Annotated in this window: 38 protein-coding genes; 21 read left to right on the top strand and 17 right to left on the bottom strand. The window is 60.3% G+C overall.

The features are described 5' to 3' along the window. Window positions 1-118: 118 nt before the first annotated feature. From J4E53_RS09100 to J4E53_RS09085, 4 genes are all read right to left on the bottom strand, one after another. Window positions 119-1,540, bottom strand: a complete 1,422-nt coding sequence (locus tag J4E53_RS09100; RefSeq protein WP_103310062.1) for an efflux transporter outer membrane subunit — start codon at window positions 1,538-1,540, stop codon at window positions 119-121. Beyond that, window positions 1,537-4,716 (bottom strand): efflux RND transporter permease subunit, encoded by a 3,180-nt coding sequence (locus J4E53_RS09095; protein ID WP_060742517.1) that lies wholly within the window; start codon window positions 4,714-4,716, stop codon window positions 1,537-1,539. Before J4E53_RS09095 ends, J4E53_RS09100 begins: the two co-directional genes overlap by 4 nt. A gap of 15 nt (window positions 4,717-4,731) precedes the next feature. Next, window positions 4,732-5,985: a multidrug efflux RND transporter periplasmic adaptor subunit MexE gene (mexE, locus tag J4E53_RS09090; RefSeq protein WP_060742516.1), complete on the bottom strand. Its 1,254-nt coding sequence runs from the start codon at window positions 5,983-5,985 to the stop codon at window positions 4,732-4,734. Window positions 5,986-6,130: 145 nt separating this feature from the next. Then, entirely contained in the window at window positions 6,131-6,895 is a 765-nt protein-coding gene (locus tag J4E53_RS09085; RefSeq protein ID WP_060742515.1) for an ABC transporter substrate-binding protein, read from the bottom strand. A gap of 371 nt (window positions 6,896-7,266) precedes the next feature. On the opposite strand from J4E53_RS09085, the gene J4E53_RS09080 reads away from it, so the two are divergent. From J4E53_RS09080 to J4E53_RS09065, 4 genes are all read left to right on the top strand, one after another. Then, window positions 7,267-7,692 carry a VOC family protein gene (locus tag J4E53_RS09080; protein ID WP_060742514.1) on the top strand — a complete coding sequence of 142 codons (426 nt, stop codon included), beginning with the start codon at window positions 7,267-7,269 and terminating at the stop codon, window positions 7,690-7,692. A gap of 128 nt (window positions 7,693-7,820) precedes the next feature. After that, window positions 7,821-8,441, top strand: coding sequence for a TetR/AcrR family transcriptional regulator (locus J4E53_RS09075; protein WP_060742513.1), 621 nt, complete (start codon window positions 7,821-7,823; stop codon window positions 8,439-8,441). A gap of 201 nt (window positions 8,442-8,642) precedes the next feature. Next, the gene (locus J4E53_RS09070) at window positions 8,643-9,422 is read left to right on the top strand and encodes a thioesterase family protein (RefSeq protein ID WP_060742512.1); all 780 of its coding nucleotides are present in this window, start codon (window positions 8,643-8,645) and stop codon (window positions 9,420-9,422) included. A gap of 52 nt (window positions 9,423-9,474) precedes the next feature. Then, window positions 9,475-10,746 carry an OmpP1/FadL family transporter gene (locus J4E53_RS09065; RefSeq protein ID WP_103310060.1) on the top strand — a complete coding sequence of 424 codons (1,272 nt, stop codon included), beginning with the start codon at window positions 9,475-9,477 and terminating at the stop codon, window positions 10,744-10,746. A 56-nt stretch (window positions 10,747-10,802) separates the two neighbouring features. On the opposite strand, the gene J4E53_RS09060 is transcribed toward J4E53_RS09065, so the two are convergent. Continuing rightward, window positions 10,803-11,588, bottom strand: coding sequence for an SDR family oxidoreductase (locus J4E53_RS09060; protein WP_103310059.1), 786 nt, complete (start codon window positions 11,586-11,588; stop codon window positions 10,803-10,805). Window positions 11,589-11,723: 135 nt separating this feature from the next. Beyond that, window positions 11,724-13,187 carry an efflux transporter outer membrane subunit gene (locus J4E53_RS09055; RefSeq protein WP_060742509.1) on the bottom strand — a complete coding sequence of 488 codons (1,464 nt, stop codon included), beginning with the start codon at window positions 13,185-13,187 and terminating at the stop codon, window positions 11,724-11,726. Window positions 13,188-13,406: 219 nt separating this feature from the next. Here J4E53_RS09055 and J4E53_RS09050 point away from each other — a divergent pair, with 219 nt between their 5' ends. The 7 genes from J4E53_RS09050 (at window position 13,407) to J4E53_RS09020 (ending at window position 27,382) form a co-directional block, all read left to right on the top strand. Then, entirely contained in the window at window positions 13,407-14,516 is a 1,110-nt protein-coding gene (locus J4E53_RS09050) for an efflux RND transporter periplasmic adaptor subunit (RefSeq protein WP_103310057.1), read from the top strand. Further along, window positions 14,513-17,593 carry an efflux RND transporter permease subunit gene (locus J4E53_RS09045; protein ID WP_103310055.1) on the top strand — a complete coding sequence of 1,027 codons (3,081 nt, stop codon included), beginning with the start codon at window positions 14,513-14,515 and terminating at the stop codon, window positions 17,591-17,593. The genes J4E53_RS09050 and J4E53_RS09045 overlap by 4 nt, the downstream gene beginning before the upstream one ends. 53 nt (window positions 17,594-17,646) lie before the next feature. Next, window positions 17,647-18,939, top strand: a complete 1,293-nt coding sequence (gene fabF, locus J4E53_RS09040; protein ID WP_103310053.1) for a beta-ketoacyl-ACP synthase II — start codon at window positions 17,647-17,649, stop codon at window positions 18,937-18,939. A gap of 231 nt (window positions 18,940-19,170) precedes the next feature. Beyond that, window positions 19,171-20,886: a type I secretion system permease/ATPase gene (locus J4E53_RS09035; protein WP_103310051.1), complete on the top strand. Its 1,716-nt coding sequence runs from the start codon at window positions 19,171-19,173 to the stop codon at window positions 20,884-20,886. 19 nt (window positions 20,887-20,905) lie between these two features. Next, window positions 20,906-22,216: an HlyD family type I secretion periplasmic adaptor subunit gene (locus tag J4E53_RS09030; RefSeq protein WP_256587213.1), complete on the top strand. Its 1,311-nt coding sequence runs from the start codon at window positions 20,906-20,908 to the stop codon at window positions 22,214-22,216. A 1-nt stretch (window position 22,217) separates the two neighbouring features. Continuing rightward, window positions 22,218-23,525 (top strand): TolC family protein, encoded by a 1,308-nt coding sequence (locus tag J4E53_RS09025; RefSeq protein WP_103310047.1) that lies wholly within the window; start codon window positions 22,218-22,220, stop codon window positions 23,523-23,525. 122 nt (window positions 23,526-23,647) lie between these two features. After that, window positions 23,648-27,382 carry a M10 family metallopeptidase C-terminal domain-containing protein gene (locus tag J4E53_RS09020; protein WP_207268127.1) on the top strand — a complete coding sequence of 1,245 codons (3,735 nt, stop codon included), beginning with the start codon at window positions 23,648-23,650 and terminating at the stop codon, window positions 27,380-27,382. 200 nt (window positions 27,383-27,582) lie between these two features. Here the strand turns inward: J4E53_RS09020 and J4E53_RS09015 are convergent, their stop codons facing one another. The 3 genes from J4E53_RS09015 to J4E53_RS09005 form a co-directional block, all read right to left on the bottom strand. Then, window positions 27,583-28,146, bottom strand: a complete 564-nt coding sequence (locus J4E53_RS09015; protein WP_103310031.1) for a cytochrome b — start codon at window positions 28,144-28,146, stop codon at window positions 27,583-27,585. 106 nt (window positions 28,147-28,252) lie between these two features. Next, entirely contained in the window at window positions 28,253-29,707 is a 1,455-nt protein-coding gene (locus J4E53_RS09010; RefSeq protein ID WP_060742500.1) for an aldehyde dehydrogenase, read from the bottom strand. Between the two features lie 38 nt (window positions 29,708-29,745). Further along, window positions 29,746-31,119, bottom strand: coding sequence for an aspartate aminotransferase family protein (locus J4E53_RS09005; RefSeq protein ID WP_103310029.1), 1,374 nt, complete (start codon window positions 31,117-31,119; stop codon window positions 29,746-29,748). 215 nt (window positions 31,120-31,334) lie between these two features. Between J4E53_RS09005 and J4E53_RS09000 the strand changes: the two genes are divergently transcribed. From J4E53_RS09000 to J4E53_RS08990, 3 genes are all read left to right on the top strand, one after another. Then, the gene (locus J4E53_RS09000; RefSeq protein ID WP_103310033.1) at window positions 31,335-32,303 is read left to right on the top strand and encodes a helix-turn-helix domain-containing protein; all 969 of its coding nucleotides are present in this window, start codon (window positions 31,335-31,337) and stop codon (window positions 32,301-32,303) included. A gap of 58 nt (window positions 32,304-32,361) precedes the next feature. Then, the gene (locus J4E53_RS08995) at window positions 32,362-33,102 is read left to right on the top strand and encodes an IclR family transcriptional regulator (RefSeq protein WP_103310027.1); all 741 of its coding nucleotides are present in this window, start codon (window positions 32,362-32,364) and stop codon (window positions 33,100-33,102) included. A 197-nt stretch (window positions 33,103-33,299) separates the two neighbouring features. After that, on the top strand, window positions 33,300-34,748 hold the full coding sequence (locus J4E53_RS08990; RefSeq protein ID WP_060742497.1) for an APC family permease: 1,449 nt from the start codon (window positions 33,300-33,302) through the stop codon (window positions 34,746-34,748). A 222-nt stretch (window positions 34,749-34,970) separates the two neighbouring features. Here the strand turns inward: J4E53_RS08990 and J4E53_RS08985 are convergent, their stop codons facing one another. Continuing rightward, window positions 34,971-35,762, bottom strand: coding sequence for an SDR family NAD(P)-dependent oxidoreductase (locus tag J4E53_RS08985; RefSeq protein WP_103310025.1), 792 nt, complete (start codon window positions 35,760-35,762; stop codon window positions 34,971-34,973). 267 nt (window positions 35,763-36,029) lie between these two features. Here J4E53_RS08985 and J4E53_RS08980 point away from each other — a divergent pair, with 267 nt between their 5' ends. After that, on the top strand, window positions 36,030-36,839 hold the full coding sequence (locus tag J4E53_RS08980) for a sugar phosphate isomerase/epimerase (protein ID WP_103310024.1): 810 nt from the start codon (window positions 36,030-36,032) through the stop codon (window positions 36,837-36,839). A 172-nt stretch (window positions 36,840-37,011) separates the two neighbouring features. Here the strand turns inward: J4E53_RS08980 and J4E53_RS08975 are convergent, their stop codons facing one another. The 7 genes from J4E53_RS08975 to J4E53_RS08945 all read right to left on the bottom strand — a co-directional run bounded on the left by J4E53_RS08975 (window position 37,012) and on the right by J4E53_RS08945 (window position 46,191). Then, a complete protein-coding gene (locus tag J4E53_RS08975) occupies window positions 37,012-37,818 on the bottom strand; it encodes an IclR family transcriptional regulator (protein ID WP_060742494.1) in 807 nt (268 codons plus the stop codon). 45 nt (window positions 37,819-37,863) lie between these two features. Further along, window positions 37,864-38,871, bottom strand: coding sequence for a Gfo/Idh/MocA family protein (locus J4E53_RS08970; RefSeq protein WP_103310022.1), 1,008 nt, complete (start codon window positions 38,869-38,871; stop codon window positions 37,864-37,866). A gap of 296 nt (window positions 38,872-39,167) precedes the next feature. Beyond that, window positions 39,168-39,992, bottom strand: a complete 825-nt coding sequence (locus tag J4E53_RS08965; RefSeq protein ID WP_103310020.1) for a shikimate dehydrogenase — start codon at window positions 39,990-39,992, stop codon at window positions 39,168-39,170. Between the two features lie 151 nt (window positions 39,993-40,143). Beyond that, the gene (locus J4E53_RS08960; RefSeq protein WP_060742491.1) at window positions 40,144-41,586 is read right to left on the bottom strand and encodes an MFS transporter; all 1,443 of its coding nucleotides are present in this window, start codon (window positions 41,584-41,586) and stop codon (window positions 40,144-40,146) included. Between the two features lie 306 nt (window positions 41,587-41,892). Then, a complete protein-coding gene (locus tag J4E53_RS08955) occupies window positions 41,893-43,473 on the bottom strand; it encodes an aldehyde dehydrogenase (NADP(+)) (RefSeq protein WP_103310019.1) in 1,581 nt (526 codons plus the stop codon). Between the two features lie 60 nt (window positions 43,474-43,533). After that, window positions 43,534-45,081: a UxaA family hydrolase gene (locus tag J4E53_RS08950; protein ID WP_103310017.1), complete on the bottom strand. Its 1,548-nt coding sequence runs from the start codon at window positions 45,079-45,081 to the stop codon at window positions 43,534-43,536. A gap of 123 nt (window positions 45,082-45,204) precedes the next feature. Further along, window positions 45,205-46,191 (bottom strand): LysR family transcriptional regulator, encoded by a 987-nt coding sequence (locus tag J4E53_RS08945; RefSeq protein WP_103310016.1) that lies wholly within the window; start codon window positions 46,189-46,191, stop codon window positions 45,205-45,207. 120 nt (window positions 46,192-46,311) lie between these two features. On the opposite strand from J4E53_RS08945, the gene J4E53_RS08940 reads away from it, so the two are divergent. The 6 genes from J4E53_RS08940 to J4E53_RS08915 all read left to right on the top strand — a co-directional run. Then, a complete protein-coding gene (locus tag J4E53_RS08940; protein ID WP_103310014.1) occupies window positions 46,312-47,490 on the top strand; it encodes a fumarylacetoacetate hydrolase family protein in 1,179 nt (392 codons plus the stop codon). A 288-nt stretch (window positions 47,491-47,778) separates the two neighbouring features. After that, entirely contained in the window at window positions 47,779-48,585 is an 807-nt protein-coding gene (locus tag J4E53_RS08935; RefSeq protein WP_060742486.1) for an IclR family transcriptional regulator, read from the top strand. Then, window positions 48,582-49,382 carry a fumarylacetoacetate hydrolase family protein gene (locus J4E53_RS08930; RefSeq protein WP_103310013.1) on the top strand — a complete coding sequence of 267 codons (801 nt, stop codon included), beginning with the start codon at window positions 48,582-48,584 and terminating at the stop codon, window positions 49,380-49,382. Before J4E53_RS08935 ends, J4E53_RS08930 begins: the two co-directional genes overlap by 4 nt. 3 nt (window positions 49,383-49,385) lie before the next feature. Further along, window positions 49,386-50,279 carry a fumarylacetoacetate hydrolase family protein gene (locus J4E53_RS08925; RefSeq protein ID WP_060742484.1) on the top strand — a complete coding sequence of 298 codons (894 nt, stop codon included), beginning with the start codon at window positions 49,386-49,388 and terminating at the stop codon, window positions 50,277-50,279. A gap of 22 nt (window positions 50,280-50,301) precedes the next feature. Next, window positions 50,302-50,997, top strand: coding sequence for a DUF4286 family protein (locus J4E53_RS08920; RefSeq protein ID WP_060742483.1), 696 nt, complete (start codon window positions 50,302-50,304; stop codon window positions 50,995-50,997). 276 nt (window positions 50,998-51,273) lie between these two features. Further along, on the top strand, window positions 51,274-51,738 hold a 465-nt coding region (locus J4E53_RS08915; protein WP_207268126.1), incomplete at its 3' end, for an OprD family outer membrane porin.

Here is a 51,738-nt window from a genome sequence, read left to right as displayed (position 1 = left end):
ATGGGATCTTTCAGGTGGGTGTGGGCGATAGGCAAAAAAAGCCCCGCGTCCAAATGAACGCGGGGCAAAGAATTGGTTGGTTGCGGCCAACCAAAGGAGCTCGGTTGAGCAGGGCGGGTCAGTTGCTGGCAACGGTTTCCGGTTGCCAGCCGCCACCCAGGGCCTTGTAGATCGCGACGATGCCGCGGTACAAGTCCACTTCGGCCTGGGCCTGGGTGTCTTCGGCGGCCAGGCGTTCACGTTGGGCATCGAGCAGCACGAGGAAGTCCACGGTGCCTTCGCGGTAGCGAATCTCGGCCAGGTCGGCGGCGGCGCGGCTCGATTCACTTTGGCGGATCAGCGAAATCAGCCGTTGCTGGCGCTTGCCGTAGTCACTGAAGGCGTTTTCCGATTCTTCCAGGGCCAGCAGCACTTGCTGTTCGTAAGTCGCCAGGGCGCCGTCCGCCTCGGCGTCGGCACCGCGCAAGCGCGCCCGCACGCTGCCCAGGTCGAAAGCGGCCCAGGTAATGCTCGGGCCCAGCGCCCAGGCATTGGCGGCCGAGGAACCGATCTGCGAACCGCGTCCAGCCGTGAAGCCGAGGAAACCGCTCAGGCTGACCCGCGGGAACAGATCGGCCTTGGCCACGCCGATGCGTGCCGTGGCGGCGGCCAGTTGGCGCTCGGCACTGAGAATGTCCGGGCGTCGTTGCAGCAGTTCACCCGGATCGCCGATGGGCAGGGCCTTGGCGATGGCCGGCAATTGTTTCGGGCTCAGGTCCACGCTGAGTTTGTCCGGGCGCTCGCCCAGCAACGTGGCGATGCGATTGCGTTGGCGTACCTGTTCGGCCTGCAGTTGCGGCACGCTGGCTTCTACAGACGCCAGGCGGGCATCGGCACGCACCACATCGAGCTGATCGCCGACGCCGGCATCACGCAGGCTTTCGGTGATCTTGCGCGAATCCTGCTGGTTCTTCAGGTTCGCCAAGGCGATCTTTTCCCGCAGTTGCGCGCCGCGCAATTGACCGTAGGCGTCCACCAGTTCGGCGATCATCGTCACCTGCAACTGATAGAGGTCGGCTTCGACCGCCTGCTGATCGGCATCGGTGGCTTCCAGGTTGCGCCGGATGCGTCCGAACAGGTCCAGCTCCCAGGCCATGTCCAGGCCCAGGTCGTAACGCTCGGTGTTGACCCGGTCGGTGGTCTGCCCGGGAATCTGGCCTTTGCCCAGGTCGCTGCTGGCCCGGCTGGTGATGGTTGGCATCACGTCATTGCTGGCGTCATCGCGAATCGCCCGGGCGGCACGCAAGCGGGCGAAGGCCACGCGCAACTCGCGGTTGCCATCCAGGGAGCGGGTCACCAACGCGTTGAGGGTCGGGTCGTCGAACTGCTGCCACCAGACGCCTTCGAAGCGGGCACGGTCGAAATTCTTCTGGCCGGCGGCACCGTCGGTGGCGGTGGTGATGTTCGCCGCCTCCGTGGGTGGTGCCTTGTAGTCCGGACCCACGGCGCAGGCGCTCAGCGCCAGGGCCAGCAAGCTCGGAACGAACGCTTTCAAACTCATTGTTGCGCCTCCAGTTTCAAAGCCCGGGCCGCCTTGCGGGCCTCGCTGCGCTCGACGAAGTTGCGGATCAGTACATAGAACACGGGGGTGAGCAGCAGACCGAAGAAGGTCACGCCGAGCATCCCGGAGAACACCGCCACACCCATGGCATGACGCATTTCCGCACCTGCGCCGCTGGAGAACACCAGGGGCACCACGCCCATGATGAAGGCGAAGGAGGTCATCAGGATCGGCCGCAGACGCAGGCGGCATGCTTCGAGGACCGCCGCCAGCGGGTTCATGCCTTCGAGCTGTTTATCCTTGGCGAACTCGACGATCAGAATCGCGTTCTTGCAGGCAAGTCCCACCAGTACGATCAAGCCGATCTGGGTAAAGATGTTGTTGTCGCCACCGGAGAGAATCACCCCGGTAATCGCCGACAGCAGGGTCATCGGTACGATCAGGATCACCGCCAATGGCAGGCTCCAGCTTTCGTACTGTGCCGCGAGCACCAGGAACGCCAGCAGTACGCAGAGCGGGAACACGAACAGTGCGGTGTTGCCCGAGAGGATCTGCTGGTACGTCAGGTCGGTCCACTCGTACGTCATGCCGTTGGGCAGTTCGTCCTTGAGCAGTTTCTCGATGGCCTTTTCAGCCTGGCCGGAACTGTAGCCCGGGGCAGCGGCACCGTTGATTTCAGCGGTGATGAAGCCGTTGTAGTGCATCACACGGTCTGGCCCCGAGGTGTCGCTGACCTTGATGAAGGTCGCCAGCGGGATCATCTCGCCACGGTTGTTGCGCACCTTGAGCTGGCCGATCTGGTCCGATTCGAGACGGAACTGCTGCTCGGCCTGGACGTTGACCTGGTAGGTGCGACCGAAGCGGTTGAAGTCGTTGGCATACAACGAACCCAGGTAGATCTGCAGGGTGTCGAAGATGTCGCTGACGGCCACGCCATGGGTCTTGGCTTTTTCACGGTCGATGGCGGCATCGACCTGGGGCACGTTCACGGTGTAGCTGGTGAACAACCCGGCCAGTTCCGGCACGCTGCGGCTCTTGGTGATGATGTTCATGGTTTCTTTGTACAGCTCGTCGTAGCCCAGGTTGCCCCGGTCTTCGATTTGCAGGCGGAAACCACCGATGGTACCCAGGCCCTGTACTGGCGGCGGTGGGAAGATCGCCATGTAGGCTTCCTGGATCTCCGAGTACTTGCCGTTCAAGGCACCGGCGATGGCGCCGGCCGACATGCTCGGGTCCTTGCGCTCGTCGAAGGGCTTGAGGGTCACGAACACGATGCCGGCGTTCGGGCTGTTGGTGAAACCGTTGATCGACAGGCCGGGGAAGGCCACGGCGCTTTCAACGCCTGGCTGCTTGAGGGCCAGGTCGGACATGCGCTTGATCACGTCTTCGGTGCGGTCCAGGCTCGAGGCGTCCGGCAGTTGGGCGAAGGCCACCAGGTATTGCTTGTCCTGGCCGGGCACGAAGCCGGTCGGGGTGGTGGAGAAGCCGAAGAACGTCAGCACCATCAGGCCGGCGTAGAGCACCAGGGCGATGCCGCTGCTGCGGATCACCCGAGCGACGGTGCCCACGTAGCCATGGCTGGCACGCTCGAAGAAGCGGTTGAACGGACGGAACAGCCAGCCACCGAACACCTTGTCCAGGAATTTGGAGAAACGGTCCTTGGGCGCGTCATGGCCCTTGAGCAGTACCGCGGCCAAGGCCGGCGACAGGGTCAGGGAGTTGATCGCCGAGATGACCGTGGAGATGGCAATGGTCAGGGCGAACTGTTTATAGAACTGACCGGTCAGGCCACTGATGAACGCCGCCGGAACGAAGACCGCGCACAGCACCAGGGCGGTGGCGATGATCGGGCCGGTCACTTCGCCCATGGCGCGCTTGGTCGCCTCCACGGGGGTGAGTCCCAGCTCGATGTTTCGCTCGACGTTCTCCACCACCACGATGGCGTCGTCCACCACGATACCGATCGCCAGGACCAGGCCGAACAGCGACAGGGCGTTCAACGAGAAGCCGAACAGGTGCATCACCGCGAACGTACCGATCAGCGAAACCGGCACCGCCACCAGGGGAATGATCGAGGCGCGCCAGGTCTGCAGGAACAGGATCACCACCAGCACCACGAGAATCAGGGCTTCGAACAGGGTGTGGACCACCGCTTCGATGGAACCCCGGACGAAGATCGTCGGGTCATAGACGATGCTGTAGTCCATCCCGGCCGGGAAGCCTTTCTTCAGCTCTTCCATCTTCTCGCGAACGTCGTTGGAGATCTGGATGGCGTTGGAGCCCGGACGCTGGAAGATCGGGATCGCCACGGCCGGCTGGTTGTCCAGCAACGAGCGCAGGGCGTATTGGCTGGAACCCAACTCGACCCGGGCGATGTCCTTCAGGCGCGTGATCTCGCCGTTGGCGCCGGAACGAATGATGATGTTCTCGAACTCTTCCTCATTCACCAGGCGACCCTGGGTATTGATCGACAACTGGAAGGATTGGGCATTGGGCGATGGCGGCGCCCCCAGGGCACCGGCCGCCACCTGGCGGTTCTGTTCACGGATCGCGGTGACCACGTCGGTGGCGGTCAGGTTGCGCGAGGCGGTCTTGTTCGGATCCAGCCAGACCCGCAGGGAGTAGTCACCCATGCCGAACAGTTGCACATCACCTACGCCGCCCAGGCGCGCCAGCTCATCCTTGATGTTGAGCAGGGCGTAGTTGGACAGGTAGAGCATGTCGTAGCGTTTGTCCGGCGAGGTCAAGTGCACGACCATGGTCAGGTCGGGCGATGCCTTGTCCACCGTGATACCGATCCGGGTCACTTCTTCCGGCAGTTTGGGTTCGGTCCGGGTGACGCGGTTCTGCACCTGCACCTGGGCGTTGTCCAGGTCGGTGCCCAGGGCGAAGGTGATGGTCAAGGTGATCTTGCCGTCAGCGGTGGACTGCGAGGACATGTACAGCATGTTCTCGACGCCGGTGATGGCTTGTTCCAGGGGCGCGGCCACGGTTTCGCCGATGACCTTGGGGTTGGCGCCGGGGAAGTTGGCGCGTACGACCACGGTCGGCGGCACGACTTCCGGGTATTCGCTGATCGGTAGCTGGAACAGCGAGATGGCGCCGGCGATCAGGATCAGCAGCGAAAGCACCGCTGCGAAGATCGGCCGCGAAATGAAGAACTGGGAAAATTTCATCTTGGATTCAGTCCCTTAACCGCGTGGGGTCGCAGCGGCCAGTTTGCCTGCCGAGCCTGACGCTGCCTTGGATGGCGCGACTTGGGGCAGGTTGCTGGCTTCGAGCGCTTTGCGTTGTTGTGCCAGGGCGGCAATGGTTTCGTCGCTGGCCATCGGCACGGTTTCAGGCGTGACCGGTGCACCCGGACGAGCCCGTTGCAGCCCCTTGACGATGATAGTGTCGTCTTTGCTCAGGCCGCTGCGCACGATGCGCAGGCCTTCGATCTTCGGCCCCAACTCGACGGCGCGGTAGGCCGGCTTGTTGTCGGCGTCCATCACCAGCACGAATTTCTTGCCCAGGTCGGTGCCCACGGCTTCGTCGTTGATCAGCACGGCGGCGTAAGTGCCGCTGCCTACCAGCTTCAGGCGGGCGTACAGGCCTGGGGTGTAGGCGCCGTCCTTGTTGTCGAACACGGCGCGACCACGAATGGTGCCGGTCTGCGGGTTGACCTGGTTGTCGACGAAGTTCATCTGGCCCAGGTGCGGGTTGCCGTCCTCGTTGGACAGGCCCATGTAGACCGGCGTGGCCTGGCCGCGCTGGCCCTGGCGGGCGAGTTGGGTGTACTTGAGGAAAACACGCTCGTCGGCGTCGAAGTAGGCGTAGACCTTGTCGGTGGACACGACGCTGGTCAGCGGCGTGACGTCGGCGGTCACCAGGTTGCCGGCGGTGATGTCCGCCCGGCTGACGCGACCGCTGATGGGCGAGGTGACCCGGGTAAAGCTCAGGTTCAGTTTCGCCAGGTCCAACTGCGCCTGGATGGCGGCGGCGGCGGCACGGGCTTCCTGGGCGGCGCTGGTGCGCGAATCCGCCAACTCGGCGGAAATGGCGTTGCTCAAGCGCAGGCGCTCGCCACGCTGGGCTTCGTTCTCGCTGCGGGTCGCGGTGGCGCGGGCTTGAGCCAGTTGGGCTTCGAGACGACGGACTTCAGCCTGGAAGGGGCGTGGGTCGATCTGGAACAACAGGTCGCCTTTCTTGACCAGCGCGCCTTCGGTGAAGGCCACTTCGTCGATCTGCCCGGAAACCCGCGGGCGGATCTCGACGGTTTCTGGCGCCTCGAGGCGGCCGGTGAACTCATCCCATTCGTTGACGGGCTGCTCCAACACCTTGGCCACACTGACTTTGGCCGGCGGCATGGACGCTGCCGTGTCGGGAGTCTTGCCACAGGCGCTCATCACCAGCACCGCCAGCAGCGCGAGGGGAAAACGCAGTTTTGAAAGTGAATGTTCCATGGATAGCATCCGCCAATGTATTGAGAATGGGCGGATGATGCGTGGCGCAAGGCACAGGAACGAATCGAATGAAGCAAAGGTAACTATCATTCAGAATGATATAAGCCATCGATGAGGGCTCTAGTCCGGCTTCCCTCGCGACAGCCTACTGCGGCAAATAAAGGTCATGGACACGCTTGACGGTCCCATCCGCGCGAAGCGCTTCAACCGCGTCGCGCAAATGCTCGACCATTTCCGGTGAGCATTGCCTGGAGCAGGCCAGGTAAAGGTCGGCGTTGCTGCCAACCGAACTCATGAGCAGTTTGCGCTTGGACACCTTCGGCCAGATGTAACGACTCTCCGGCACCCCGTTGAACCAGGCATCGATGCGCCCCATCAACAGCATCTGGGCGGGATTGTCGCCGATGGCCAACGGATAGATCTGTTCATCGCTGAAGCCTTCGGTGCGCAGGATATCTTCCTGTGCGCTGCCCAGGCCGACGCCGATCTTGCGGTAGGTTTCTTTCGCTTGGGCGAAGCTGCTCACCCGCCGCTCGAGGCTGAAAAAGGCGCGCTCCATGGGCATGATCGAGGCGATCCAGGTGAAGCGATCCTCACGAGTGGGGATGCGCGACAGGGGGGTGATCAAGTGGTCATGTTCTTCGCTGACATGCTTTTGTGCCCGGGCCCAGGGAAGCACATGGACCTTTACGGTGTACCCGGCCCTGGTCATGGCCGCCACGGCGACATCGCCCACGATGCCGTGGCCCCTGGGGTCGTTGACGAAGGTCAGCGGTGGTGCGTCAGGAATGTGCAGTTCAATGACCGGAGGTTCAGCGCTCGCCTCATGGGTAGCCAGCAGTGGCAGTAACAGACAAAGCCGGTAAAGCGCTTTGGTTGAGGCGTTCAAAACGCGTGTGGTCGGGCTCATGGACGGATACTTCAGGCATTGAAAGTGGTGCGCCAATCCCGGCGTAAGGGCGGCCGGGAACAACGTCTACAGGCCAGCTTCTTTATAGGGGGCGGCGCATGATGCAGCGATTCAACAGGATTCGCCAGAACCGTTCCATCCCATCACGTCAGTGCCGCTGCCTTGGCCCGACTGTGCTTCTGAAGGTATAGATCATTTACTCGGCGCAAGCGGTTAATTTGGATGTGTACCTGCACGGCGGACCTCCGGTGCAAGATCCTGCCGCGAAAGTCCCGTCCGTTCCCGGCATCGGTTGGACACGGACTGTAGGGTTTTCTTGCTGCAAGCGCGGCGCTACGATGGCCCAACCTCACACGTTAAGAGGATTCTCGATGAGCCTTTCTCCGTTCCACCTGGCGATTCCGGTCTACGATCTTGCCGCCGCCCGTACTTTCTACGGTGAAGTGTTTGGCCTGGAAGAAGGCCGTTCCAGCAGCCAGTGGGTCGATTTCAATTTCTACGGGCACCAACTGGTGATTCATGAGCAACCCAAGACCGCTTCCCAGGAAAGCGCCCAGAGCAATCCGGTGGACGGGCACGATGTGCCGGTCCCGCACTTTGGCGTTGTTCTGGCTTGGGAGGCGTGGGAGGCACTGGCTGAACGATTGAGATCTTTCGGTACGGAGTTTGTGATTGAACCCTACGTCCGCTTCAAAGGGCAGGTTGGCGAGCAAGCCACGATGTTCCTGTTCGATCCGTGTGGCAATGCCCTTGAATTCAAGGCATTCAAGGATATGAGCCAGCTTTTTGCCAAATGATGCGGATAAATCGGGAGCCCTTGTGGCGAGGGAGCAAGGCGCGGGTAACTGACGGACGGTTGTTTTGTGACTATATTCATTGGTGGTCACAAGTTGTCATCCCTCGCAGGGATGCGTAAGCTGCTTCCATGAATCAGCCAACAGCACCTTCGCCCAGCACTCGCGGCCCAGCCGATCATGACATTCGCGACCAGATTGTCGCGGCGGCCAACGAGCATTTCAGTCAATACGGCTACGCCAAGACCACCGTGTCTGACCTGGCCAAGGCCATTGGCTTTTCCAAGGCCTACATCTACAAGTTCTTCGATTCCAAGCAGGCGATTGGCGAGGCCATCTGTTCCAGCTGTCTTGCGAAGATCGTTGCGGCCGTGGAGGAGGCCATCAGCGAGGAAGGACTCTCTTCGACCGAGCGCTTTCGTCGCCTGGTCAAGACCCTGATTACCACGGGAATCGACCTGTTCTTCAATGATCGCAAGCTCTACGACATTGCCGCATTCTCCGCGTCGGAGCGCTGGCCCAGCTCCCAGGTGTATGACGCACGGATCAAGCAGTTCGTGGTGCAGGTCGTACGGGAAGGGCGCGAAAGCGGTGAATTCGAACGCAAGACACCCTTGGATGAAACCGTTGAAGCGATACACCTGACCCTTCGGCCTTTCGTCAATCCTCTATTGCTGCAGTACAGCCTCGATCATGTCGAGGTGGCGCCGACGCTCACCGCCAACCTCATCCTGCGTAGCCTGATGCCCTGAGCCACGGCTGCGCCGAGCAGCCGTCCCGCTTCGAAAACGTCTTCCTTGCATTCGGGTTGTACCTGACCGAGTGGTCTTTTTTTGTCTGTTGAGTGACTATTGACACAAATGGTCACATGAATAAGTATGGCGTCGACCTCCAAGTGATTCCTCTTGCGAGGCTTCTGCGGGTTCACGTTCAGGCCGTCGGAGGACGTCTAAATGACCAGTTTTGCTCAGGTGCTGGCGCAGTTCGATCCGAGCGTACCGTTCGTTGCTCCGGCCAATTGGCAGCAGGGTCGCACGATCTTCGGAGGGCTTTCGGCGGCGCTGTCGTTGGAGGCGGTTCTGCGCGAACGTCCACAGGGCTTTCCTCCGTTCAAGTCTGCGCAGGTGTCATTCATAGGTCCGGTCACGCAAGCCCAGACATTCGATACAAGCGTGTTGCGCGAAGGGCGATCCGTGACTTCTGTGTCTGTCGACTGCAAGTCGGGCGATGAGCTGGCGTTGCGCACGACCTTGCTGTTCGCTCAACCACGAGCCAGCAGGATTACCCATGAGGCGTGGGGATGTCCGTTGGTGGAGGAGGCGTCGCGGTACACCACGCTGGCGCTGGACAGCACCATTGCGCCTGCCTGCGCCTTCAACTTCGAAATGCGTCCCGCAGGTGGGTCACTGCCGGTGTCCGGGGCTACAAATCCCGAGTTACTGATGTGGGTTCGTCACCTGGATGCCCAGGGAGTGGACCCAGCGGTGGCGTTGATCGCCCTCGCTGACAGTCTGCCGCCGGCCGCGATGACTTGCTTCACAGAGCCGGCAGCCATCAGCTCGGCTTCCTGGACAATCGATCTGCCGCAGCCCGCCGTGGCCGGCGAGTGGTTTCTCATCAGCGCCTTCAGCCAGCAGGCTTCGGAGGGCTACTCCTTGCAAGATATGGAAATCTGGGACGAAAGCGGTCGGCGAGTGCTTTGGGCGCGCCAGACCGTGGCGATTTTTACCTAATAGAAAAACAAACCGTTCCATCCCCCCAGCAATTGTTCCTAGAGTCCTAATAATGAAAAGAATCTTGCTCAAGACCCCCATGAGTCTCGCCGTTGCGCTTGCAACGTCCCAAGTATTTGCCAGCGGCTTTGCGCTGAACGAACAAAGCATCAGTGGGATGGGCTCGGGTTTTGCCGGGCGGTCCTCTTCCGCTGAAGATGCCAGTACTGTCTTCGGCAACCCGGCGGGCATGTCTCGCTTGAAAAAAGAGCAGGTCAGCCTGGGCGCTGCGACGCTGTTTACCCAGAGCGATATCAGCCAGACTCGCAGCACTTTCGGTGGCCAAGAGGACGGTGACATGGTGCCGACCACCACGGTGCCGATGGGTTACTACGTCAAGCCGGTGGATGAGCATTGGGCTGTCGGCGTTGGTTTTTATGTGCCATTTGGTTTGATCACCGATTACGGCAGCGACTTTGCCGGGCGTTATTACGGCAACAAAAGCGAAGTGACGACGCTGACCTTCCAGCCTACCGTCAGCTATGCCTTCAACGACAAGGTGTCGATCGGGTTTGGTCCGACCATCAACCGTATCAGCGGTGAGATCTCCGGGATGGTGCCCAATCCCCTCAGCCCCGGCAGTAACGATGGCAAGCTCAAGAGCAATGGCGACGATACGGCGCTCGGCTTCAACGCCGGCATCCTGGTGCAGGCAACGGACCAGACTCGCCTGGGGCTGACTTACCACTCCAAGGTCAGTTACCACCTGGACGCCAAGTCCAAGCTCACCGGCGGCATTTTCAGCGTGTTGGGGGTAAGTGGCCGCAGCTATGACGCGTCGTTGGACGTGGATACTCCGGAGTCCGTGGACATCTCGCTCACTCATCAGCTCAATGACGACTGGACGATGTACCTGGGAAGTACCTGGACGCGCTGGAGCCGCTTCAAGGAGTTGACCATCGAGAACTCCGGCCTGCCTGCGCTGCTGAGCGGCGCGTTGAGCACCGTCAGCGAAGAACAGAACTGGCATGACACCTGGGCCCATGCCATCGGTGCCGCGTATAAGCTCAACGATCAATGGGTCCTGCGCGCGGGCTTGTCGGTCGACCAGTCGCCCGCCAACAACACCAACCGTGGGCCTCGGATACCAACCGGCGACCGCACGGTACTCAGCTTCGGTGCCGGCTGGACGCCAGTGGAAGAGGTGACGATCGACGTGGCTTACTCTTACTTGCAGGAAGAGAGCGTGCGCATCAACGAAACCTCGTCGACCCGTGGCGCATACAGTTCCAAATACCGGAACAGTGCCAGCGGTTTTGGTACTTCAGTCAGCTATCGCTTCTAACGCAATAGGGCGTGTGCCGGGAGCCCTTGCAGCTCCCGGTCCTTCGCCGCATCGATTCATGCCCCCATGACATTCGCCATGAGACGCTGGTGAAATCGGCGGGGCGTGGCCCAGGTCAGCACCGTGAGCGCCTTGTTGCCGAAGCCGGGTACCACACTCATGCGCCCGGCTTGCAGGGCGCGGATGCCTGCGCGAACCACTGGCTCAGGTTGCATCATCACCATTTTCAGCGCTGGCGTGAGGGTCTGGTTGGCGCTCTGCGCAAATCCGGTATCCGACATGCCTGGGCACAGCGCGGTCACGACGACACCGTCGCCCTTGAGTTCCTGGTGCAGTGCTTCGGAGAAGCGCAGCACGTAGGCCTTGGCCGCTGAATAGACCGCGAAATTTTTCACGCCTTGATAGGAAAGCAAGCTGGCGACCTGCAAAATTTGGCCGCGGCGGCGGATGCGCATGTCCTGGGCAAAGAGGCGAGTCATGGTGGTCAGGCTGGCGATATCCAGATTGATCATGGCCAGGGATTGGTCAATGGCGTGGTCCAGGAACGGGCCCTGCAATCCATGGCCGGCGTTGTTGATGAGCACATCGACCGCAATACCTCGTTGAACCAGCCGCTTGTGCAGTTCGATGACTGCAGGAATCGAAGACAGGTCGACTTGTTCGTTGATCACCTCGGTGCCGAAACGCTCACGCAGTTCTTTTGACAGTGCTTCCAGTTTGTCCAGCCTGCGGGCTACCAGAACGAGGGATTTTCCCTGCGCTGCGTATTGCCGGGCGAACTCCTCGCCAAAGCCGCTTGAAGCGCCCGTGATGAGCACCCAGGAATTCTCGTTGCTTTTCATATGGCTGGACTCCGGTGGTAAAGATTGAAAAAGCGGTGTTTGCCTGATCGCGAGCAAGCTCGCTCCCACAGGGAGTGAGCGCTAACCCTGTGGGAGCGAGCTTGCTCGCGATGACGGCCTGGTGTTCATGTCGAGTCATCGGCTCGCGATAGGCTGTTGTGGCTGCGGCGCTTGCCAGCCGCCACCGAGCGCCCTGAATGCCGCGACCGCCGCCCGTGCCGATTCCGTCCGTGCTTGTGCCCGGGCATCGGATGCCTGGAGCAGCGTTTCGTCGGCGTTGAGGACATCGATCAGGCTGGCCGTGCCTTTCTGATAGGCGATAAAGGATGATCGACGTGCCTCGTTCAATGAGGCTTCGCCTGCGGTGAGCGTGGTGGCCTGGGCTTCTCGGTTGACCAAGGCGGAGAGCGCGTTCTCGACATCCTCGGTGGCGCGCAGCGCGGACTGGCGGTAAGCGGCGAGCGCCTCGGCTTCCTGTCCCTTGGCCTGGTCGATCTGGGCGTTGATCCGGCCAAAATCGAACAGCCTCCAGCGCAGTCCCAGCGCCCCCGACGCCTGGCTGGCGCCGCCGGAGAAAAGGTGCCCGGCAGAGACCGTAGTGGCGCTGCCGAGCAACGCGCTGAGGGAGAATTTTGGATAGTACTCGGCGACGGCTTCACCGATGCGGGCATTGGAGGCGGCGAGACGGCGCTCGGCGACAATGAGGTCCGGCCGGCGGCGCAGCAGATCAGCCGGTGTACCCATCTCGCTGATTTGTGGGGGCAGGGGGATGCTACCCGTCTCGGTCAGTTGCGGGCGGTGGGTGCCTGGCGGCGTGCCGAGCATGACATCCAGTGCATTCATGGCGGCATCCAGCCCGGTTTGCAGGACCGGTACCGTTGCCTGGACCTGGGCAAGCGCGCCTTCGGTCTGGCGGACCTGATAGCTGGCGGCGAGGCCTTTGCTGTAGAGCAGTTGGACTTTTTCCAGCAGGTCCTGCTGGGTCTTGACCTGGTGGTTCGCAATGCCCAGCCGCGCTTGCAAGCCGCGCAGGGTGATGTAGATGTCAGCGGTCTGCGCGGCGACGGCCAGCCTCGTGGCCGCGGCCCCGGCCTCGGAGGCCTGGTACTCGGCCAATGCAGCTTCGCGTCCGCGTCGCAGGCCACCAAAGACATCCAGTTCCCAGCTCGCGCCCAGGTCCATCGAGTAGGTATTTCCATATCGATCATAACCGGGGTTTGAATCGAGTACCTGGCCCAGCGGCGTCTCGACGGATTGATAGGCCCGTGCGGCCTGGCCGCTGATATTTCCCGACGGCAGCAAGGCGGCGTTCGCGGCGCCCAGACCCGCCCGTGCCTGGACAACGCGCGCTGACGCCTGGGCAAGGTCGAGGTTCTGCTCCAGCGCCCTGGTGATGAAATCGGTCAGCACCGGGTCGCCAAACCCCTCCCACCAGGTTGTGAGACGGGTCCGCGCTGTGCCGGTCCTTTGTTCGACAGAAGACTGGCCCAGGAAACGATCCGAAAGCGTGGCATCGGGACGCTGATAGTCGGGACCGACCGCGCAGCCGGTCATCAAGCTGGCGCTTACTAAAAAAGCAAGAGGGCGCAGGGGTGGCATTGACGTTTCCTTGGGGTCGACATTTGTGACCATATTATATGATGGTCACACCCTGTCAATTGGTGATGGAAGTGGGTCTTCGGACTTAAGGTGTAGTATTTGCGGGTTATCTATAAAAAATGGCTATTCAGAAATTGCCTGATGATATGTGACCATTGACAGTATTGGTCACGAGCGCAAGAATGAGTCCCCCAGTCCTCTGTTCAGTAAAGGGAACCTATGCTCCGGCTCCGACCTGTCACCCTTGCCGCTTGCTTGTTGCCTCTCGTCCTCACGGCGTGTGGTGACTCATCCACTGCCACCGATCCGCGCACGCTTGCTCCTCTGGTGAGGGTTGCGCAAGTACAGGGTTCCTCCGCCGGCGCGCGTTCCTTCACCGGCGTCGTGGCGGCTCGCGTCCAGAGCGACCTGGGCTTTCGTGTGTCAGGCAAGGTCCTGGAGCGGTTGGTGGATGCCGGTCAGACCGTCAAGAAGGGCCAGCCGCTGATGCGTCTGGACCCCATCGATCTGGGCTTGCAGGCGCGAGCCCAGCAGGAAGCTGTCACGGCCGCACGCGCCCGGGCCAAGCAGACTGCTGACGATGAAGCTCGATATCGCGAGCTGGTGGCCGCCGGGGCGATTTCGGCGTCGGGTTATGACCAGATCAAAGCCGCCGCCGATACCGCGAAGGCGCAGCTCAGCGCCGCCGAGGCGCAAGCCGACGTGGCCCGCAATGCGTCCGGCTATGCGGTGCTTCTCGCCGACGCCGATGGCGTGGTGATGGAAACGCTCGCCGAGCCGGGGCAGGTCGTCAGTCCGGGTCAACCGGTGGTCCGACTGGCGCGAGCCGGGCAGCGCGAAGCCGTCGTGCAACTGCCCGAGACCCTGCGGCCAGCCGTCGGGTCCAACGCCCAGGCGACGTTGTATGGCAATACCAGCGGGGCGGTCGCCGCCAGGCTCAGGTTGCTTTCCGATTCGGCTGACCGGGTGACCCGTACCTTTGAAGCACGTTATGTCCTGGAGGGCGCCCTGGCTAATGCACCGCTGGGCTCGACCGTCACACTGCGTATCGCCGAGGGCGCGGCCCAGGGGCAGGTGCTGCAGGTGCCGATTGCGGCGCTGTACGACCCCGGCAATGGCACTGGCGTGTGGGTCATCGACGGCGAGCCGGCAAAAGTGACTTGGCGTCCGGTCCAGGTCCTGGGCTTGAGCGACGATGCGGCGCGCGTTGCAGGCCGTCTCGAGGTCGGTGAGCGCATTGTCGGCCTGGGTGCGCATCTGCTGCGTGAAGGCGAGCCCGTCCGGCTGCTTGCACAGGGCGATGTGAAGGTCGCGGGGACCCGCCAATGAGCTTCAATCTTTCGGCGCTCGCCGTGCGCGAGCGCGCCATCACGGTATTTCTGATTTTCCTGATCGCTGTCGCCGGGACCCTGGCGTTCTTCAAGCTGGGCCGTGCGGAGGATCCGCCGTTCACGGTCAAGCAACTGACCGTCATTACTGCATGGCCGGGCGCGACGGCGCAGGAGATGCAGGACCAGGTTGCCGAACCGCTGGAAAAACGCCTGCAGGAATTGAAATGGTACGACCGCTCGGAAACCTACACCCGACCTGGCCTGGCTTTCACCATGGTCTCGCTGCTCGACCGCACGCCGCCTTCACAGGTGCAGGAAGAGTTCTACCAGGCGCGCAAGAAGCTCGACGACGAAGCCACCAAGTTGCCGGCGGGTGTGATCGGCCCCCTGGTCAACGACGAGTACTCGGATGTGACGTTCGCGCTTTTCGCCCTCAAGGCCAAGGGCGAGCCGCAGCGCCTGCTGGTGCGTGATGCCGAGGTTCTGCGCCAGCGCCTGTTGCATGTGGCGGGGGTGAAGAAGGTCAACATCATCGGCGAACAGGCCGAGCGCATTTTCATTTCCTTCTCCCATGACCGGCTGGCGACCTTGGGGGTCTCTCCCCAGGACATCTTCGCTGCACTGAACAGCCAGAACGTACTGACGCCCGCCGGCTCCATCGAAACCAAGGGGCCGCAGGTTTTCCTGCGGGTGGAGGGCGCCTTCGATACCTTGGAGAAAATCCGCGACACGCCGCTGGCCATCCAGGGGCGCACGTTGAAACTCTCGGACGTGGCGACGGTTGAGCGTGGCTATGAAGACCCGGCCACCTTCCTGGTGCGCAACAACGGCGAAGAGGCGTTGTTGCTGGGCGTGATCATGCGCGAGGGTTGGAACGGCCTCGATCTGGGCAAGGCGCTCGATGCCGAGACGAGCAGGATCAATGAAGACATGCCGCTGGGCATGACGCTGACCAAGGTGACCGATCAGGCGGTGAACATCAACTCGGCGGTCGACGAATTCATGGTCAAGTTCTTCGTTGCCTTGCTGGTGGTGATGGTGGTCTGCTTCATCAGTATGGGCTGGCACGTCGGTATCGTGGTCGCGGCGGCAGTACCCTTGACCCTGGCCATCGTGTTTGTGGTGATGGCGGCCACCGGCAAGAACTTCGACCGGATCACTCTGGGCTCGCTGATTCTGGCCCTCGGGCTGCTGGTGGATGACGCCATCATCGCGATCGAAATGATGGTGGTGAAGATGGAGGAGGGCTACGACCGGATCAAGGCCTCCGCGTACGCCTGGAGCCACACGGCCGCACCGATGCTCTCCGGTACGCTGGTGACGGCGATCGGCTTCATGCCCAACGGCTTCGCCCAGTCCACCGCTGGCGAATACACCAGCAACATGTTCTGGATCGTCGGCATTGCCCTGATCGCCTCCTGGGTGGTCGCAGTAGCGTTCACTCCCTACCTGGGGGTGAAGATGTTGCCGGACATCAAGAAGGTCGAAGGCGGCCAGGCGGCCATCTACGACACCCCACGCTACAACCGCTTCCGGCGAATCCTGACGCGGGTGATCGCCCGCAAATGGCTGGTGGCCGGCACCGTCATCACACTGTTTGCGGTCGCCATCCTGGGCATGGGCCAGGTCAAGAAGCAGTTCTTCCCGACGTCGGACCGTCCCGAGGTCATGATCGAAGTACAAATGCCTTATGGCACCTCCATCGAGCAGACCAGCGCCGCCACCGTCAAGGTTGAGGCGTGGCTGCAGAAACAGGAGCAAGCCAAAATCGTCACGGCTTATATAGGGCAGGGTGCACCGCGCTTTTTCCTGGCGATCGCGCCGGAACTGCCTGACCCATCGTTCGCCAAGATCGTGGTGCTGACAGACAACCAGGAAGCACGGGAAACCCTCAAGTTCCGCCTGCGCGAAGCGGTCGCTGAAGGGCTGGCCCCGGAGGCCCGGGTCAGGGCGACGCAAATTGTCTTTGGTCCGTACTCACCCTTTCCCGTGGCCTACCGGGTGATGGGACCTGACCCGTCGAAACTGCGGGAGATCGCAAGCCGCGTCCAAGATGTCATGCAAGCCAACCCGATGATGAGGACCGTCAATACCGATTGGGGCCCACTGACGCCGACGCTGCATTTCAATCTGGATCAGGATCGCTTGCAGGCGGTTGGGCTGACGTCCAGTGCTGTCGCCGAGCAACTGCAATTCCTGCTGGCCGGGGTGCCGATCACGGCGGTTCGCGAGGATATTCGTTCGGTGCAGGTGGTGGGACGCGCTGCCGGGGATATCCGCCTCGACCCGGCGCGGATCGAGGGTTTTACCCTGGTGGGTGCGGCGGGGCAGCGTATTCCGTTGTCCCAGGTTGGCGAAGTGGACGTGCGCATGGAGGATCCGATCCTGCGTCGCCGTGACCGGACCCCGACCATTACCGTGCGCGGCGACATTGCCGAAGGCCTGCAACCGCCGGATGTGTCGAGTGTGATTATCAAGCAACTGCAACCGATCATCGATACGCTGCCCGGCGGCTACCGGATCGAGCAGGCAGGGGCCATCGAGGAGTCCGGCAAAGCCGGCCAGGCCATCGTGCCGCTGCTGCCAATCATGATCGCCCTGACGTTGCTGATCATCATCGTCCAGGTGCGCTCGATCTCGGCCATGATCATGGTGTTCTTCACTGCGCCGCTGGGGTTGATCGGCGTGGTGCCGACGCTGCTGATTTTCCATCAGCCATTTGGTATCAACGCCCTGGTGGGGCTGATCGCGCTGTCGGGCATCCTGATGCGCAATACGCTGATCCTGATCGGACAGATCCATCACAACGCAAAGGAGGGGCTGGACCCGTTCCACGCGGTCATCGAAGCCACGGTGCAGCGGGCTCGTCCGGTGCTGCTGACGGCGCTGGCGGCGATCCTGGCGTTTATCCCGCTGACCCATTCCGTTTTCTGGGGAACGCTGGCCTACACCCTGATTGGCGGAACTTTCGTCGGCACTATCATAACGCTGGTGTTCCTGCCGGCGATGTATGCCATCTGGTTCAAAATCCGTCCGGTCAATACCGTTCTAACTGAAACAGCAACCCTGGCATAAGCGATTAATCGCGTACCGCTCCAGTGAGCGTATAAAGAACTGAAGAGGTTTCCATGAGTACTGCAGCAGGTCAAACACGCATCGTAGTCACGGGCGTCGGCGTCGTCGGTCCGCTGGGTTGTGGCGTGGAGCAAGTCTGGCAGCGGCTGCTGGCTGGGCGTTCCGGCATCCGTAGCCTGCCCGAGGCGTTCACCGAGGGTACCGGTGTCGGGGTCGGCGGTCAGGTGCCGTCTCTGGAAGAGGATGCCGTTGCCGGTTATGACCCGGAACGCTTTATCGCGCCCAAAGATCGCAAGAAAATGGATCGCTTCATCGAGTTTGCGCTGGTGGCCGCCCATGAGGCCCTGGAGCAGGCGGGCTGGCATCCGACCGAAACCGTCGACCAGGAGCGGACCGCGACGATCATTTCATCGGGCGTGGGTGGGTTTGGCGCCATTGCCGATGCCGTACGCACAACCGACTCGCGAGGGCCGCGTCGGCTGTCACCGTTCTCTGCACCGGCGTTTCTCGCCAACATGGCGGCCGGCCACGTGTCCATCCGGCATGGCCTCAAAGGCCCGCTCGGTGCACCGGTAACCGCCTGTGCGGCCGGCGTCCAGGCCATCGGCGATGCAGCCCGGCTGATCCGGAGCGGGGAGGCGGACATTGCCGTTTGCGGCGGTACCGAGGCGGCGATCGATCGCGTGACCTTGGGTTGTTTCGCGGCGGCCAGGGCGCTCTCTACCGGTTTTGCCGACCGCCCGCAGGAAGCTTCGCGCCCCTTCGACCGTGATCGCGACGGCTTTGTCATGGCCGAAGGCGCGGGGTTGTTGGTGATCGAGTCGCTGGAGCACGCCTTGGCGCGTGGGGCCAAACCCCTGGCGGAGCTGGTCGGTTATGGCACCAGCGCCGATGCCTACCATCTGACGGCCGGCCCGGAAGACGGCAACGGCGCCCGCCGCGCAATGGAACAGGCGCTGCGCCAGGCCGCTGTCAGCCCGGCCGACGTGCAGCATATCAATGCCCACGCGACGTCTACCCAGGTCGGCGACAGCGGGGAACTGGCGGCGATTCGTTCGGTGTTCGGCACGGACTCCGGGGTGGCGATTACCTCGACTAAATCGGCTACCGGCCACCTGCTGGGCGCGGCCGGGGGCATTGAAGCCGTTTTCACGGTATTGGCGCTGCGTGACCAGATCGTGCCGCCGACCCTGAACCTGGTTCACCCTGACGAGGCCGCCGCTGGGCTTGATCTGGTTGGCTTGAAGGCCAGGAAGATGCCGATTACCCATGCGCTTTCCAATGGGTTCGGGTTCGGTGGAGTTAATGCCAGCGTGTTGTTTCGTCGCTGGGAGTCTGAGGCTTGAGTATTTGATCTTGTGTCGCCCGCCACGCAGGGCCATCCCGCGTGGCGTATCACCTGTCACATCAATTTCAATTTTTCCTTAAGAACCGCACAGGCGCGCCGATACAGCGCGGTAGATCCGATTGTGCGGGCGCTCCAGTGGTGTCTCGCCGAAAGATATTCCAGGCGTTCGTGCGCCTGTGCCCTTGTGATTTTTCAGGTTTGACCAGAATCGGACCTCAGGTGATGAACCATGTCAGCCCACGTCAGGACCGAACTGGAAGGCGCCCTTGCCGTCTGCAAAGGTAGTTTTCTTTCCGTTGGTTTTTTCAGTTTTTTCGTCAACTTGCTGATGCTGGTTCCTTCGTTCTACATGCTGCAGGTGTATGACCGCGCGGTAGGCAGCGCCAGCCTGTCGACGCTGTTGATGCTGACGTTGATCATGTTGCTGTTGATGATCACGATGGGTGGCTTGGAGTGGGTCCGTTCGCGGATTATGGTGCGGATCAGTACTCGACTGGACACGCTGCTGAGCCGGCGTCTGTTCGACGCCAGTTTCAAGCAGGCGCTCAATACCAGTGGCATGAATGCCACGGCCCAGCCTTTGAGCGACCTGAACGGTTTGCGCCAGTTCCTGACGGGCAACGGCCTGTTTGCATTTTTCGACGCGCCGTGGATCCCGATCTACCTGGCTGTCATGTTCATGTTTCATTCCTGGTACGGCTGGATGGGGATCGTGAGTGCCGTGTTACTGGGCGCGCTGGCCTTTGCCAACGAAAAGCTCACCCACTCGCCGCTGCAGGCTGCCAATCGTGAACAGATGGCGGCCACTGCGTTCACCAACAAAAGTTTGCGCAATGCCGAAGTGGTGGAATCCATGGGCATGCTTGCCAGCTTGCGCGAGCACTGGAGCGGGCGAACCCATAAGATTCTCGCCCTGCAAAGCCTGGCCAGCGACCGTGCCGCGACCATCACCTCGGTGTCCAGGACGTTCCGGCAGATTGTTCAGTCGCTGGTGTTGGGCCTGGGTGCCTATTTGACGATCAATCACGAGATTTCGTCGGGGCTGATGATTGCCGGCTCGATTTTGCTGGGGCGTGCGTTGGCGCCCATCGATCAGTTGATCGGCGTATGGAAAGGCTTCCTGGGTGCCCGCGCGCAATATGCCCGGCTGCACGAGTTGTTGCTCAAGATTGCCGCCGAGCCTGAACGCATGCCGTTGCCGGCACCCGAAGGAGCGATTCGCGTCGAGGGTCTTTCGGCGGGATCGCCGGACGTTCGCAAACCGATTATCCGCGGCGTGGATTTCCAGGTGGCCGCGGGCGAAGTGGTGGGCATCATTGGCCCCAGCGGTGCCGGGAAGTCGACCCTGGCCAGGGCGTTGTTGGGCGTCTGGCCAAGCCTGGTCGGCACCGTGCGCCTGGACGGGGCCGACATCAGCCAATGGCGTCGGGAGGAGTTGGGTCAGTACATCGGTTATCTGCCCCAGGACATCGAACTCTTCGAAGGCACGATCAGCCAGAACATCTCCCGCTTCGGCCCGGTGAACGCTCCTGCCGTGGTCGCCGCCGCGCGCATGGCGGGTGTGCATGAGTTGATTCTGCAACTGCCCGATGGCTACGACACCTTGATCGGAGCCAATGGCGGTGGGTTGTCCGGCGGCCAGCGACAACGAGTCGGCCTGGCCCGCGCCTTGTACGGCGAGCCGCGCCTGGTGGTGCTCGATGAACCGAACTCCAACCTGGACGATGCCGGAGAAAAGATGCTCGCCGAGGCGCTGCAAAAGCTCAGGCAGAGCAGGGCCACGGTGTTTGTCATTACCCATCGATCCGGTGTGCTGGCGCAGGTGGACAAGCTGCTGGTGCTCAATCATGGCGAACTGAGTCTGTTCGGGCCGCGGGATCAGGTCCTGGCCCGCCTGCGAGATGTAACACCCACGACCCGGCAGGCTGCCGCGATTCAACCGTAGGAAACGGATGAGCCATTTCATGCAAAACAGTCAGCACTCATCCACCGCGTTGCCCGTCGATGACAGGCCGATACGCCGCGTCGGCTACCTCATGCTGCTGGTCACCTTTGGCCTGTTCGGTGGCTGGGCGGCATTGGCCCCCCTCGACAGCTCGGCACTCGCGCCGGGCGTGGTCACGGTCAAAAGTTATCGCAAGACGGTGCAGCACCTGGAAGGTGGCATCGTGCGCGAACTGCGCGTGCACGACGGGGACCTGGTGAAAACCGGCGATGTGTTGCTGGTGCTCGACAACACCCAGGCGCGTTCGGAAATGGAAACGACGCGCAGCCAGTTGATCGCCGCGCTCCAGTTGCAAGCCCGGTTGGAGGCGGAACGTGACGCGCTGCCCGAGCCAGTGGCGGTGCCGGCCCTGGACCCCGCTGACCCGCGAGTGCAAGAGGCCCGGGACAGTGAGGCACGAATTTTCCAGACTCGACGGACCTCGTTGCTGGGTGAAATCGGTTTGCAAGAGAAGACCATCGGACAAATCGAGGAACAGATTCGCGGATTCAAGGCCATCATCGTCAGCAAGCAGATGCTGGCGGCCTCTTATCAAGACGAAATAGTCGATCTGCGGGCACTGCTTGCCGAAGGCTACGTGGACAAGCAGCGCCTGCGCGAACAGGAGCGCAGCCTCGCTCGCCTGCAAACCGAAATAGCCGAAAGCCAGTCCGAGATCGCGCAAGCGCGGGTCCATGTCGACGAGGCGAAGCTGAAGATCCTGCAATTGAAAAAGGCCTTCGCCAGCGAAGTCGCCGGCCTGCTGGGCGATGCGCGGACCAAGGTGTATGAGTTGCGCGAGCGACTGGCCACTTTGCAGGACCGCGATCAGCGTACCGATATCCTCGCGCCCGAGTCCGGAATGGTCATGGGCATGACCGTCCACACCCTCGGTGCCGTGGTCAGCCCGGGCACTGCGCTGCTGGACATCGTTCCGGCCAACGAGGAACTGATCGTCGAGGCGCAAGTGTCGCCGATGGACATCGACCGCATCGCGTTGGGCAAGTTGGCGGACATTCGCTTCAGCGCATTCAAGAGCAGCACCACGCCTGTCATCGAGGGACGGCTGGTGCAGATTTCCGCTGACCGTCTGATCAACAAGGACACAGGCACGGCTTATTACTTGGCACGCGTAGCCCTGACGGACAAAGGGCGCCAGACGCTGGGCAACCTTACCCTGGTGCCGGGAATGCCGGTCGAAGTGCTGGTCAATACGGGCGCGCGGACGCTGTTGCAATACTTGATGCAGCCTGCGAGCAATGTGTTCGCCCGTTCGTTGATCGAGGACTGAGATGAAGCGCCTGATCACCCTGTGCCTGGCACTCATGCCATTGGGCGTCCTCGCTGACGACACTTATGTCGACCTGTGGCAATTGCACCAGGAAGCGCAAGGGGCTGATCCGCGCGTCCTGCGGGCACAAGCCCTGACCCGAAGCGGCGAGGGCAAGGAGCGGGCGGCCTTCGGTCAATTGTTGCCGCAGCTCAACGCCAGTGGCAGCGTCAACCGCAGCCGTCGCGACGACGACCTGAACCGTATCCAGTACAACGGCAAGCGCATGGCCGTGGTGCTCAATCAGGTGATCTACGATCCACAGGTCTGGCGCAGTTACCAGAAGTACATCGAGTTGACCCGGCAGAGTGACTACGAGTCGACCGATACCCAGGTGCAGGCCAGCATCGATCTGTCCGAGCGCTATTTCGCCGTGCTTGCCGCGGAAGACGAGCTGTCGCTGGTGCGCAGCGAACTGCAGGCGACGGAGCGTAACCTCAAGCGGGTCAAGGCTTTGTACGCGCGCCAGATGGCGATGGTGACCGACGCGCTGGATCTCGAGGCACGGGTGGATGCGCTCAAGGCTGACGAGATCGAAGCCAGCAACAAGGTCCTGGTCAGCCGTGAAGCGATTTCCGAACTGGTGGGGCGCGATGTCAGTGAGCGGTTCAAGCGCATCGGCGACAATCCCGCCTTCAGCCTGCCGGCGCAAGCGCAGGACTACTGGGTGCAGACGGCACTCGACAGCAACCCGGCGTTGCACGCCCGGGAGCACAGCGTCCTCGCCGCCGAGGCGGCCATCGCTGAAAACAAGGCAGGGCATCTTCCCCGGCTGGGCCTGAACTTGACGGCGCAGCGCAGTGATATCGGCTATGAAGGCGCCGTGACGCCTCGCTCGGACAACCTCGTGGCCTCCCTGGATTTGCAGATGCCGCTCTACAGCGGCGGTTCCACTCGTGCACGGGTATCGAGCTCCGAAAGTGACAAGGAAGTCGCCCAGCAAGAGCTGGAAGCCTTGCGTCGCCAGGTCATCAAGGAAACCCGCACGGCTTATCTCGGCATGAGCGCCGAACTCAGCCGGATCAAGGCAACACGGCGTGCGCTGGAGTCTGCCGAGAAGTCACGCATGGCCACGGAAAAAGCCTTTGGCTACGGCGTCAAGAATGCCGTCGATGTGCTGGATAGCATCAAGGAAGAGTTTCGTGCACGACGTGATTTCTATCAGTCCCAATACAAGTTCGTGACCAGTTTACTGGTATTGCATCGCTGGAGCGGTCGATTGGGAGATGGGGATATTCGCCGGGCGAATGAATGGCTGGTTACGCCATAGTTGGTGGATTTAAAGCTTGAAAAGTGGCTATGTGATATCACTTTTTGTGTTTCTAATGCAAAATAACCCCTTTGTAGCGGCCGCATTCTGGAAGGCCGCAGATTGCTTACAGGAAGCTTCGCATGCCCAGTCCACTTGGTTACTCTTCTACTTCGTCCGCCATTCGGACCGGCAACGCACAAGTCGATAGCTTGCTGGTCGGTACCTATTGGGGGACCCCGTCCCTGACGTACAGCTTCATGACGAACAGTTCATTATTCGCCGCCGACTACAGCAGTGACAATGAATATGAGGCCGGCTACGTCCTGACGTCAGCCCAGCAGAACAGTATCGTCAGTGCGCTCGGCATGTGGAGTTCGGTTGCCAATATCAAGTTCACACAGGTCGGCGAATCCGGTACCAATGTGGGTGACCTGCGTTTCGGCGGCTACCAGAATATGGACGGCGACACCGCTGCCTGGGCTTATTTTCCCGATGAAACCCCCAGCGCCGGTGATGTCTGGATCGGACCGGTGACGAACAACCCGAGTCCTGTCAAAGGCACTTACGACTACCTGGTCTTTGTCCATGAGATCGGTCACGCGCTGGGTCTCAAGCATCCGTTTTCCCAGTTGCTGTCGAACCCGACGGTGCTTGCCCCCCAGTTCGATGATGTCCGTTATACGGTCATGAGCTACGACGCCGCGTATTCCTATCAGCCAACCACGCCCATGTTGCTGGATATCGCTGCCATCCAGAGTCTCTACGGTGCGAACACTCAGTGGCAAACGGGGAACAACTCGTATAGCTGGGCTGTTGGACAGTCGGTTTTCGAGACTATCTGGGACGCTGGCGGCACTGATTCAATTGATGCCTTCAATCAGCTGGAAGCAGTCCGCATCAACCTGAATGAAGGCCAGTTCAGCAAAATCGGCCAAGCGTTTACGGACCTCACTACCCAGGCCGCTTTCAACGAAGGGCTGGCGATCGCCTATGGCGCCAAGATCGAAAACGCATTCGGCTCGGCCAATGACGACACACTGATCGGTAATGCGCTGGCCAACGTCCTGAACGGTCGTGCCGGCAAAGATACGATGATCGGCGGGGCAGGCAATGACACTTACGTCGTCGACAATATCGGTGACGTTGTCCAGGAAAGCAGCACCCTGGCCAGTGAAACCGACACAGTCATCTCTGCGGTCGATTACACCCTGGGCGCCAACATCGAGGTCCTGACGCTGAGCGCGAGCGCCAATCTCAATGGCACGGGCAACGCGTTGAACAACCGCATCACTGGCAACGCCGGTGCCAATACCCTGGACGGCGGCAGCGGTATCGATACCCTGATCGGCGGTGCCGGCAATGACACCTACGTGGTCGACAACCTCAAGGATGTCGTCACCGAAGCCTCGACCCTGGCCAGCGAAATCGATACCGTGCGCGCTTCGGTGAACTGGACGCTGGGCGCCAACCTGGAAAACCTCATCCTGACCGGCACTGCCCAGCTCAGTGGTACCGGCAACGCCCTGAACAACGTGCTGACCGGTAACGCCGGCAACAACGTGCTGAACGGTGGCGCCGGGCTGGATACGCTGATCGGTGGCGCGGGGAATGACGCCTATACGCTCGATCAGGTCGCTGAGCTGGCCCTGGTCCAAGAGGGTGTCGATCAGGGTCGCGACAGCCTGACCCTCACTTACGCCGCAAGCGCGTCGAGCAGCGTCGTCGACCTGAACCTCAGCAATCTGCGCAACGTCGAAAGCGTCATTCTGAGCGGCGCCGGGGCGTTCACCGTGATTGGCAACGAGCTGAGCAACAGCCTGATAGGCAATGCTTCGGCGAACAACCTCCAGGGTGGAGCGGGCAACGATAACCTCGATGGTGGCGCGGGTGCCGATACCTTGAGTGGCGGTACGGGCAATGACATCTACACGATCGATGACCTCAAGGATGTCATCAGCGAAACCAGTACCTTGGCGGGTGAAATCGACACCGTGCGTTCAGCGGTCAACTGGAGCCTGGGCGCCAATCTGGAGAACCTCACGCTGATCGGCAGCGCCAACCTCAACGGCAGTGGCAACGCCTCGAGCAACGTGATGACCGGCAATGCCGGCAACAACGCGCTGAGCGGTGGTTCAGGCAACGACACGCTGGACGGCGGCAGTGGCATCGATACGCTTATTGGCGGTGCCGGCAACGACACTTATGTAGTCGACAACCTCAAGGACGTCGTTAACGAAACGACCCTCCTGAGCAGTGAAATCGACACTGTACGTTCATCGGTCAACTGGAGCCTGGGCGCCAATCTGGAGAATCTGACGCTGATCGGCAGCGCCAACCTCAACGGCAGTGGTAACGCCTCGAACAACGTGATGACCGGCAATGCCGGCAACAACGCGCTGAGTGGTGGTTCAGGCAACGACACGCTGGACGGCGGCAGTGGCATCGATACGCTTATTGGCGGTGCCGGCAATGACACCTATGTGGTCGACAACCTCAAGGATGTCGTCACCGAAGCCTCGACCCTGGCCAGCGAAATCGATACCGTGCGCGCTTCGGTGAACTGGACGCTGGGCGCCAACCTGGAAAACCTCATCCTGACCGGCACTGCCCAGCTCAGTGGTACCGGCAACGCCCTGAACAACGTGCTGACCGGTAACGCCGGCAACAACGTGCTGAACGGTGGCGCCGGGCTGGACACGCTGATCGGTGGCGCGGGGAATGATGCCTATACGTTGGATCAGGTCGCTGAGCTGGCCCTGGTCCAAGAGGGTGTCGATCAGGGCCGCGACAGCCTGACCCTCACTTACGCCGCAAGCGCGTCGAGCAGCGTCGTCGACCTGAACCTCAGCAATCTGCGCAACGTCGAAAGCGTCATCCTGAGCGGTGCCGGGGCGTTCACCGTGATTGGCAACGAGCTGAGCAACAGCCTGATAGGCAATGCCTCCGCGAACAACCTCCAGGGTGGGGCGGGCAACGATAACCTCGATGGTGGCGCGGGTGCCGATACCTTGAGTGGCGGTACGGGCAATGACATCTACACGGTCGACGACCTCAAGGATGTCATCAGCGAAACCAGCACCTTGGTGGGTGAAATCGACACCGTGCGTTCGTCGGTCAACTGGAGCCTGGGCGCCAATCTGGAGAATCTCACGCTGACCGGCAGCGCCAACCTCAACGGCAGTGGCAACGCCTCGAACAATGTGATGACCGGTAATGCCGGCAACAACGCGCTGAGCGGTGGTTCAGGCAACGACACGCTGGACGGCGGCAGTGGCATCGATACGCTTATTGGCGGCACTGGCAACGACACCTATGTGATCGACAACGCTCAGGATGTCATCAGGGAAACCTCCACACTGACCAGCGAAACCGATACGGTAGTCTCGTCTGTGAGCTGGTTCCTGGGTGCCAATCTGGAGAACCTCACGCTGACGGGTACCGCCTTCATGGGGATCGGTAACGAACTGGACAACGTGCTGATCGGCAACGCCGGAAATAACGCCCTGGACGGTGGGGCCGGCAATGACACACTGATCGGCGGCCTGGGTGGGGACAGCCTCCACGGTGGAGACGGAGCCGACCGCTTTGTTTTCAACACGCTGGGTGATCTGGGCAAAGGATTTGGCAGTGACTCCATTTCCGACTTCAATAGCCTGCAGGGCGACAAGTTGGACCTGTCGAAACTCGATGCCAATCTCCTGACCACGTTTGTCGACTCGTTCAGCTTCATCGATTCGAATGATTTCACGGCAGCGGGACAATTGCGCTTCGTCGACCAGGTGCTGTACGGCAACGTCAATGGTGATCTGGGCGCGGATTTTGAAATCCAGCTGACGGGTGTCAATACCCTCAACGCCAACGATCTGATCGTTTGATAGCTCGGGCCCTGCGAGGAAAATCCAGGGCCCTTTCTGTATCAAGTGCCGCGTTGTCACCACGCGCCTGCTGCTTGCGCTAGTGCCTGGTCACTTCATGTCCCTGGCCTGTACCCACAGCACCGCGTCTTGCGACAGGGGTTTGCCCTTGTGGGTTTTCGTCGTACCGATGTCGAGCGCCGCAATATCCCACCATCCAGTCACAGCATGCGGCGCAGGACGTCGTTTCGAGGGTCGCGGTCATAAAACCGATGCTTCAGGGCACCGGCGACATGCACCAGGATCAGGCCGAGCAGGGTGTAGGCGAGCACTTTGTGCAGCCATTGGAAGACGACGAACCAGTCGTCATTCTTGCCCAGGAGCTCCGGAAGGTTCACCCCAAAAAAGAAGACGCCGTCGCTCATCGTGTAGGTGCTCGACATCGAATAGCCCATCAACGGCACGATCACCAGCAGCGCGTACAAGGTTCGGTGGGCAAGTCTTGACGAAACCCGCTCATACCGTGCCAGCGTCTCTGGCGGTTGTGGCAGCCTGGCCGCTCTCACCCGCAGGGCGATCTGGACCAGGACTATCAGGAATGCCAGCACCCCAAAGGATTTGTGCCACGGATAATAGAGCTCATATTTGCTTGCCACTTCGTCATCGAGCCCAGTCATGTGCCAGCCCGCCCAGAGGAGGCCAGCGACGAGCACGGCGCGCACCCAGTGCAAAATTCGCAGGGAGGTTGGATACCGATCAATTGTTGTTTGATTTACCGGATTCATCACGGTCTCTCCATCGATCATCAAGGCATCGAAAAAGCACGTTGGAACGGCCACCCTTTGAGGCCCGGGGGCTGGGAGGGTGGTCCGGTCAGTGCAGGGATTGTTTTCAGCCGGGCAGCAGCACGGTAATGACCTTCTCCTCGGTGTAGGCCAGCGCACCGCTGAATCCTCCTTCCCGGCCAATGCCGCTGGCCTTGACGCCGCCCCATGGCAGGTTGGCGTCCAGCGGGCTCCAGCAGTTGATGCCCACGGCCCCGGCCTTCACCGCCGCAGCGACGCGATGCGCTCGTGCCAGGTCGCTGGTCCAGACCGTGGCTGCAAGGCCGTAGTTGGAATCGTTGGCGAGTGCGACGGCCTCTTCTTCGCTGTCGAACGTGATCACCGTGCCGACGGGCCCGAAGATCTCGTCCTGGGCGATCGCCATGTCATTGCGGGCGTTGGCGAAGATGGTCGGCCGGACGAACCAACCTTGTTCAGGGTTCGATACCCCACCGGCCAGGAGGGACGCACCTTGGTCGATGCCCAACTGGATGTAGCGGTTGACGCGATCCAATTGGGCTTTCTTGGCCACCGGCCCCATCTGCACGCCGGGTTGGCGAGGGTCGCCGACCTTGACGGCGCGCGCGGCATCGGCCAGCGCTGCGGCGAAGCGATCGGCGAGGCCACGTTGGACCAGGATGCGCGAGCCGGCCGCGCAGACCTGGCCCTGGTTGGCGAACAGGCCGAGGGAGCAGCCGAACAGCGCGTCGTCGAAGGAGGCATCGTCGAAGACAATCTGCGGGCTCTTGCCGCCCAACTCCAGGGCCACGCGCTTGAACAGCACGCCGGCAGTGCGTTGGATCTCACGTCCGGCTTCGGGGCTGCCGGTGAAGCTGATCTTGTCGACATGGGGGTGTTCGCACAGGGCGCGACCCACCTCGTTGCCGTAGCCGGTGACGACGTTGATCACGCCATCGGGGAAGCCCGCTTCCTGGGCCAGCGTTGCCAGGTGCAGCGCCGACTGTGGCGTCTCTTCCGACGGTTTGATGACCACGGTGCAGCCTGCGGCCAACAGGGCGGCGAGCTTCCAGACTGTGATCATCAGCGGTGAGTTCCAGGGAACGATGGCACCGACCACGCCCACCGGTTCCCGTACTGTGTACGAGAGGGACTTGGTGCCAAAGTAGCCGCCGGAGGGAATGGTCCGCCCCTCGAGCTGGTTGGCCCAGCCGGAGGAGGCGCGCAGGTTGGCGACTGCGTTGGGTACGTCCAGCCGGCGCGGTTCGATCGGCGAGCGGCCGATGGCGTCGGCGTCCATATCGGCCAGCACGTCGGTGTCGCGTTCCACCAGGTCGGCCAGTTTCGACAGCAGTCGAGCGCGCTGGGCGCCGTCAAGCTGGCTCCAGGCGCCACGTTCGAGCTGGTGGCGTGCGGCGCCCACGGCACGGTCCACGTCCTCGACGGTGCCGCGGGCGCAGCTGCCGTAGACCTGTTCCGTCACGGGGTTGACGAGGTTAATGCGGCGGCCGTCAGAGGCTTCGAAAGACGCGCCTGCGATGAAGTGTTTCAAGTGCTCAGTCATTTTGAAGTCCATGAGTGATGTGCAGGAATCGGGACAGGTCACGCATCGAGGGCGTCCAGGGCGTCGCCGAAAATGTCCAGTGCCTTGAAGAACAGCGCTCGTGAGATCGTCAGCGAGGGCATGACACGCATCACGTTGCTGTAGCGACCGCAGGGAATCATCAGCACGCCGTGGCTCAGCAGGTAACCCATGAGTTGGCCAATCTTTTCCGGTGCCAGTGGCGCCTTGGTGGTCGGGTCCGAGACCAGCTCGATCCCGATCATCAGGCCGCGACCACGGACCTCACCGACCAGCGGGCTGCCGAAGCCGCGAATACGCTCCTGTGCTTCCAGCCCCAGTGTATGGGCGCGGTTGAGCAGATCGAGCTCCGGATCCTGGAGGATGCTGATGTTGGTCAGCGCTACTGCCGCGGACAACGAGTTGGCGGCGAAGGTGTTGGGCATCGATCCGTCAGGAATCGCCGCCGCCAGGTCCGAGCGCATGATCAGGCCGGCCATTGGCAGGTCGCTGCCGATGCCCTTGCCAAAGGTGAGCATGTCGGGCTTCACGCCGGAGTGCTCGACCGCCCACATCTTGCCGGTACGTCCGGCGCCGGACTGCACCTCGTCGACGATCAGCAGCGCACCGCTGCGGTCGCAGGCCTTGCGCAACAGTTGCAGGAACTCTGGCGACGGCGGCACGTAGCCGCCTTCGCCCTGTACCGGTTCCACGATCACGGCCGCCACGTCATCGGCGGCGGTGTAGGGGGTGTTCAGCAGGTAATCCACGTACTCGCCGGCGATCTGCTCGGCGCTTTTGTGCGTGGTATCGAAGGGGAAACGGTAGGCATAAGGGTAGGGGGCGTGAATGACGCCACCCATCTGGGCACCATAGCCCTTGCGGTAGGCCGTGCCTGTCGTCAGTGCGCCGGAAGCGTTCCACACGCCGTGGTAGCCACCGTGGAAGGCGATGATCTGGTGCCGTCCGGTGACGCGCTTGGCGAACTTGATGGCCGCTTCCAACGCATCGCTGCCGCTTTGCGTGAAGAATGTAATGCAGTCGCCGCGCAGGCCGTCGGGCGCGATCTCGGAGAGCTTGGCGGCCAGTTCGGTGCGCCGGGTGCTATTGACCTCCAGAGCGTGCATCAGCACTTCGGACTGTTCGCGAATGGCCTGTACCACTTTCGGGTGGCAGCGACCCACGCTGCTGACGCCCACACCCGCGGACAAGTCGATGTAGGTGTTGTCATCGGCGTCCTTGAAGGTCGCGCCGAATGCCCGGTCCATGGCCACAGGCATGCGTCCGCCGCCGCGAGCCATGGATTCGGTACGCGCCGACAACGCCAGCGCCTCAGTGGTCCGGGGGCCGGGAATGGTGGAGTTAATCCGCGGGGCATCCGCGAAATGGAGGGCTTCGAGTTTGGCTTCGCTCATGACGGTCTCTCAGGATGTCGGTTTCAGTGTGCCGATCATCCCTGTGGCCTGTTCCAGGCCGGTAGCCCGAATCGGCACATTGGATGGACCGCCTCGTGCGTCAGTACCGGAGCACAGACACTGCCCAAAGAAAATTTGCAGAATTCTCTTTATGTGAGAATATCGCTCGGGAGGGCGATCTAAAAACAAGAATATTGGCCGAGGCGTTCGTCATCATGAAAAACCAGAACATCAGCCATTTCCACGACATTCATGTCCACGCCGCTACCGTCCAGGAGTGGAGCCAGGACTACAACCAGTTAACCGCTGGTACGGCTGATAGCTCACTGATCCAGTTGACGACGGCGCGCTGCCACGTGTTTCGCGAGCAGATCAACCAGCGTGTCGTGCAGCACGGCGTGGCCCCACGGGGCAAGATGTGTTTCGCCGTGCCGATCACCGTCCCGGGTTCGATCCGGATGCAGGGGCGGGAAGTGGACGACTGCAGCCTGTTCTTTCTTCATGGTGGCGAGGAGTTCATGTTCCATATGCCGCTGGGCATGGAACTGCTGGCGATTACCTTCGAGCGGGAGTTGTTCGAAGATGCGTTGGCACAAACCGCGTCGGCCAAGGAAATCGGTCAGTTGCTGCGTCAACCGGTGATCAAGGTGTCCACTCAACGCTATGCCGAGGCTCGCCGTCGAATGCTGGCGGCGTTCTCCCAGGCGCTCTTGAGTGAAGAACTCGACCATGCGCAAGACCGGGAACTGGCGCTGGAACAGACCATGCTCGGCGAGTTGCTGCAATTGATGACCGATCCCGCCTGCGACAAGCAGCAGCGTACGCCAAGTTCCACGCGCAGCTACATTGTCGAAAAATGCCACCGCCTGGCGACCGCGCAATTGAACAACGTGCCCAGCGTGGACGAGTTGTGCCAGCGACTCCAGGTCAGTCGGCGTACGGTGCAGAACAGCTTCCGCTCGGTAACCGAGACGACACCGGTCAATTACCTGCGCTCCGTGAGGCTGAACGGTGTGCGCCGAACCCTAATGTCCACCCCCGCGACGCATCTTTCGATAGGCGATGCCGCAGCCCAGTGGGGCTTCTATCACCTCAGCCATTTTGCGGCGGAGTACCAGGCGCTGTTCGCAGAATTGCCGTCCCAAACCACGCGTGCTGCCATCGGCGGTTGCGCCCTTGCTTGAGCCTTTGCCCGCTGCACCCGGCAGCGGACAGGCTTGCCTGCACAAGGATGTCGAAAAGATGAATAGCCTTCGCCGCCTGCTCAGGGTCTTCGACTTGTTTCGCCCTGAACAGCCGGTCATCGATGTGGACGTGATTTGTCGGGAACTCGGCTACACGCCCGCCACCGCCTATCGTTATTTGCGCGAACTCGGCGACGCAGGGTTCTTGAAGCGATTACCCCGCGGCTACGCGCTCGGCCCGCGCATCGTCACGCTGGAGCATCAGATGGCTCACTACGATCCATTGCTGGCCTGCAGCCGGGGCCTGGTGGACAAACTGGTGGCCGACACGGGCCTGGACGCACTGGTCAGCGAATGGCATGGCGACTCAGTGGTCAACGTGCTGATCCAGCGGGGTTCCGACGCCGGCCCCGTGGGTGGCGACCGGGGGCGGCCGATTGATCTGTTCCACAGTGCGACCGCTCGGGTTGTATTGGCCTATCTGCTGCCGCGCCAGATCCGCCGCATCTATGACGTCCATGCGAAGCCCGCCGAAGTGCTGCATCAGGGGCTGGAGTGGAAACCGTTCACCAAGGAGCTGCTCGCCATCCGCAAGCAAGGCTACTGCATCAGCGAAAGCGAGCTGTATCCGGGGCGCAGTGGCGTCGCGGCGCCGATCTTCGACGAAAAACGCCGAGTGCTCGGGAGCATGACCCTGGTGGGGCGTAGCGAGCGGTTCCATGCGTTCCAGCAGGGCTATTTGTGCGACCTGGTCACCGGCGCGGCGTCGGAACTGACGGCGCGTATTGCCTTGCAATAAGGAGGGCAGGAGCAGTTGGACGGCTGGCTTTTTCGAGGGGAATGTGCCGATTACCGATTTGGGCTAATGGGGCGTTCGGGGAGAGGCATAGGATCGAGTCCAGCGTGCGAGATGATCAATAACGCTATCCGGTGACGGCGAGCGATTGACTGCACCGATCCTACAGCGACTGCCTCATACAATAAGGTCAAGAAAACATGAGTGTACCTCTCCCGGTCAACAGCTCCACGGAGCTCAAGCGTGGGGCCCTGGGTGTCGGCTTCATCATCTTCTTCGTGGTTTCGGCGGCGAGCCCCTTGAGCGTCATCGCCGGTGGCTTTCCCATTGGCATCATGCTGGGTAATGGCGCCGGCACGCCTGCGTTGCTGATCCTGGCCTTGCTGGTATTACTGGCATTCTCGGTGGGCTACACCACCATGTCCCGGCATGTGACCAACGCCGGCGGTTTCTATGCCTTCACCTCTCGCGGCCTGGGTGGCTTGGCTGGCGGCGCGGCGGGGGTGCTGGCGATGTTTGCCTACAACATCCTGCAAGTCGGGCTGTATGGGATGTTCGGCGGCGTGGTCAGCGGCACGATGGAGAGCGTCTTCGGCCTGGTATTGCCCTGGTGGTCGTACTCATTGATGGCGATGGCCAGCGTTGCGATCCTCGGCTATCGCAAGATCGATCTGTCGGCCCGGGTGCTGTCGGTCATTGTGATCGCCGAATACCTGGCGATCCTGCTCCTGGATTTCGCCATTCTCAGGACCGGTGGGGACAGCGGGATCAATCTCGACGCGTTCGATCGCAGCCACGTGTTCAGCGGCACGCCGTCCATCGGCTTGCTGTTCTGCTTCGCGGCGTTCATCGGCTTCGAGGCCACCACCATCTATGGCGAAGAGGCCAGGAACCCGCAACGCACGATCCCGATTGCCACCTACTGTTCGGTCTTGCTGATCGGCGGGTTCTACGCGCTGTCGGTCTGGTCGATGGTGATTGGCGTGGGGGCGGACAAAATCGTCTCCACGCTTCAGGCCTTGCAGGACCCGACGACGTTTATCTACGGCATGTCCGACCATTTTGTCGGCCCACACCTGACCCAGGTTATCCGCGTGCTGTTCATGGTCAGCATCTATGCCGGGCTGCTGGCGTTCCACAACGCGGCGGCCCGCTACTTCTACGCCATCGGGCGTGACGGTTTGCTGCCCAGCCGGTTGGGCACCACCCATCGCGTCCACCAGAGCCCGCACATGGGCTCGGCGTTGCAGAGCTTGATCTCCGCCGTGGTGGTACTGATTTTCGCCGCCATGGATGCCGATCCGATCCTGCAACTGTTCGCCTGGCTGTCCAACCTGGCGACGCTGTGCGTGATCTTGCTGATGGCGCTGACTTCCGCAGCGGTCTGGGTCTTTGCCCAGCGCCACCCCGAACTCAAGCTGGGGATCTGGCGTGGGAGGATTTTCCCTGGCTTTTCTTGCGTGGCGTTACTGGCGGTCCTGGTCATCGCGGTGGTGCATTTCGATGTGCTGACCGGCGCCAGCAAGGCCTTGTCATACGGCCTCTGCGCGATCATTCCCGCCGCCTTGCTGGCGGGTGTGTTTCTGGCGGCGCGACTGCGCAAGGTGGCACCGCAGCGGTATTTGGGGTTGGGGAGTCATAAGCTATAGGAACCTGCGCAGTATCGATGGCGCTTGGCCGATCGTCGATAGTTGCAGAGACGCGTTGATCAATTGTGGTGTGGGGAAGGGGCTCGCCTTAGATGAGTGGTGCTGTCGGTCGAAGCCGCACGTAACCCTTAAGCCCGTACGGCCTCGCTTGCACTCAGCTCGCGTCGTTTGGTCGACACACCATCCGACCTGAGTGCTGAACTCACTCCAAAGCAATTGCGCTTATGACTTGGAGCTCGGTCGCCCAGGGATATGGCTCAGTATCGATTTGGAGAAGCCACCATCCACACATATATCCTGGCCCGTGACATATGCCGATAAGGGGCTGATGAGAAATTCGATCACGTTCGCGATATCCACGGGGTCACCGATTCTCGCCAGCGGAATGATTGCTTCCCGTGCTTTCTTGATCTGGGGGTCGGTATACATTTTTTCCGACATCGGCGTACGGGTCATTCCTGGGGACACCACGTTGACACGGATCCCGTCAGGAGCCCACTCCAGCGCGAGCGTCTGGGCCAGCATTGTCAAGGCTGCCTTGGTGGGGCTGTACGCGCCTGAGCCGGCATGGGGAGTCTGGCCAGACATCGATGAGGTAAAGCACGCCGAGCCTCGACTCTCGCGCAAATGCGGGTAGCTGGCCTTGGCAAGCAGCCATGCGCCGCGAAGATTGACGGAGAACATGTCGTCCCAGTCCGCAATGGACAAATCACAGATTGTGCCAGGGCTGGCGATGCCGGCATTCGCAACCAGCGCGTCGAGCCCACCGAATTCCGCTACTGCAGCTGCCACAAGTTGGCTTGGGACCTCTGGGTCGCCGAGATCTCCTAACAGTGCGATGGCGATGCCGCCCATGGCCTCGATGGATCGAACGACTTCTTCCTGAGCAGGAGTGGGTGTGTGCCCGCATACCGCAATTTTCGGCTGCGAGCCTCGAGCAAGGGCCGCTTCCGCGATCCTCAGGCATGCAGACGCACCGATACCGCTACTACCGCCACTGACCAAAGCTCTCATTGGGCACTCCTTCTTATAGTTAGACATTGAGGTAAAAGAGGCTTGTAAAGTACGAAAATAGATTTCGCTTTGCAATCAAATTGACAATGGAATTTGATTCCGATATCGTTTTTTTGCAGTCAAATACCCTTGCCACTAAGTGGCTGTCGCTATCCAGATTCATCCATCGTCGCGTTTTTCAGCTAGCGATAGTGGTCAGGTACAAAATCCATAATACGAATGGCCCGCTTCACTCCAGCGAATACTCAACTGAAAGGATGTTTCGATATGATCATCAGCACGTTTTCCTATCTGTGGTCATCCACGGCAATTGATGCGATTGCGCAGTTGGCCGAGCACGGGCATCGCGTGTTCGAAGTCCCCGTCAGCTCGCCACATTGCTGGCCGGTAGAGCTCTCGACCGCAGACCGTTCTGCCGCAAGCGCGCGTCTTCATGAATACGGTGCGAAGATCAGGTCCCTCAACGCCGGCGGCTATGACCTCAATCTGGCCAGTCCCGCCGCGAATATGCGCCAGAAGAGCATCGAGCACATCAAGTCGGTCATTGACTTGGCTGCCGCTTGGGGTACTCAGGAGGTGGTGATATCCCCCGGCACCAGGCGCCCAATGATTTCCCCGCCGCTCGAAAAAACCTACGATTGGATGTACGAAAGCCTGGCAGTCCTGATTCCGCTGGCGAAACAGGCTGGCGTACGCTTACTGCTGGAAAACACTCCGTATTGCTTTACCCCCACCATGCCGGAACTGGCGAAGGTTGTAAGTACCCTCAACGACGATGTGGTCAGGGTCGTCTACGACATCGCCAATGCGGCTTACATCGGTGAAGATCCGGTGGCGAGTCTGTTGGCTTATCACGCCAGCATCGACTTTGTGCATGTGTCCGATACGGGGACGGACGTGTGGGGGCATGATCCAGTCGGCACTGGTGTAGTGGACTTTATCGGGTTGGGAGAGGCCGTTCACGCGACCTGCGGTATTGAAAACTGCGTACTGGAAATCATCCGCGAAGAAAATGCTTTGTATGAGCTGAACAAGGGTGTGCAGGATCTGCGTGCCAAGGGCTGGAAAATCCCGTAATCGTCCACCGGTCGCTTGTCGCTACCGCCTGCGACCGGATAGTTCAAGTAGCCCTTGAGGCCCGCAACGGGTCCAGGTGACAGCGTTTACACCAGCAATACGCGCGCGATCATGGGGGGACGCAGGCTTCGGCCTGATGGAGCCGGTCATGATCGCGACGGTGTATGCGGTACTACCGCAGAGGTAGCGAATCATCACCACTGACCGAAGACCAGAGCGACCAGCATTCGCCTACCCTGATTGCCGAGCGCTTCAGATGTTCGATATGAGCACTCAGGGTTTCCTCCCGCATGCGTGCGATGGGACCGGCGACGCTCAGGGTGGCCACCGGGCCCGAGTTGTCTGGCCGCGAGGTATCGAATACAGCAACCGCCACGACACACACGCCCACTTCACCTTCTTCTCGAACGACTGCGTGTCCGTCTTTGCGGATCTGAGCGATGTCATCAAAGATGTCGCGAATCGAAACGCGCGCATTGGGCCCGGCGTAGTCTCGGCTGTTCTCGATGTCCCAGGCGGCGAGAATTCGCATGGCGCGCTCATCGCGCATAGTGGAAAGCCATACTTTGCCCGCCGCGGTTGTGTGGGGAATGATTTTTTCATCCAGGGCTCGGCGGTACTGCAGCCCTCTGGTGTTTTGCGTGGCTTGCAGCACCCAGGTCAGGTGATCCTCTGCAACTGCCGCCAACCGGACGTGCTCGCCGGTTTCGCTGGCCAGCTCGTTGAGCAAGGGTTGCATGATCCTGGCGAAGCCCGTTTCAGAGATGAAGTTCACGCCCATGCTGGGGATTTTCAGCGTCAGGCGGTAATGATCCTGTTCGTCCTGGTAAACGTAGCCTCTTTCTCGCAGCGCGCTCAATATGCGGTGGGCCGTGGCCATGGCAACTTGGGTTCGCTCGCCGATTTCAGACAGGGCGAGACCGTCCGGGTGGGACAGCAGCAGTTCCAAGGTGTTGAAGTAGCGGCCAATGTGTGACAATTTTTAAATCCTCTTTTTTGCCAGCAATGGCCAGCCAACGTCGTGTCAGGGGTACTGGAGTGTGATGGGAATGCCGCCGAGGCGGTCTGACTCATAGGCCGCCTCGATGATGCGCATGACGTGGTGCATGGTTGCAAGTCCGGCACCGGTATACGCTGTCTCACGGCCAGGGGCGAGGACATCGGTTACGAAATTGTCGTAATACACGTCAGAGTTCAGGCTCATGGTCAGGTCACTTGCCGCTCCAACCGCGTCGATCAGCCGCAAGCCATCCGGGGTCGAGCGCACGTAGAACTGATCGGTTGACAATGAAAACGAGTACTCCCGTTGCTCGGGCGTGTTAGCCGGGTAATTGTAGCCAGTTTCGATGGTGCAGATGCAGCCGCTCTCGGTCACCAGGGTCATCATTGAGGCGCTCTCTACGGCGGCCAGCTGCGGGTCGCGGTGCATGACGGCGGACACGCTGCATATGCGCTCTCCGGACATTTGCTGCGCCAGATCGACGAAATGAGGGGCAAGGTTGATCGTACATCCGCCACCCGAACGTTTCGGGTCAAGCATCCAGGCGCAACTGTTCGTCAAGTAGCGTCCGGGCGGGCCGGCGTTGAATCGAAACGACTGGGTTCTCCATTTGGCACCACTCTGCAACGCCGCATGCTTGACGCGGTTCAGTAATTCACTGTGCCTCCAAACCAACGGCACCGCCGCGAACAGGCCGGCGGCTTCGGCGCGTTGGTGCAGGTCCAGCACTTCATGCTGGGTAAGCCCGCAGGGCTTCTCCATCGCAAACGGAATGTTGCGCGCGACCAATGCCTTGCCCATGGCATACAACTCGTCGTGCGGGCCAAAGGCGAAGGCAAAATCAGCCTCTTCGTTATCGAGCAGGGTTTTCCAGTGATCGTAGCGTCGCGCTCCAAAGCGCTGGGCGAGGGCGGGACCACGCGACCCTGTGGCGTCGGATACCGCCGTGACGGCCACATCGGGCAGACGCTCAAGGGCATCAAGGTAGAGCGGGGTGTGCCAGTGGCTTACTTCCAGAAGAACGACTTTCAAACATTCATTCCTTATAAACAAATATGTTTGACGAACTTGCCGGTGCCCTCGGGGTGCGGATCAAGCCCGAATATAACAGCGCACGAGCCACGTTTCCGAGGGTGCGTAGTAGGCTAGCACGACGTGATTACGAACGGAAGTTGGTTTCGTTTTGCTGGATGGCGACGTGTGGCGTCTGAGGTGAGGTGCAATTTCAACAGGCGCACGAAAATGTGCACATGCCGGGGCAGTGCACATCGTTAACCGTTTTGGTTCGGGTTATGAAGAGGGGAGGCAGGGTAGGTTGTACCGGACCCTTACAATTCAGTCGAGTAGCGACGCTCGATATCTTCGAAACCTAGAAAACTCAATGCCAGCAGGGCTTGGCCTACGTGCATCGGCTGGCCATCAAGGGTTTGGCAGCCGCGCGATTGCGCCTCAAGCAGCAAGGCAGTCGGCTCGGACCTGGTGATGATATCGACCACCACCGTCGCTGGGTCCAGCCGCGTTGCGTCTATAGGCATTGGATCATCAGGGTTCATGCCGAGTGGGGTGGCATTGATAACGATGTCATGACCTGCTGGGTCAGCTGGGCCTGTATACACAGCGCACGGACCCTCTTTGGCAACTCGGTGTACAAGGTCCGAGGCGCGGTGCGGATCCAGGTCTGAAATGACCAATGATCGTGCGCCAGCAGCGGCAACGGCAAACGCGATTGCCCGTCCCGAGCCGCCAGCGCCTATAAGCAGAACAGATTTCCCCACCAGGGAAACTCCGTGGCGCTGCATGCCCGCTACGCAGCCCAGTCCGTCGAACACGGCGCCCACCCAGCGCCCGTCATTGTCACAACGAACGACGTTGATTGCGCCGATCTGGCGCGCAGTAGGGTGGAGCTCATCCACGATGTCCAGCATGCTCTGCTTGTGCGGCATGGTGACCAGAAGTCCAGCGAGGTTGCGCACGGCTCGCACGCCTTTGACAAACTCAACCAGGTCCCCCGTACCTATCTCCAATGGAATGCAGACGGCGTCAGCCTGTGCTTCGGCAAACAACTTATTCAACAGCATTGGAGACTTGGCGCTCCTGAGTGGATCACCGATCAATCCATATATACGCGTGGTGCCTGTGATGCGTGGATGCATGTCAACCTACTTGTCATTGGCTATTGCACGCCAGTTGCCGGTATGCAGATATCAGAATCCCCCCTGACAGAGCGTGCATATCCACTGCCGTGCTGCTCGAAGCGCTGTGCAGAAAAACTGAGCAGCGCGGCGGTGGTGAAGGGGGCGGTCGTCAGGAGCGCATCACCGGCGCTGATTTTTTGAATGCTTGATCGGAGGCATTGGCGTTTGACTTGGGATTGGATTTTTCCCGCACCTGTTCGTACTCCTCCTCTGACATCGGGACAGCATTGGGGTCACCGAGGTCTTTCAGACGAATCCGGAAGGTTTCCCGGGTAGTAATAGCGGCGATAGCGGAGATTAAACAGATGCCAAAAGTCAGTGCCCCGATTTTTAGAGGGATATTATCGCTACCGGGAGGCGCAACAGATACGAAAAGGGCCGGCAGAAACGCTGTGCATGCCACGCCTATGTTCTGTCCAATGGCCATGCCGGTAACACGTACCCGTGTACGGAACAGTTCCGGGAACAAACTCGGGAACACACCATTGAAGCCTTGGTAAGCCACACCCCACATGAGCAGCGATAGAACCAGCGAAAGCCACATATTGTGAATGCTGATCGCATAGAGGTAGCCAAATGACAAGATGCCGCCGCACAGAACGCCAACAATCACCGGAGGCTTGCGGCCAATTCTATCGGAGAGCTTACCAACGAAGGGGATGAGGATAACTGCGCATATATTGCCTAGCACCGGTATCCACATGAATAAGCCAGAAGGAAATCCAATGCCGTAGGCGGGCTGCACTGCATAGGTCGCACCGAATACAGAGGCGACGATTGCAAGTACCGCAGAGAGCGCCATGCAGATGACGCGTAGCAGATCGCCCCAACTCTGCGTGAGCACTTCGATCACAGGTAGTTTACGGGGCTCGGTCTGTGTCTGCGCCTCAGTGAAGATCGGAGCCTCATGAACCTGACGCCGGATGATCCACCCCATGACGAGCACCACTGCGCTGAGCAGGAATGGAATCCGCCAGCCCCACGAAGCAAACTGATCGGCTGGCATGAACTGGGCAAGAGGCAGGAAAACCGCAGCGGCTAGCAGTTGCCCGGCTTGGACGCCTTGAAGGGTAAAACTTGCAAAGTAACCGCGACGCCCATCAGGCGCATGTTCCAGGGTCATGGAACTGGCGCAAGACACTTCACCCGCGACCGCAAAACCTTGAATCAGACGCAACAGTATCAATAGGGCAGGAGCCCAGATACCAATCTGTGCATAGGTAGGAAGCAGACCGATGCACATCGTCGACGCGCCCATCAGGAACATGCAGTAGACGAGCACCGTCTTGCGTCCGTGTCGGTCGCCCATGTGCCCTAAGACCACAGCGCCTATCGGTCGGGCAATATAACCAACGCCGAAGCTGGCCAGCGAAATGATGATCCCAACCGTTGGGTTGTCTGACGGAAAGAACAGCTGTGGGAAAAGTAGCGCTGCCGCGGTGGCATAGATAAAAAAGTCGTAGTACTCCAGCGCCGAGCCTATCCAGCCGCTCGCTGCGGCCTTTTTAGACTGACGCTTGGAGTGTGGATCGCCTTGAATGCTTTGGCTCATGACATGTCTCCGGATTCTCGATTGTTGTTATTGTAACGTCGTTCCATCAGTAATTCTGTTACCAGATTCGCCACCTTGTCAAGGGCGTTCCTTTGGCCGATCAAGGCATGGCGCTGGTTATCTGCGGGGAGCGTCGGCCCGCCGAGCGAGCACGCTGGAACCCGCTCATGCAATAGAGCGAATGGTTGTTAAGAGGATGAACAGGCTGCGAAGCGTCAAGCTCTCGGCACTATGGCTTCCTAGGGAGAGCGATGACGCCAACGACAGGTTTTACCGTCGTCGTACGCCGCCTTTCACATTTGCCAACTACAAGCGATCTCTCGAGAGACAGCCGTCGACGAGCCTCGAAATGTTCAACGGATTCGCATTCTTGAGCGCATCGGGAAGCAATGCGTCGGGGTAGTTCTGGAAGCAGACTGGCCTCAGGAAGCGGTCGATGGCCAAGGTGCCGACCGAGGTGCCACGGCTATCGGAGGTGGCAGGGTAAGGGCCGCCGTGGACCATTGAATCGCAGACCTCGACACCCGTTGGATAGCCATTGATGAGGATGCGACCAACCTTCGTCTCCAACAAAGCAGTCAGCTCTGCGAATTGCGTAAGGTCTTCTGGCTCGCCAATCAAGGTGGCGGTCAATTGTCCGTGAAGGGCATTGATGGCAGCATTGAGTTGGGCCTGGTCAGCGACCTCGATGAAGATGGACGTGGGGCCGAAGATTTCTTCTTGAAGAACCTTGTCGCCGTTAAACAGCAACGCAACGTCGGCCTTGAACAACTGTGGCTGGGCCTGGTGCCCTTGCTGGTCGCTGCCAGCCAGGTGCACGATGCCGGGGTGCGCATGCAGGTTCTGCAAGCCAGCCGCGTAGCTGCGCAGGGTGCCCGAATTGAGCATTGTCTGTGCCGGTTGGTCGTTCATCAACGCTGCCACTCGGTCCTGAAAAGCAGTGAAAGCATCCGAGCGAATACCCACTACCAGCCCGGGATTGGTGCAAAACTGCCCGCAACCTTGAACCACCGAGGCGGCAAGGTCGTGAGCGATACTGTCGGCTCGACGCGAGAGTGCCTCAGGCAGGATCACGACCGGGTTGATGCTCGACATCTCGGCGAAGACTGGAATGGGCTCGGGGCGAGCGGCGGCCATATCGCACAACGCTCGACCACCTTTGAGCGAGCCGGTAAAACCCACGCCCTTGATGAGCGGGTGTTTTACCAAGGCTTCGCCTACGCCACTGCCATAAATCATGTTGAAGACACCCGCGGGCATGCCGCTGCGCTCGGCCGCCCGGATAATCGCGTTGGCGACCTGTTCAGCAGTCGCCATGTGGCCGCTGTGGGCTTTGAATACCACTGGACAACCCGCCGCAAGCGCGGAGGCGGTGTCGCCGCCCGCAGTGGAGAAAGCCAACGGGAAATTACTGGCACCAAACACAGCGACCGGACCGATTGCGGTGCGGTACTGGCGCAGGTCAGGGCGTGGCAACGGTGTGCGAAGGGGCAACGCCTGGTCGATGCGAGCCCCATAGAAGTCACCACGCCGCAGCACGTTTGCAAACAGGCGCATTTGACCGCTGGTACGTGCGCGTTCGCCCTGGATGCGAGCGACAGGCAGTGCTGTTTCACGGCAAACCAGCGCAATGAACTCATCGTCCAAAGCGTCTAGCTCTTGCGCAATGGCATCGAGAAATTCAGCCCGTTTGTTCGCGCTCAGGGTGCGGTAGCTGGAAAAAGCATTGCAGGCTGCATGAGCCGCGTCCTCGACTTCTTGCGCAGTCGCCTGGTGGAACGCATAGGGTAAGGTTTCCCCCGTGCTGGCATCCACGCTCTTGACGATGATGCTGCCGACGGCGCTGCGCTGACCGCCGATAAAGTTCTGGCCGGTGATGAGGGACATGGTTGTCTCCAGGTTGAAAGTGCATGTGATCGAGGGGCAAGGCGTCCCGAGGACTGAAAGTCAGGTGACGGCGCCGATCTGCCAAGGCACGAACTCGTTTTGTCCGTATCCGTGTTGTTCGCTCATGCTGCGTTCGCCCGAAGCAATGCGCAGCATGGTTTCAAAGATCGCTGCACCGCACGCCTCGATGGTCAACGTGTCTTCGGCTATTTCGCCACAGTTGATGTCCATGTCTTCACGTTGACGCGCCCATAAGGCGCTATTGGTCGCCAGCTTGATTGACGGGGCAGGAGCACAGCCATAGGCCGATCCGCGCCCGGTGGTAAACGCAATCAGGTTCGCGCCACCGGCGACCTGACCGGTTGCCGAGACCGGGTCATAGCCAGGGGTGTCCATGAAAACCAGCCCGTTGGCCGTGACGGCCTGGGCGTATTCGTAGACATCCATCAGATTGCTCGAACCCGCCTTTGCCACCGCGCCCAGTGATTTTTCCAGGATGGTGGTCAAGCCACCGGCCTTGTTGCCGGCAGAGGGGTTATTGTTTAGTTCGGCCCCCATACGCTCGCAGTACTGTTCCCACCAATGAATGCGAGCGATGAGTTTTTCGCCGACTTCTCGGCTGACAGCCCGCCGCGTCAGCAAATGTTCGGCACCGTATATTTCCGGGGTTTCGGAGAGAATCGCGGTGCCGCCGCAGGCGACCAGACGATCCACCGCGTTGCCCAGCGCAGGGTTGGCAGTAATGCCGGAGTAGCCATCCGAGCCACCGCACTGAAGCCCGACGACCAGATGGCGAGCGCTGACCGGTTCACGCTGAATTTGGTTGGCCTCGCCAAGCAATTGCTTCACGTGGTCAATGCCACTGGCGATGGCCTTGGATGTACCGCCACTGTCCTGGATGTTGAACGTACGTAGGGTATTGCTGCGGGTGAGTCCTTGGGTTGTGAGTAATGAGTCGATTTGGTTCGTCTCGCAGCCCAACCCGATCACCAGCACGGCCGCAAAGTTGGCATGGGTCGCATAGCCGGCCAATGTCCGGCGCAACATGCTCAAACCGTCGCCCGCTGGATCAACGGCGCAGCCGGCGGAATGTGTCAGGGCGACAACACCGTCGACGTTTGGATACGCTTGCAGTGCAGCGGGATTGATGTCCCGACGAAAATGATCGGCGATGGCCCGGGCGACTGTGGCAGAGCAATTCACGGACGTAAGAATGCCGATGTAGTTGCGCGTCGCGACGCGTCCATCCGGGCGTACGATACCCATGAACGACGGGGCTTCACTGGGCGTGACGTTGGGCTTCGCATCGACGCTGAAAGCATAATCTCGAGCGAATTCCCCCATGGCCAGATTGTGCACATGGACATGCTCGCCTGCTTCTATGTCGACAACAGCAAAACCAATGATTTGCCCATAGCGTCTTACTGGTTGACCGGCTTCGATACGTCGGGAAGCCACTTTATGGCCCGGCACGATCGCTTGCCGGATGGTCACGCCTTCCTGTTCAAGGACTTCGCCAGCGAGTAGCGGCCGGCGTGCGATCAGCACATCGTCCAGCGGATTCAAACGCAGCACAGCTGCTGCGCCGGTTTTCATGATCAGTTCCATCGCATCCTCACGGGCTGCTGGGTGGTGGGCGGTCGCTAATAGCGCCGCACTTTTGTGCCGGCACTATAGGATTCATGGAAATGGCTGCCTAATGAGAGCTTTCGATTGCTCGATAACTTTGCCTCATCGACTTTTTCTGAACTGGCTGCGGCCTCTCTTCTCTGTAGCCGTTTGCCGCTGTTTGGCGAACGCCAGCAAGGTCGCAATAAACGTCCGTGTCGGCTCTGACAGGGGCTCATCCTTGCGAGTGATAACCCCGTAATCCTGGGATTCAACTTTGAAGGGCGTGTTGAGGATTTGAAGCTGGCCGTTTTGCAGCTGTGACTGGACCATGGACTCGGGGAGCATGGCGAGCATTGGCCCGGACTGAAGCAACTGCAGGAAGGTTTGCATCGAAATGGTCTCCACCGTGTTGGCCGGCGGGGCGATCTTGAACGTCCTGAAAGCGCGCTCCATGCGTTGTCGGATCGGCGTATTGAAGGGATACATGACCCATGGCCATTCACTGAGTGCTTCAGTGGGGACCTCCTCAAGATCGCACAGAGGGTGTGTGCTGTTCACGACAAGACAAAAGGGTTCGGGTCCCAGCGACGTAAATTCGAACGGCTGACAATCTTCATCCGTGAAGCGCGCGATGATCAGATCGAGTTTCTTTTGTTCGAGCATTTCCAGCAGATGGTTGCTGGTTTGTTCGATCACCTCGATAGAGAGGAGGGGGCGCTCGCGTTTGATGCTGGCAATGGCTTCAGGCAGCACCACTGATGTTGCGGCGAAAATGGTGCCGACTTTTAAATGACCATGCCCGCCTTTTCGCAGTTTGTTGACTTGGTCGACGAACGACTCCGTGTCTTCCAAGGTGATACGCGCAAAACGGGCTACGAATTCCCCTAGTTCGGTAAGAACCAGACTACGCGTTTGACGCTCAAACAGCGGAAAACCGAGGAGAACTTCCAGATCGCGCAGCAATTTACTGATGGCCGGCTGCGTAACATTCATGTGTTCGGCGGTTGTGTGCATGTTGCGGGTCTTGGCCAAGCTATTGACCAGTACCAAATGTTTGATCTTCAGCCATCGGGAGACACTGGCAAAAGTAATCTGGTCATTTTCCATCGGTTAAGGCCTTGTCTGTCGATAACGAAACAGCATTGATGAGTGAGATTCTTTCATTGGGATTTACGGGGGCAGTCCATTAGTTTTACGGCTCTGATGACCAACTGATCTGGAAGCTCCATGGCGAATTTGAAACTGACGCGCGAAAACACCCTGCCAGTGGATGGCCTGGTCGGCACGCTGATCGGCCGTGCCTGGATCCCGGGGGCGATTGCCGGCCCCTCGCCGGTGGTGCTGCGCGATGAAGGTGTGTTCGATCTTTCTGAAACCTTTTCGACAATCAGCGAACTGCTGGAACACACCTCGCCGTTGTTGGTTGTTCGTCAGGCGCCAGGCAGGTACATCGGGACCGTCGAACAATTGCTTGGGAACACCGGCAGCCATGCCGATCCCGGCAAGGCATCGCTGCTGCCTCCAGCAGATCTGCAAGTCATCAAGGCGGCCGGGGTGACGTTCGCGTCCAGCATGATCGAGCGGGTCATCGAGGAGCAGGCCCGAGGCGATGCTGCCAAAGCCGAAAGTGTTCGCCGTCTGGTGCAAGAAGCCATCGGCGATAATTTGCGGGCAATCAAACCGGGTTCGCCAGAAGCGATGCGTCTTAAAGCTGTGCTGATCAAGCAGGGTATGTGGTCGCAATACCTGGAGGTCGGTATCGGTCCGGATGCGGAGATTTTCACAAAGGCACCGGTTCTGGCCGCAGTGGGCAGTGGCAGCGAAATCGGCATTCATCGCAAGTCTGAATGGAACAATCCGGAACCGGAAATTGTGCTGGCGGTGAACAGTCGAGGCCAAGTGCATGGCGTCACCTTGGGCAATGACGTCAATTTGCGTGATTTCGAAGGCCGCAGCGCCCTGCTGTTGAGCAAGGCCAAGGACAACAATGCGTCCTGTGCGATCGGCCCGTTCATTCGTCTGTTCGATGAAACGTTTACGCTCGATGACGTGCGCAACTGCGTCGTGGATCTGCAAGTCCGGGGCGATGATGGCTTTACGCTGGAAGGCAGCAGTTCCATGGCCCTGATCAGCCGTGACCCGCTGGATCTCGTGGCCCAGACGGTTGGCGGTGATCACCAGTACCCGGATGGCTTCATGCTTTTTCTCGGGACATTGTTTGCGCCTACCCAGGATCGCGAGGAGCCGGGAAGCGGCTTTACTCATAAGCAGGGTGACGAGGTCAGCATCGGGAGTCCGTTGCTGGGCACGCTGCGCAACACCGTCACCTACAGCCATGAGGCTGCGCCCTGGACTTTCGGCTTGCGGGCAATGATGCACAATCTTGCTGCCCGCGGACTTCTGTAGGTAAGGCAGGGTGGTGAGAGGCATTGGGCGTTCTTCCGCAAAGATTGAACATGCACAGGCGCTTGTCTATGGATAAAGAGCCGGACGCCGAAGCGTTCGGTTTTTATCTCTGTCAGGCGTCCCACGTCCCGGAGACCCGGCTGCGTGGCCCGCTCTGTCTCGATCAGGCCAACCCGGTGCAAGCGGGTTTGACTTATCCGGGGACGCCTGCATATTATTGGAACACGGTTCCAGTACGAACAATGTTGCTCGAATCCACCTCATTGTCAAAGATAAGTCGAGAAAAATATGAGAGTCGTTAAAGGTGCTGTTGACCGTTGCCTGGAGGCGATTGAACTGCTGGCCCGCGAGGCTCGCTGGATGCGGATGTCCGATATCGCAGCCGAGCTGGGCTTGGAGAAGGGCCCCGCCCATCGAGTGCTTGCTCAGTTAGTCGAGCAAGGGTGGGCGGAGCAGGATGAAGCCACGTCGCAGTACCGCTTGACACTGAAGCTGGCACTGTTGGGGCAGCGTTATTTACATGGCATCGGCTTGCCTGAATTGGTCCAGCCGATCATCGAGCAAGTGGCTGTTCAATGTCATGAGTTGGTGCGGCTGACGGTGGTCAACGAGGGCACCTTGTCCTGGTTGTCTTCGGCCCAAGGCGCCGCGCCAGGGCTTATGTATTCGCCGGCCATGGATAAACCGATCAATCTCTATGCAACCGCCAATGGCAAAGCCTGGCTGGCAACAATGTCCGATGAGCAGGCCATTGAGCATGCGTTGCGTAGCGGGCTGGGGAAAGCTGACACAGGGATGGGACACGGGCCGAAGGCGATCAACAGCATCGAAGGCTTGTTGGCCGAGTTGGCACTGACCCGGAAGCGCGGGTATGGCTTGGTCATTGAAGAGGCCGAGGCGGGTGTCTGGGCGATTGCCGTACCGGTCAAGCTGGTTCCATCCGGCACTGTGGTCGGCACGATGAGTATCGCCGGTCCGGTGTTGCGCATGCAGCCCGAGCGTTATGACGAATTGCATGCCCTGCTGGAAGAGGCCGCCAACAAGCTGGGTACGGTTTGGCCGCGCCAGAACAACGTGCATTCGGAGAGCGTATGAGCCAACTCGCACCTGCAGGGGCCAAGGCAGGATCGGAGCTGGAAGTCGCCGCTGCCGCTCTGGTCCGTGCACGGCTGGAGGGGGGGCGGCTGGCATCCTTGCCTGACCAGAACCTGCCAGGCAGCCTCGCAGAAGGTTTTGCCATTCAGCAACGCGTGGGCCCATTGGCTGGAAAGACCGTGGGAGGCTGGAAGTGTGCGTTACCGCCGGCTGGCAAGTGGATCGTAGCCCCGATCTACAGCGACAGCATTGTAGAAGGCGAACGTTACCGACTGGCCGCTGACGCCGATAAGGCGCGCATCGAGCCCGAACTGGCGTGCGTCCTGGCCCATGATTTGCCGGTACGTGTCGAGCCTTACACCGCTGAACAGATCGCTGCTGCGATCAGCGACGTGCGTTTGGCATTGGAAGTGATCGACTGCCGTTATACCCATCCACAGACACTGCCGTTCGAGCAATTGCTCGCGGATGGTCTATTCAATCACGGCCTGGTACTTGGGGCGCCAATCACGCTGTCGAACCCTGCCAGCATGCCCTCTGAACTGGCTATCACCTTGAGCGATGCAACGTCGGAGCCCCTGAAAATCAAGGGTCGACATCCGGACGGGGATCCGTTGTTGCCGATCGTCTGGCTGGCCAATTTTCTGTCTACACAAGGGATAGGGCTGCAAGCAGGGCAGGTGATTATCACCGGGTCCTATGCAGGTGTTCTCGATGTGCCCGTTAACCAGCCACTGCATGTGCAGTTCGGCGAAGCAGGCTCATTGTCTGTCCATTTCTCAACGCTGGAGGAGTAACAAATGCGCTTAGTTCGTTTTGGTTTACCGGGGCAGGAACAACCGGGAATCCTGGATTCGCAAGGGATCGTTCGAGACCTCTCGGGCATTGTCGATGACATCGATGCATCGGCCCTGAGCCCGTCAGTGCTTGAAAAGTTGCGCGCGGTTGACGTTGAAAAGCTGCCCGTGGTGGCGCCAGGCACACGTCTTGGTCCGTGTGTAGGCAGCGTACCGAACCTGATTTGCATCGGTCTGAACTACTCCGACCACGCGGCTGAAACGAATACACCAATCCCGAGCCAGCCGGTGGTCTTCAACAAACACACCGCGTCCATCAGCGGCCCCAATGACCCGGTCATCCTGCCAACGGGCGCTCAGAAGCTGGATTGGGAAGTCGAACTGGCCATTGTCATCGGTACGCCTGCCTGGCAGATCGATGAGGCGCGGGCATTGGACCACGTTGCCGGTTATTGCCTGGCCAATGATGTGTCCGAGCGGGCTTATCAGCTTGAGTACGAAGGCCAGTGGACCAAGGGCAAAAGCGGTTTTTCTTTCGCACCTCTGGGACCTTGGCTGGTCACCCGTGACGAAATTGCCGATCCGCAGGCACTTGACCTCTGGCTCGACGTGAATGGCAAACGTTTCCAGACCGGCAATACCCGTACGATGATCTTCAGCGTTGCCCATATTGTCGCGTACCTCAGTCGCTTCATGCCGCTACTGCCGGGTGACGTCATCATTACCGGTACGCCACCAGGTGTGGGGCTCGGGCAGAAACCACCGGTATTCCTCAAGGCGGGTGACACCATGCGTGTCGGTGGCCAAGGGCTGGGTGAACAATTCCAGACCGTGGTTCCTTACGTTGCTGAAATGGGGGCTGCATGGGTCGCCGGGCGCCATCCCAATGTTGACTGACTATCGCTAAAGGAAAAACACTATGAGCTTTGCAGGAACAGGTGTAGTCGCGATCTGGCATGATCTTTTGCCCGAAGCGCGGGACGAGTTCTATGAGTGGCATAACCGTGAACACATGCCCGAGCGGGCTGGAATTCCGGGCTTTTTGCGGGGACGCCGGTACGTCGCTTTGGATGCCGGGCCGACTTATTTCAACCTTTATGAGGCTGATTCTGTGCAGGTGTTGGGAGGGCAGGATTATTTATCGCGCCTCAACAGTCCGACGGCATGGACCCAGCAGTCGGTGAAGTCCTATCGCAATGTCGCGCGATCCATTTGCGCAGTCACTTACTCCAGCGGTGTGGGGCAGGGCGCGTATCTGTTAACGGTCCGTTTCGATGTTGTCGAAGGGCTGCATAAATCGGTGTCAGACGCATTGCGTCAACGCGTGCTGCCTCCCCTGGCGGATAAACAGGGTATTACGGGCGTGCATTTGTGTGTGGCGGATGAGGCCGTGAGCAAGGTTGAAACCGCAGAGAAAAAGGCCCGCGCCGAAGGCACCCAGATACCGGCCTGGATCGTCATGATCGAAGGTTGTGCACCTGATTACGTTCGCGTCGCCGGCGAGTCTTTTGTGGCCGAGCTGCAACGGCTGCTGGAGGGGCAATCGATAGGACCGGAAACCACGCTCTATCAATTGGAATACACACGGTGCAAAACGCCGGGGAGTGCGGGTTGATCGCCGAGCGTTCGAGTACGTTTTAACTTTCCAGTCGTTGTTCTCACGCAATTTCTCACGAGCGTGCCCACACAGGCATTGAGTTTAGCTCGCGTCTGCGCACGCTCGGATTTTGCTTAAGGCGATATTAAACAATTATCAAGTTGCTCAATAACGGGCTGGATAAGGAGTTCCTTCGGTCGCTCGGAAGTTAGCTCTTCGGGCTGTCTGTGCATGCGTTGTCACGAGCTAAAAATCGCAACAAAAAACAATAATAATTCATTGTGAGGAAACATCATGCGCTACCCGGTTACTGTCCGCAGCGTGCCCGCACATCAATCGCTTATCAGCCTGACTCTTGCGTTTTGCGCGGGTTCGTCAGCTGTTGTTCAAGCCGATCAAAATAGCGGTTTTGTCGATGGCACTAAGGCCACCCTCAATTTGCGCAACGCTTACATCAATCGCAACTTCACCAACCCGAACAATGCCCAGGGCAAGGCCGAGGAATGGACCCAGAACTTCATCCTCGACGCCAAGTCCGGCTTCACCCAGGGCGTGGTCGGTTTCGGCGTGGACGTGCTGGGCCTGTACTCGGTGAAACTCGACGGCGGTCGCGGCACAGCGGGTACGCAATTGCTGCCCGTGCATGACGACGGTCGCCCGGCCGATGACTTTGGGCGCCTGGGCGTAGCCCTGAAGGCCAAGGTGTCGAAGACCGAATTGAAGGTCGGCGAGTGGATGCCGGTGCTGCCGATCCTGCGC

Origin of the sequence: Pseudomonas sp. FW305-28, from assembly GCF_017351395.1 — a bacterium.
Classification (GTDB): Bacteria; Pseudomonadota; Gammaproteobacteria; order Pseudomonadales; family Pseudomonadaceae; genus Aquipseudomonas; species Aquipseudomonas fluorescens_AA.
This window is presented reverse-complemented; position numbering and strand designations above follow the sequence as displayed.

Bases quoted from the DNA above. Each gene is read 5' to 3' on its own strand.
- J4E53_RS09060 (WP_103310059.1), bottom strand. From the start codon at position 11,588: ATGAAAAGCAACGAGAATTCCTGGGTGCTCATCACGGGCGCTTCAAGC.
- J4E53_RS08935 (WP_060742486.1), top strand. From the start codon at position 47,779: ATGAGAGTCGTTAAAGGTGCTGTTGACCGTTGCCTGGAGGCGATTGAA.
- J4E53_RS09025 (WP_103310047.1), top strand. From the start codon at position 22,218: ATGAAGCGCCTGATCACCCTGTGCCTGGCACTCATGCCATTGGGCGTC.
- J4E53_RS08920 (WP_060742483.1), top strand. From the start codon at position 50,302: ATGAGCTTTGCAGGAACAGGTGTAGTCGCGATCTGGCATGATCTTTTG.
- J4E53_RS08995 (WP_103310027.1), top strand. From the start codon at position 32,362: ATGAATAGCCTTCGCCGCCTGCTCAGGGTCTTCGACTTGTTTCGCCCT.
- J4E53_RS09075 (WP_060742513.1), top strand. From the start codon at position 7,821: ATGAATCAGCCAACAGCACCTTCGCCCAGCACTCGCGGCCCAGCCGAT.
- J4E53_RS09035 (WP_103310051.1), top strand. From the start codon at position 19,171: ATGTCAGCCCACGTCAGGACCGAACTGGAAGGCGCCCTTGCCGTCTGC.
- J4E53_RS09050 (WP_103310057.1), top strand. From the start codon at position 13,407: ATGCTCCGGCTCCGACCTGTCACCCTTGCCGCTTGCTTGTTGCCTCTC.
- J4E53_RS09065 (WP_103310060.1), top strand. From the start codon at position 9,475: ATGAAAAGAATCTTGCTCAAGACCCCCATGAGTCTCGCCGTTGCGCTT.
- J4E53_RS09000 (WP_103310033.1), top strand. From the start codon at position 31,335: ATGAAAAACCAGAACATCAGCCATTTCCACGACATTCATGTCCACGCC.
- J4E53_RS09005 (WP_103310029.1), bottom strand. From the start codon at position 31,119: ATGAGCGAAGCCAAACTCGAAGCCCTCCATTTCGCGGATGCCCCGCGG.
- J4E53_RS09015 (WP_103310031.1), bottom strand. From the start codon at position 28,146: ATGAATCCGGTAAATCAAACAACAATTGATCGGTATCCAACCTCCCTG.
- J4E53_RS09055 (WP_060742509.1), bottom strand. From the start codon at position 13,187: ATGCCACCCCTGCGCCCTCTTGCTTTTTTAGTAAGCGCCAGCTTGATG.
- J4E53_RS09020 (WP_207268127.1), top strand. From the start codon at position 23,648: ATGCCCAGTCCACTTGGTTACTCTTCTACTTCGTCCGCCATTCGGACC.
- J4E53_RS08980 (WP_103310024.1), top strand. From the start codon at position 36,030: ATGATCATCAGCACGTTTTCCTATCTGTGGTCATCCACGGCAATTGAT.
- J4E53_RS08955 (WP_103310019.1), bottom strand. From the start codon at position 43,473: ATGTCCCTCATCACCGGCCAGAACTTTATCGGCGGTCAGCGCAGCGCC.
- J4E53_RS09030 (WP_256587213.1), top strand. From the start codon at position 20,906: ATGCAAAACAGTCAGCACTCATCCACCGCGTTGCCCGTCGATGACAGG.
- J4E53_RS08930 (WP_103310013.1), top strand. From the start codon at position 48,582: ATGAGCCAACTCGCACCTGCAGGGGCCAAGGCAGGATCGGAGCTGGAA.
- J4E53_RS08925 (WP_060742484.1), top strand. From the start codon at position 49,386: ATGCGCTTAGTTCGTTTTGGTTTACCGGGGCAGGAACAACCGGGAATC.
- J4E53_RS09095 (WP_060742517.1), bottom strand. From the start codon at position 4,716: ATGAAATTTTCCCAGTTCTTCATTTCGCGGCCGATCTTCGCAGCGGTG.
- J4E53_RS09070 (WP_060742512.1), top strand. From the start codon at position 8,643: ATGACCAGTTTTGCTCAGGTGCTGGCGCAGTTCGATCCGAGCGTACCG.
- fabF (WP_103310053.1), top strand. From the start codon at position 17,647: ATGAGTACTGCAGCAGGTCAAACACGCATCGTAGTCACGGGCGTCGGC.
- J4E53_RS09100 (WP_103310062.1), bottom strand. From the start codon at position 1,540: ATGAGTTTGAAAGCGTTCGTTCCGAGCTTGCTGGCCCTGGCGCTGAGC.
- J4E53_RS08960 (WP_060742491.1), bottom strand. From the start codon at position 41,586: ATGAGCCAAAGCATTCAAGGCGATCCACACTCCAAGCGTCAGTCTAAA.
- J4E53_RS08950 (WP_103310017.1), bottom strand. From the start codon at position 45,081: ATGGAACTGATCATGAAAACCGGCGCAGCAGCTGTGCTGCGTTTGAAT.
- J4E53_RS08940 (WP_103310014.1), top strand. From the start codon at position 46,312: ATGGCGAATTTGAAACTGACGCGCGAAAACACCCTGCCAGTGGATGGC.
- J4E53_RS09045 (WP_103310055.1), top strand. From the start codon at position 14,513: ATGAGCTTCAATCTTTCGGCGCTCGCCGTGCGCGAGCGCGCCATCACG.
- J4E53_RS09085 (WP_060742515.1), bottom strand. From the start codon at position 6,895: ATGAGCCCGACCACACGCGTTTTGAACGCCTCAACCAAAGCGCTTTAC.
- J4E53_RS08965 (WP_103310020.1), bottom strand. From the start codon at position 39,992: ATGCATCCACGCATCACAGGCACCACGCGTATATATGGATTGATCGGT.
- J4E53_RS09010 (WP_060742500.1), bottom strand. From the start codon at position 29,707: ATGACTGAGCACTTGAAACACTTCATCGCAGGCGCGTCTTTCGAAGCC.
- mexE (WP_060742516.1), bottom strand. From the start codon at position 5,985: ATGGAACATTCACTTTCAAAACTGCGTTTTCCCCTCGCGCTGCTGGCG.
- J4E53_RS08985 (WP_103310025.1), bottom strand. From the start codon at position 35,762: ATGAGAGCTTTGGTCAGTGGCGGTAGTAGCGGTATCGGTGCGTCTGCA.
- J4E53_RS08990 (WP_060742497.1), top strand. From the start codon at position 33,300: ATGAGTGTACCTCTCCCGGTCAACAGCTCCACGGAGCTCAAGCGTGGG.
- J4E53_RS09080 (WP_060742514.1), top strand. From the start codon at position 7,267: ATGAGCCTTTCTCCGTTCCACCTGGCGATTCCGGTCTACGATCTTGCC.
- J4E53_RS08945 (WP_103310016.1), bottom strand. From the start codon at position 46,191: ATGGAAAATGACCAGATTACTTTTGCCAGTGTCTCCCGATGGCTGAAG.